Genomic DNA, 57671 nt, shown 5'->3' on the forward strand with positions numbered 1-57671 from the left:
TCTGGTTCTACAGCCACCCGGCGGTCTACATCATGATCCTGCCGGGCTTCGGCGTGATCAGCGAGATCGTGCCCTGCTTCGCCCGCAAGCCGCTGTTCGGCTACAAGTTCGTGGTGTGGTCCAGCATCGCCATCGCCGGCATCGGCTTCTTCGTCTGGGCGCACCACATGTTCGTGGCGGGCATCTCGCTCTACGCCGGGCTGGTCTTCTCGCTGCTCAGCTACATCATCGCGGTGCCGTCGGCGATCAAGGTGTTCAACTGGACGGCCACGCTGCACAAGGGCTGGATCAGCTTCGACGCGCCGATGCTCTACGCGCTGGGCTTCATCGGGCTGTTCACGATCGGGGGTCTGACCGGGCTGTTCGTCGCCAACCTCGCCTTCGACGTGCACGCCACCGACACCTACTTCGTGGTGGCGCATTTCCACTACATCATGGTCGGCGGCATGGTCAGCGCCTATTTCGGCGGGCTGCATTACTGGTGGCCGAAGATCACCGGGCGCCTGTACCCGGAATGGTGGGCGCGCATCGCCGCCATCCTGATCTTCTTCGGCTTCAACCTGACCTTCTTCCCGCAGTTCATCCTGGGCTATCTCGGCATGCAGCGGCGCTACGCCAGCTACCCGCCGGAGTTCCAGATCTGGAACGTGCTGTCGTCGGCCGGCGCGTCGATCCTGGCGGTCGGCTACGCGCTGCCGCTGTTCTATCTCGGCTGGTCGCTGTGGCGGGGGAAGAAGGCGGGGCCGAACCCCTGGGCGGCGACCGGGCTAGAGTGGCGCACGCCGTCCCCGCCGCCGCCGCACAACTTCGACGTCACGCCGACCGTCACCCGCCCGCCCTACCAGTACCGCCCCGACCCGGAGCCGCAGGATGTCTGAGGCGCCGCTCGATCAGGTCCATCTGGAACCGCAATACGCCACCGCCCGGCAGCAGGCGGAGACGGCGGCCCTGGGCATGTGGGTCTTCCTGGCGACGGAGGTGCTGTTCTTCGGCGGCATGCTGTTCGCCTACACCTACCTCCGCGCCACCTTCCCCGAGGGCTTCGCCGAGGCGGCGCGCGAGACTCACGTCGTCATCGGCACCATCAACACGGTGGTGCTCCTGACCAGCAGCTTCACCATGGCCTGGGCTGTTCATGCGGCGGAGCACGACAGGCGGCGCGCGACCGCCCTGCTGCTCGCCGCCACGGCGCTGCTCGGCCTGCTGTTCCTCGGGCTGAAGGGGCTGGAATATTACAAGGAGTGGCAGGAGGGCGTGGTCCCCGGCCTGAACTTCCACAAGGACGGCCCCAACGCCCACGTCGCGGCGATGTTCTACTATCTCTACTTCATGCTGACGGGCGTGCACGGTGTGCACGTGACCATCGGGATCGGCCTCGTCGCGCTGATGGCGGTGCGGGCTTGGCGCGGCGGATTCTCGGCCCGCTATTTCACCCCGGTGGAGGTCACCGGGCTGTACTGGCACTTCGTGGATCTGGTGTGGATTTTCCTCTACCCGCTGATTTACCTCGCGGGGAGGAGCGGGCCATGAGGGGGGCGGACGCCGGGTTAGGACGGCCGCCGCGGGCGCTGGTTCTGACGTGGCTCGCCTTGCTCGGGCTGGTCGCGCTCACGCTCGGCTTGGCTTACGTGCCGTTGGGGCGGATGGGCATCGTCGTGGCGCTGGCGATCGCCGCGGTCAAGGCCGGGCTGGTCGTCACGCTGTTCATGAAGCTGTTCCGCGGGCCGGTGCTGGCCCGCGTCGCCGCGGGTGCCGGCCTGTTCTGGCTGGCCATCCTGTTCTCGCTGGCTGCGACCGATTACCTGGCCCGCAACGACGCCGCGACCGGCAACTTTTCCCTGCCCACGGGGCGCGAGGGGAGTCGCTGACCGTGCAACCGTGTGTGCACGAAGGATCTTGAAAACTTCACAAATCCATCATCGTACCGTTCTGCATCGACTTTAGAAGCTTCAGCCATGCAATCCGTCGCGCTGCGGCGGAGCGTACCTCCACTGCATTGGCTGACGACATGGCGATGGACAACAGCGCTGCCGCGGACCCGTCCCGGCGCTTCGGCATCAAGGCGAAGATGCTGGTGGCCTTCGGCGCGGTCGGCGCCCTGCCGTGCGCGGCCGCCGTCATCGGCTGGCTGTCCTATGGTGCTGTGAAGGACCATGTGGCGGACATCACCGGGGTGCAGGTGCCGCTGCTGGGCGCCGCCCACGGGCTGGCGACCACCACCGCGCGGGTGATGGCGCTCGGCCCCCTGATCGACGCCGCCGCGTCGCCCGACGTCCTGGCCCGCCTGCGCGCGGAGGCGGACGAGCAGCGCGCCTCGCTGAAGCGCCAGACGGCGACGCTGACGGCCATCGATGGGAATGGCGAGGGCATCGCCGGCATGGGCATCACCGCCCAATCGCTGCTGGCGAACATCGACGCGCTGGCCGTCGCGACCGGCCGCCGGCTGGAACTGCGGGAACGCCGCGCCGCCCGGCTGGTGGAGCTGAGCGACGCGCACGCGCGCCTGCTCGCCGCGCTGGAGCCGCGGATGCAGCGCTCCCGGCAGAACCTGGAGCACTCCATCGAATCCATGGTGGACGTCGCCGCGCAGCAGACCACGATCATCGGGGAGGAACTGGGCCAGACGGTCCTGCCGCTGTTCCAGCTGCGCGGCGCCGCCGCGGCCTTGACCAAGTCGCTGCTGATCGGCGCCTACGAGACCGACCGGTCCAAGGTCATGTCGCTGTCCACCGACTTCGACTCCGCGGTCTCCGACCTGCAGGGTGCGCTGCGGCCGCTGGCGGCCAATGAAGACGCCGCCCCGGTGGTGCAGGCCATCCGCGCGCTGACCGCCTACGGCGACGGCGAGCGGAGCGTCTACACCCGGCGCGTCCGCCAGCTCGACCCCGGCGTCCCGGCGGCGGAGGCCCGCAGCCTCGCCGAGGGGCTGGCGCGGAGCGTGGACGACATCGTGCAGTTGGACGGCACCGCCAACACGCGGATGCTGCCGCTGATGCTGAACTCCCGCACCCGCATCGCCGACACCAGCGGGGCCATCGAGCAGCGCGTGCAGGAGCTGTCGACCACCGTCGTTCCCGCCGCGCAGCAGAGCTACATCACGCTGAGCGGCCTGCTCGCCAAGGCGAACCTGCTGGCCGGCAAGCTGGCGGAGGCCGGCGACGCCGACAGCCCGCGGCGACTGGCCGAGGCCCGCCGCGCCCTGGACGCTGTCGCCGCGGCGATCCGCGACGGGGTCGGCGCCCTGGCGGAGGAGGAGGCCGCGGCGGTCCGCCCGCTGGCCGACCGGCTGCTGGCGCTGGGATTCGGGCCGGACGGCATCCTGGCGCTCCGCCAGGGGGAGCTGGAGGCCTACGCCGAGAACGCGCGCCTGAACGAACGCAACCAGACCGCCGCCGGCGCCCTGGCCGCGACGGTGGACGGGCTGGTCCAGCGCGCGGAGCAGGCGTCGGCCCGCGGGGCCGCGGACACGCAGGCGGCGCTGGAGCGGACCAACGACCTCCAGATGCTGCTCGCCACCGTCGGCGTGCTGCTGTCGGCGCTGATCGTCTGGCTCTATGTCGGGCGCCGCATCGTCGGGCGGCTGGAAAGCCTGGCCGCGGCCATGCGCCGGGTCGCCCGCGGCGACCTTTCGGTCGACGTGCCGAAGTCGGGTAAGGACGAGATCACCGACATGGCGGAGGCGCTGGACGTCTTCATCGCCAACGCCCGCGCCATGAACGACGCCCGCCGTCGCGTGGAGGAGGAGCGCCGCAGCGCCGCGCAGCAACGCCGCGCCGGCATGCTGGAGATCGCCGACCAGTTCGAGAGCAACGTTCTGGCGAGCGTCGAGACTCTGGCCGGCGCCGCCCGGGCCATGGCCGAACGCGCCCGCTCGCTCACCGCCATCGCCACCAGCGCCAGCGACCGCGCCACCGCCGCCATGGAGGTGTCGGCGGAGATGTCCGCCGGCATCCAGCAGGTGGCGGTCGCGGCGGCCGAGATTTCCAACTCCATCGCCGAGATCAGCAAGCGCACCGGCGAGTCCGCCCGCATCATCGGCGACACCGCCGCGGGGGCGGAGCGGGTCAAGGGCACGGTCGGCGACCTGTCGCAGGCCGCCAGCGCCATCGGCGCCGTGGTCGACCTGATCGAGAGCATCGCCGGCCAGACGAACCTGCTGGCCTTGAACGCCACCATCGAGGCGGCCCGCGCCGGTGAGGCGGGGAAGGGCTTCGCCGTCGTCGCGGGGGAGGTGAAGCACCTCGCCTCCCAGACGGCCAGCGCCACCGCCGACATCGCCCGCCAGATCGCCGCCACGCAGGACGCCAGCCGCCAGACCGCCGACGAGGTGGAGGGGATGGCCGACAGCGTCCAGCGCATCGAAGGCAACGCATCGGCCATCGCCGCGGCGGTGGAGCAGCAGGCGGCCATCACGTCCGGCATCGTCGAGGTGTCGCACAAGGTGGCAGCAGGCACCCAGGCGGCGTCGGAGCATGTCGCCGGCCTGTCGGAATCGGCGGCCGTCGTGCGGGCGCAGGCCGGCGACGTGCTGGAGGTGGCCGAAAGCCTGTCGCGCGAGGCGACCACGCTCGGCTCGTCCGTGCACCTCTTCCTGCAGGAGATCCGCGCGGCGCGCTGACCCGGCGGAGGATTCACAAAACTGACACGCAACCGCAACAGACGAGTCACGGCCCTTCGTTATCGTCGCACGCGTTCGAAATGGACGGCGAAACGGACGGCCCGGCCGGTCTCGGCATCAGCCGATCTCACCACCAGCCGATCTCACCAAACGTCCAAATCAATCGGGAGCTTTGTCGTGAACATCAAGACCTCGGCGTATCTGCGCTCGGCCGCGTTCGGCGTGCTGGCTGTGATCACCGCGTCCACCGCCGCCGTCGCCACGGCGCAGGCCGCCGACATCTCCGGCGCCGGCGCCACCTTCCCGTACCCGATCTACGCGAAGTGGGCGGACGCCTACAAGAAGGAGACGGGCGTCGGTCTGAACTACCAGTCCATCGGCTCGGGTGGCGGCATCAAGCAGATCAAGGCCAAGACCGTCACCTTCGGCGCGTCCGACATGCCGCTGAAGCCGGAGGAGCTGGACGAGGCCGGCCTGGTGCAGTTCCCGATGATCATGGGCGGCGTCGTCCCGGTCGTGAACCTGAAGGGCGTCACCGCCGGCGCCATCAAGCTGAGCGGCACCGTGCTCGCCAACATCTACATGGGCGAGGTCAAGAAGTGGAACGATGAGCAGATCAAGGCGCTGAACCCCGGCGTCACCCTGCCGAACACCGCCATCGCCCCGGTCTACCGCTCCGACGGGTCGGGCACGAACTTCCTGTTCACCGACTACCTGTCGAAGACCAGCCCGAAGTTCCAGACCCAGATCGGCGCCAACACCTCCGTCCAGTGGCCGGCCGGCATCGGCGCCAAGGGCAACGAGGGCGTGGCCAACATGGTCAAGCAGACCGAGGGTGCGGTCGGCTACGTCGAGTACGCCTACGCCAAGCAGAACAACATCCCCTTCATCGCCCTGCAGAACAAGGACGGCAAGATCGTCGAGCCGAAGATCGAGGCCTTCCAGGCCGCGGCGGCCAACGCCGACTGGGCCAACGCCAAGGGCTACTACGTCATCCTGACGAACGAGCCGGGTGCCGGCAGCTGGCCGATCACCGGCGCCAGCTTCATCCTGCTGCACAAGCAGCCGCAGGACGCAGCATCCACCGAGGCCGCGCTGAAGTTCTTCAGCTGGGCCTACAAGAGCGGCGCCCAGGCGGCCACCGCGCTCGACTACGTCCCGATGCCGGACAACGTCGTGGCGATGGTCCAGAAGACCTGGGCCGAGCAGATCAAGGCCGACGGCAAGGCGGTCTGGACCGCCGCGGCCAAGTAAGCGCGCGGACGGTGTGAGGACATGGGGGAGGACGGCGCGCCGCCGTCCTCCCCGCTTGCCTGTTGTGGAGCCGCTATGACCGAGATTGCCTTGGACCTGTCCGAAGACGTGACCGTCCTGCGCCGCGCCCGACGCCAGCGCCTGCAGGACGTGGCGTTCCGCACGGCCACCCTTTTCTTCGCCGTGCTGGTGTTGCTCATTCTTGGCGGCGTCGCCGTTGCGCTGATCGACGGCGCCATGCCGGCCATCCGCGCCTTCGGCGTCGGCTTCGTCACGACCGAGGTCTGGAACCCGGTGACCGACCAGTTCGGCGCGCTGGCCCCGATCTACGGCACGCTGGTCACCGCGGCCATCGCCATGCTGGTGGGCATCCCCGTCAGCTTCGGCATCGCCCTGTTCATCACCGAGATGTGCCCGACCTGGCTGAAGCGCCCGCTCGGCATCGCCATCGAGCTTCTGGCCGGCATTCCCAGCATTATTTATGGCATTTGGGGCCTGTTCGTCTTCGCCCCCTTCATGCAATCGACGGTGCAGCCCTTCCTGATCGACACGGTGGGGCAGCTGCCGGTCCTTGAGAACATTTTCATGGGCCCGCCCTACGGCATCGGCGTCCTGACCGCCGGGCTGATCCTGGGCATCATGGTTCTGCCCTTCATCACCTCCATCACCCGCGACGTGTTCGAAACGGTGCCGCCGATGGTGCGCGAGAGCGCCTATGGCCTGGGTGCCACGACGTGGGAGGTGGTGTGGAACGTGGTGCTGCCCTACACCCGCACGGGCGTGGTCGGCGGCGTCATGCTGGGCCTCGGCCGCGCGCTGGGCGAGACCATGGCCGTCACCTTCGTGATCGGCAACGCGCACCGCATCAGCTCCTCCATCCTGGCGCCGGGCACGACCATCTCCGCCTCCATCGCCAACGAGTTCACCGAGGCGGTGGGCGACGTCTACACCTCGGCGCTGATCGCCATGGGGCTGATCCTCTTCCTGATCACCTTCGTCGTGCTGTCGGCGGCCAAGATCATGCTGATCCGCCTGCAGCGCAAGGCGGGAGCCTGAGCCCATGAACGCCATCTATCTGCGCCGCAAGGCGGTCAACCGCGTCGCCCTGTCGCTGGCCCTGGGTGCGGCCGGCTTCGGGCTGTTCTGGCTCGTCGCCATCCTGTGGACGCTGCTGTTCAACGGGCTGTCGTCCATCAACCTCGCCCTGTTCACCGAGAACACCCCGCCGCCGGGCGGCGAGGGCGGCCTGCTGAACGCGATCTTCGGCAGCGTGGTGATGACCACCGTGGCGACCCTGGTCGGCACGCCGGTCGGCATCATGGCCGGCACCTACCTGGCGGAATTCGGCCGCGGGGCGAAGCTGGCCGAGGTCGTGCGCTTCATCAACGACATCCTGCTGAGCGCGCCGTCGATCATGGTCGGCCTGTTCATCTACGAGGTGGTCGTCGTCCGCATGGGCCATTTCTCGGCCTGGGCGGGCGCGCTGGCGCTGGCGGTGATCGTCATCCCGGTCGTCGTCCGCACGACCGAGGACATGCTGAAGCTGGTGCCGAACAGCTTGCGCGAGGCCGCGGCGGCGCTGGGCGCCCCGCAATGGAAGGTGATCACGCTGGTCGCCTACCGCGCGGCGCGCAACGGCATCATCACCGGCGTCCTGCTGGCCATCGCCCGCATCAGCGGCGAGACGGCGCCGCTGCTGTTCACCGCGCTGAACAACCAGTTCTGGAGCGCAGACATGAACGCGCCGATGGCCAACCTGCCGGTGGTCATCTTCCAGTACGCGATGTCGCCGTACGAGGACTGGCGCCAGCTGGCCTGGGGCGGGGCGCTCCTGATCACGGTGACCATCCTCCTTCTCAACATCGGCGCGCGGGTGCTCGCCGGGCTCGGAACGACGAGAAAGTAACCATGACCACGACCAACTTCGATCCGACCTCGGGCCGCAACCCCGCTATGAATCCTGCCATCGCCATGTCGCCGACCGCCGGCCTTTCTGAGGGGCGCACGGGCAACCGCAGCCGCGCCGGCCTGGCGGAGAAGATCAGCGTCCGCAACCTGGACTTCTACTACGACGGCTACCGGGCGCTGAAGGACATCTCGCTGCCGCTGTACGACCGGCAGGTCACCGCCTTCATCGGCCCGTCGGGCTGCGGCAAGTCCACGCTGCTGCGCATCCTGAACCGCATGTACGACCTCTACCCCAAGCAGAAGGCGACGGGCGAGGTGCTGCTGGACGGCAACAACATCCTGTCGCCCAAGCAGGACCTGAACCTGCTGCGCGCCCGCGTCGGCATGGTGTTCCAGAAGCCGACTCCCTTCCCGATGTCGATCTACGACAACATCGCCTTCGGCGTGCGGCTCTACGAGAAGCTGTCGAAGTCGGAGATGAACGACCGCATCGAATACAGCCTGCGCCGCGCCGCCCTGTGGGACGAGGTGAAGGACAAGCTGCGGCAGAACGGCATGAGCCTGTCGGGCGGCCAGCAGCAGCGGCTGTGCATCGCCCGCGCCATCGCGGTGAAGCCGTCGGTCCTGCTGCTCGACGAGCCGACCTCGGCGCTCGACCCCATCTCCACCGCCAAGTGCGAGGAGCTGGTGGACGAGCTGCGCTCCGACTACTGCATCGCCATCGTCACGCACAACATGCAGCAGGCCGCGCGCGTCTCCAACTTCACCGCCTTCATGTACCTCGGCGAGCTGATCGAGTTCGGCGACACCGAGAGCATCTTCACCAACCCGGCCAAGGAAAAGACGTCGGAGTACATCACCGGCCGCTTCGGCTGAGGGGGGTTTTTAAGCGCCTGCGCTGGGCCCCCCTCCCAACCTCCCCCCACTTCGCGGGGGGAGGGGCCTAGGGGACGCGGGGCGGAGTTCCCTCCCCCGTCGAAGATGGGGGAGGGTTAGGGTGGGGGCCCGATGCAACGGCCTTGTGGGAATCCAGCGCAAAGTCCCCCCACTACGCCGCCTCGACCGTCTCCTCTGCGATGGCTTCCTTCAGTGCGGCGGCGAGCTGCCGGAAGGTTTCCTTGCGGCCGGAGGTCCGGCGCCAGACCAGGCCGATCCGGCGGAACGGGCGGTCGGCGTCGAGCGGCCGGACCGTCAGGTCGAGCCCCCGCAGGATGCCGGAGTCGAGCGCCATCTGCGGCAGCAGCGTGACCCCCAGACCGTTGGCGACCATCTGGACCAGCGTGTGCAGGCTCGTCCCCTGGAACGCGGCGCTTTGCCGCGTGCCCTCCAGCGCACAGGCGGCTAGCGCGTGGTCGCGCAGGCAGTGCCCGTCCTCCAGCAGCAGCAGATCCTCCGGCGCCACGTCGGACGGCCGCGCCGACGGCATGCGGGACAGCCGGTGGCCCGGCGGGCAGACGACCGAGAATCGATCCTCCGCGATGTCGATCGACTCGACGTCGCCGGACGGGTAGGGCAGGGCCAGCAGGGCGGCGTCCAGCTCCCCCGACTCGAGCCGGTCCAGCAGCCGCGCGGTCTGGTCCTCCCGCAGGTAGAGCTTCAGCTTCGGGAAGGCGTCGCGCAGCGCCGGCATGACGCGCGGGATCAGGAACGGCCCGATGGTCGGGATGACGCCCAGGTGCAGCGGCCCGGCCATGGCGTTGTCCACCGACCGCGCGATGTCCACCAGGTCTTCCGCCCCCTTCAGCAGGCTGCGGGCGCGCTCCGCGATCTCCCGCCCAAGCGGGGTGGGCAGGACGGAGCGCTTCGTGCGCTCCAGCAGCGGCGCGCCGAGCAGGCTTTCCAGTTCCTGGATGCCGGCGCTGAGGGTGGATTGGCTGACGAGGCAGGCCTCCGCCGCCTTGCCGAAATGGCAGCGGTCGACGACGGCGACGAGGTAGTGCAGCTGGCGCAGGGTGGGAAGCGGCTTCATGCACCGCACTATAATCGATTTTTTCGATCACTACGATCAGTATTTTTCGTTTCCCTCGTTGGCCGAGAGACCCTAATTTCCGCAGCGTCAAACGACCAACGAGGGGGGAGCCGACGCACGGCGGGCCGATCCGGGGACGCTGTGCTGATGGTTGCTCCAATCAATACGACTGATGGAGAACACATGTCTTTGATCAACACCGAAATTAAGCCGTTCAAGGCCACCGCCTTCAAGAACGGCAAGTTCATCGACGTTTCCGACGCCGACCTGAAGGGCAAGTGGTCGGTGGTGTTCTTCTACCCGGCCGATTTCACCTTCGTCTGCCCGACCGAGCTTGAGGACCTGGCCGACAACTACGGCGAGTTCCAGAAGCTGGGCGTCGAGATCTACAGCGTCTCGACCGACACGCATTTCTCGCACAAGGCCTGGCACGACAGCTCGCCGGCCATCAAGAAGATCCAGTACACGATGGTCGGTGACCCGACCGGCACCATCACCCGCAACTTCGAGGTCATGATCGAGGAAGCCGGCCTGGCCGACCGCGGCACCTTCGTCGTCGACCCGAACGGCAAGATCCAGATCGTCGAGATCACCGCCGGCGGCATCGGTCGCGACGCCCGCGAGCTGCTCCGCAAGGTCAAGGCCGCCCAGTACGTCGCCTCCCACCCGGGCGAGGTCTGCCCGGCCAAGTGGGAAGAGGGTGAGAAGACGCTCGCCCCGTCGCTGGACCTGGTCGGCAAGATCTAAAGTCCGCGATCGGTCCGCATCCACGCTGTTGGATACCCTCCGGGCCCGGCGACCGCCGGGTCCGGGGGTGGACCCCACCTGACCGCGCAACACCGTTTCGGGAGCCATCGCCGTGTTGGACAACAACGTCAAGGGCCAGCTCAAGGCCTATTTCGAACGCATCACGCAGCCCGTCGAACTGGTGGCATCCCTGGACGACGGCGCCAAGTCCCAGGAAATGCTCGAACTCCTCCAGGAGATCGAGGCCCTGTCGGACAAGATCACCCTGCGTCGTGGCGACGACGCCCGCAAGCCGTCCTTCGCGATCAACCGCGCCGGCACCGACATCGGCGTGCGCTTCGCGGGCCTGCCCATGGGGCACGAGTTCAATTCGCTCATCCTCGCGCTGCTGCAGGTCGGCGGCCATCCGTCCAAGGAATCGGCCGACGTCATCGAGCAGGTGAAGTCGCTTGAGGGTGAGTACGTCTTTGAAACCTATTTCTCGCTCACCTGCCAGAACTGCCCGGACGTGGTGCAGGCGCTGAACCTGATGAGCGTGCTCAACCCGCGGATCAAGCATGTCGCCATCGATGGCGCGCTGTTCCAGGGCGAGGTCGAGCAGCGCAAGATCATGGCCGTGCCCTCCATCTTCCTGAACGGCGAGCCGTTCGGCCAGGGCCGCATGGGGCTGGAGCAGATCCTCGCCAAGATCGACACCGGCGCCTCGGCGCGCGACGCGGAGAAGATCAAGGCCAAGGACGCCTTCGACGTTCTGGTGATCGGCGGCGGCCCGGCCGGCGCGTCTGCTGCGATCTACGCCGCTCGCAAGGGCATCCGCACCGGCATCGCGGCGGAGCGCTTCGGCGGCCAGGTGCTGGACACCATGGGCATCGAGAACTTCATCTCGGTCTCGCACACCGAGGGTCCGAAGCTCGCCGCCGCGCTGGAGCAGCACGTCAAGGACTATGACGTGGACATCATGAACCTGCAGCGCGCTGAAGCCCTGATCCCGGCCGCGCAGCCCGGCGGGCTGACCGAGGTGCGGCTGGCCAACGGCGCCTCGCTGAAGGCCCGGACGGTGATCCTGTCCACCGGCGCCCGCTGGCGCCAGATGAACGTGCCGGGCGAGGACGAGTACCGCAACAAGGGCGTGGCCTACTGCCCGCACTGCGACGGCCCGCTGTTCAAGGGCAAGCGCGTGGCGGTGATCGGCGGCGGCAACTCCGGCGTCGAGGCGGCCATCGACTTGGCGGGCATCGTCGCGCATGTGACGCTGATCGAGTTCGACAGCCAGCTGCGCGCCGACGAGGTGCTCCAGCGCAAGCTGCGCAGCCTGCCGAACGTCACCATCGTCACCTCCGGCCTGACGACCGAGGTGCTGGGCGACGGCAACAAGGTGACCGGCCTCGTCTACAAGGACCGCAACGGCGGCGCCCTGCACACGGTCGAGCTGGAAGGCATCTTCGTCCAGATCGGCCTCGTTCCCAACACCGAGTGGCTGAAGGGCACCATCGCCCTGACCCCGCGCGGCGAGATCGAGGTCGACGCCCGCGGCCAGACCTCCGTCCCCGGCGTCTTCGCGGCGGGCGATGCGACCACGGTGCCCTACAAGCAGATCGTCATCGCCATGGGCGAGGGATCGAAGGCGGCCCTGTCGGCCTTCGACTTCCTGATCCGGTCCGTGCCGGTCGAGGCTGCCGCGGCGGCGTGAGGTTTGGGGAGGGGAGTGGTCGTATTGGGCCCCCCTCCCGACCTCCCCCCACTTCGCGGGGGGAGGGGTTGAGCGCGGGAGCGGCGGAGTTCCCTCCCCCGTCGAAGATGGGGGAGGGTTAGGGTGGGGGCCCAGCGCAACCACTCCCCACCCACCCACTACCCCCGCGCCAGCACCCGCCGCAGCGCCTGCATGCACGCCGGGTCGAAGGCCCGGCCCTCCTCCTTCTCCATGATCTCCAGCGCCTTTTCCGACGGCATGGGGCCGCGGTAAGGGCGGGCGGCGGTCAGGGCGTCGACGATGTCGGCGAAGGCCTCCGCGATGTCGTCCAGGTAGACTTCGTCGGCCACCGTGTCGCGGCGCGCCGGCTCCAGCCTGAAGATCGCCCGCTCGACTTCGTCGGAGGCCAGGGTGGCCCAGAAGGCGGGGTCGGCGGCGACCCGCTCCAGCGCCGCCACGACCTGCGGGTCGAACCATGTGCCGGACCGCCCGCGCACCTCCTTCAGCGCGGCCTCCGGACCGCCGCTGGTGTGGAAGACGTCCACCACCTGCGACAGCAGCGCGATGCGGGCGAAGAGGGGGATCGCCTCGCCCTTCAGGCCCGCCGGTTGCCCGTTCCCGTCCCAATGCTCGTCCAGCGCCTGGATGGCATGCGCCACCTCCTCCGAGAAGCGCAGCCGGCGTGCGATGTCGGCCCCGCGCTGGCAACGCGTCTCGATCAGCTCCTGCGCGATCTCGCCGCCGTTGCGGACGATGTTCAGCACCGCGCGGAAGCGCTCCGCCAAGCTCGATTGCAGGCCGGTGTGCGACAGCACGAAGCCCAGCACCTGGGGCAGGCCGCTGCCGACGGTCTTGAAGTCGCGTTTGAAGCCGATGTCGTCGCTGAGGTAAAGCTGGCAGATGCGCGCCGCGTTGCTGCTGCAGCCGAGATCCTTCAGCAGGATCGCGTAGTAGAGGTCGCCCATCGCCGCGTCGTCGAGGCCGAGCGCGCGCCCGACATGCACCCCGATCCAGCAGCAGCGCACGCAGTGCCCCGGCGGCTGTCCCTCCGTCAGGTCGATCGCGTGGCTGAGCGCGCCCAGGACCTCCGACAGTGGAACGGCCCCGGGGCACGGCCGCGATGGTGTCCAGCGCTTGGGTCGACGCATTAACCACGATATTCCTGCGGGCTCATGTTGACTTCGACTGCTCACCACCAAGATAGCCTTTTGAGAAAGATTGGAATAAGTCCAAAATTCAAGGTGGGCGCAAACACTCGCGGGGGTATCACGGGATCGTGTTCACGACGTGATTCGCCGCAGATGCGCCGCCGGGGTAGCTTTCCCATCGTGGACATTTGCCCATGATGGTTTGGGGGGAGTTGGTCGCATGTTGTTGAAGGTCCGCGCCGCATCGGAAGCCCGCGAGGACGAGGTCACGCCCCGCGCGCTGTTCCTGTCCCGCCGTTCGGTCATCGCGGGGGGCGCCGCCGCGCTGGCGGTCGGCGGCATGGCCCCGCTGCTGTCCGGCCCGGCCTTTGCCGCCCTCGACGCAAAGACGACGGTGCAGCCGCCGGACGCCAAGATGGACCCGGTCACGCCGCAGAAGTCGGCGACCACCTACAACAATTTCTACGAGTTCGGCACCGGCAAGACCGACCCGTCCGAATACGCCGGCACGCTGAAGACCCGCCCGTGGGAGGTCGTGGTCGACGGCGAGGTCGGCAAGCCCATGACCTTCGGCATCGAGGATCTGCTGAAATTCCCGCTGGAGGAGCGCATCTACCGCCTGCGCTGCGTCGAGGCCTGGTCGATGGTGATCCCCTGGGTCGGCTTCCCGCTGGCGGAGGTCCTGAAGCGTGTGGAGCCGACAGGGGCCGCCAAATACGTCGCCTTCCGGACGCTGCACGACCCGGCGCAGATGCCCGGCCAGCGGTTGGGCGTGCTGAACTGGCCCTACACCGAGGGTCTGCGGCTGGACGAGGCCATGCACCCGCTCGCCATCCTGGCCGTGGGCATGTACGGCGACGTGCTGCCGAACCAGAACGGCGCGCCGATCCGGCTGGTGGTGCCGTGGAAGTACGGCTTCAAGTCGATCAAGTCCGTCGTGCGGATCACGCTGACGAAGGACCAGCCGCCGACCGCCTGGAACCGCTCCCAGCCCTTCGAATACGGCTTCTACGCCAACGTGAACCCGGACGTGGACCACCCGCGCTGGAGCCAGGCGAACGAGCGCCGCGTCGGCGACTTCTTCCGGCGCAAGACCTTGGCCTTCAACGGGTATGGCGAGGAGGTCGCCTCGCTCTACTCCGGCATGGACCTGCGGAAGTATTTCTGAGATGGCGACCGGGATCAGGCAGACCGTCTCCGCGGCGCTGATGTCGCGCTGGGCGAAGCCGGCGGTGTTCGTGGCGGCCCTGCTGCCGATGGCCTGGACCTTCTGGCTCGCCGGAACCGGCGGGCTGGGGGCGGAGCCGATCGCGGAGGGCGTGCGGCAGACCGGCCTGTGGGCGCTGAGATTCCTGCTCATCGCGCTGGCGGTGACGCCGTTGCGGCAGCTGACCCGCGTGCCGGCGCTGGCGCGCTTCCGGCGCATGATCGGGCTATTCGCCTTCGCCTACGCGCTGCTGCACGTGCTGACCTACGTCGGCATCGACCAGTTCTTCGACTGGGCCGCGGTGTGGAAGGACATCGTCAAGCGCCCCTACATCACCGTCGGCATGGGCGCCTTCGTGATCCTGACCGCGCTGGCGGCGACCTCCACCAACGGCATGGTCAAGCGGCTGGGCGGGCGGCGCTGGCGTGCGCTGCACAAGACGGTGTTCGCCGCCGGGCTGGCCGGCTGCTTCCATTATGTGATGCTGGTGAAGGGCTGGCAGATCCCGCCCTTCGTCTATCTCGCGGTCTTCGCCGGGCTGGTCGCGCTGCGGCTGGCCTGGGCCTCCCCCTGGAGGATAGCGGTTCGGGCCGGCCGGCAGCCTATCTTCAGTCGCTCCGGAGGCGACTGAAACGGGGAACGATGCGGGTACGCGTGATCGTCAACAAGGGCGGCGGAACGGTCAAGGGATCGGATGCCGACGACTTCGCCGGGACGCTGGCGGAGCTTTTCCGGAAGAAGGGCGTCGAGGCCTCCATCATCATGGCCGCGGGCGACGATCTGCGGCAAGCGATGGAGGAGGCCCGGCGGGAGGCGGAACAGGCGCGGCTGGACGCCGTCGTGGTGGGCGGCGGCGACGGCACGATCAGCGCCGCCGCGGGCGTGCTCGCCGGCGGCGCGGTGCCGCTCGGCGTGCTGCCGCTCGGGACGCTCAACCATTTCGCCAAGGATCTGGGGCTGCCGCTCGACCTGGAGGGGGCGGTCGGCGTCATCGCCGACGGGGCGGTGCGCGCCGTGGACGTGGCGGAGGTCAACGGCCGCGTCTTCGTGAACAACTCCTCCATCGGTCTTTACGCCGACATGGTGGCCGACCGGGAGCGGCAGCAGGACGACACCGGGCGCGGCAAGTGGCCGGCGCTGGCCGTCGCGGGCCTGCGCGTGCTGCGGCGTTTCCCCTTGCGGCGGCTGTCCATCTGTGGGGAGGGCTGGGCACGGCCCTGCAAGACGCCCTTCGTCTTCGTCGGCAACAACAGCTACGACCTGAGCCTGTTCAACCCCGGCGGACGCGCGGCGCTGGACCGGGGCGAGCTGTGCCTCTACGTGCTGGATCATCGCAGCCCGTGGGGGCTGCTCTGGCTCGGTATGCGGGCCGCCGTGGGGCGGCTGGACCAGGAACGGGATTTCGACCGGATGGCGGTGAAGGACGTCGAGATCCGCTCCGACGCCCACCGCTTGCGAGTCTCCTTGGACGGCGAGGTGGAGAAACTCAGCCCGCCCTTGCGCTACCGCACCCGGCCGAAGGCGCTCCGCGTCCTCGCGGCCGGGGATTGAGGAGGCATCAGACGGCGGCGATGGAGGAAGCGGCGACCGAGGTGGTGGCGGGCGCGGCGAACAGGCTGTAGCCCTCGCGCTGATCCCGCAGGTTGGCCAGCAGGTCGACCAGGCTGTCGCGGACGAAAGGATTGACCGTCTCGTCCATCTTCTTCTGCACGGTGGCGATGAATTCGTCCAGGATGTTCAGGTGGACGGAAGCAGCGGCGACGACGTCGTTCGAGAAGATCGGAGACTTCATAATGACTAACTCCCGATGTTTGTTTGGTTGAGTGTTCGTCCTTGCTGAAGCCATTGAGCCATTTTTCGGGTTAACGAGGTGTTAAGATCGCCATTTGGGCATAGGTAGAATGGTGATTACCTCGATAGTGTAGTCGTGACTGCGGCGGGGGTGCGCCGGCCGGCTGGTCGTTTGGACAAGCCCCTCTCCCGCCCCGGGAGAGGGAAGGGGCCCACGCAAAGCGTGGGAAGGGTGAGGGTCGTGCGCGGAGAGCGCGCTGATTCTTGGCGGTACCCTCACCCGGCCCTCCGGGCCACCCTCTCCCGGGACGGGAGAGGGATTTGGCGCCAACTGCGATCCCCATTGGACGTACACCAAAGGCCTATTGGCCGGCGCGCGGCGTCCAGCTATAACGGGCGCCCTGTTTTTCACGGCTAGGTTGGGAGGGATCCGCATGCGTTCGACGTGCCTGCCGATGCTGCCCCTTCCGCCCTCTTAAAAAATCCCGGCCGCTTTTCTTAAAGCCGCCGAGCTTTCCGGACACCGCTGTTTCGATTGGACGGCGCCCCCTGGCGCCGGATTAGGGATCATGCCGCTTTTCAAACGCAACGGCCGGGCGGACGCCATCCGCACCGTCCTCGCCTTCACGTTCCGTCATTGGCGCCGGCAGCGGCTGCGGGTGGCCGGCATCGCCGGGGCCATCGCGCTCTCCACGCTGGCCGACGTGTTCATGCCCTTCTTCGCCGGGCGGCTGGTGGACGCGCTGACGATGCTCACGGGCGAGCGGGAGGCGGCGCGCGACGCCGCGCTGACCGCTTTCGCCGCCATGGTGGCGCTGGGGGCCGCGATGGTCGTGATGCGCCATGTCGCGTGGAGCGGCGTGATTCCGCTGTCGCTGCGGATCATGGGCGACGTCGGGCGGGACGCCTTCCACCGCGTCCAGCGCTTTTCCACCGACTGGCACGCCAACAGCTTCGCGGGCTCCGTCGTACGCAAGATCACGCGCGGCATGTGGGCGCTCGACACGCTGGACGACACGCTTCTGCTTGCGCTCTGGCCGTCGCTCGTCGTGCTGGTCGGCACCATGGTGATGCTGGCGCTGCATTGGCCGGTGATGGGGCTGGTGATCGCGCTCGGCACGCTGGTCTACGTGTCGATGACCGTCTTCTTCTCCACCGCCTACATCGCGCCGGCCGCGCGCCTGTCCAACGCCTGGGACACGCGGCTGGGCGGCACGCTGGCCGACGCCGTCAGCTGCAACGCCGTGGTCAAGGCCTTCGGCGCGGAACCGCGCGAGGACGAGCGGCTGGCCGCCGTGGTGGAGAAGTGGAGCCGCCGCACGCGCCGCACCTGGACCCGCCATACCCGGCACAGCACGGCGCAGCTGACGGTCCTGCTGCTCATCCGCAGCGGCGTGGTCGCGACGGCGCTCTGGCTGTGGTGGGTGGGGCAGGCGACGCCGGGCGACGTGGCCTATGTGCTGACGACCTATTTCGTCGTGCACGGCTACCTGCGCGACATCGGCATGCACATCAACCACCTCCAGCGCGCGGTCAACGAGATGGAGGAGCTGGTCGACCTCCACGACGAGCCGCTGGGGGTGGAGGACCGTCCGGACGCGCGGCCGATCCGTATCGGGGCTGGCGAAGTGCGGTTCGACGACGTCACCTTCCTCTACGGCGGGCACACGACGCCGCTCTACCGCGACCTGTCGGTCACCATCCGGGCCGGCGAGCGGGTGGGGCTGGTCGGCCCTTCGGGGTCGGGCAAGACGACCTTCGTGAAGCTGATCCAGCGCCTCTACGACGTGACGGAGGGCCGGGTGCTGATCGACGGGCAGGACGTGGCGACGGCGACGCAATCCTCCCTGCGCGGCCAGATCGCCATCGTCTCGCAGGAGCCGATCCTGTTCCACCGCTCGCTGGCGGAGAACATCGCCTATGGCCGGCCCGGTGCCTCCATGGCGGAGATCGAGCGGGCGGCCCGGCTCGCCAACGCGCACGACTTCATCGCGCGGCTGCCCAAGGGCTACGCCACGCTGGTGGGGGAGCGCGGGGTGAAGCTGTCGGGCGGGGAGCGTCAGCGGGTGGCGCTGGCCCGCGCCTTCCTGGCCGACGCGCCGATCCTGATCCTGGACGAGGCGACCTCCAGCCTCGATTCGGAATCGGAGGCGCTGATCCAGGAGGCGATGGAGCGGCTGATGGAAGGGCGCACGGCGATCATCATCGCCCACCGCCTGTCCACCGTCCGCACGCTGGACCGCATTCTGGTCTTCAACCACGGCCGCGTCGTGGAGGAAGGCACGCACGCCGCCCTGCTGTACCGCCCCAACGGCCTCTACCGCCGCCTGTTCGAACAGCAGGCCGGGGCGGGCGGGGACCGGAAGGTGGGAAATCTCAACGGGTGAGCAGTTTGCCCTTTCACCGTCATTCCCGCGAAAGCGGGAATCCAGGCCGTTCCTTGCGCTCGGCCGGGAAAAGTTCTGGATGCCAGCCTTCGCTGGCATGACGGTGAATGAGGTGGTTGCGGTTTGTTAGGCGGGGCGTTACTGCCGTCCCCCCAGCGAGGTCATGGATCCCTCGGTGTGGAAGGGCGGGAGTGTGTGCGCTTCCGCCACGGTGATGTCCTTCAGCACCAAGCGGTTGTCGTCGGTGACGGTCCGGATGCGGGTGATGGGGATGGCCACCTTGCGGTCCGGCGAGCCCTCTTCCGTCACGACGATGTCCTGCGGGGCGCGGCAGCGGTCGAGCGTCACGTCCCACACGGTGCCGACGGGCCGGCCGTCGCTGCCCGTCACGACGCGGTCGATCAGGTCGTCCAGGTCGGACAATTCCTCACCGCCGACGACCGGCAGTTGGTCCGGGCTGGGGCAGGCCGCCGCGGCGGTCGCCCAGGGGGTTGAGAGGCTGACCAGGGTCGCCAGGATCCCGGCGGCGATTGCGCGCATGTCCGTCTCCTCTCGATGTCCTTACACACCTACAACGCGATTCGGCGCCGTGGGTTGCCTGGGAGCTGTCACAATTTGGAGACGGGTTCGAAGATTTTTCGCCGCACGGCCGATTACCGATGGACATTGCGCAAAATAAGTGCAAGCGGCACGGCCGCTGCGGAGATCAGCATCAGCACGAAGAAGACGTCGATGTAGGCCCAGAATCCGGCCTGCGTCTGCACCTGCTGGCCGATGTAGGCGATGGCCTGCCCCGGCGCGTCGGCCGCGTTGCCGGCCGTCGCGAAATAGTTCGTCACGGTCTGCAGGGTGGTCTGATAGGCCGGGTTGGACGGCACAACATGCTCGACCAGCCGGCTCTGGTGGAACTGTTCGCGGTAGGCCAGGACGTTGGCGGCGACCGACACGCCGATGGAGCCGCCGACGTTGCGCGCGACGTTGATCATGGCGGAGGCCTGATCGGTCTTGTCCGGCGGGATGCCGTTGTAGGAGGCCGTGGTGATCGGAATGAAGATCAGCGGCAGGCCGAGCCCGATGAAGATGCGCGACCAGGCGAAGAACCAGAAGGTCGCGTCGGCGTAGAGGTTGGTGAGGTCCCACATCGCCAGCGCGACGATCCCCGCACCCACGGCGATCAGGTATTTCGGCTCCACGATGCCGGTCAGGCGGCCGACCACGAACATCATCATCATGGTGACCAGCCCGCCCGGCGACAGGGCCATGCCCGCCCAGGTCGCCGTGTAGCCGTAATATTGCTGGAGCAGCTCCGGCAGGAACTGCGTCGTCGCGATCAGGATGGCGCCGGTCGCCATCATCACCAGGAAGCAGGAGCCGAACTGCCGCGTGGCGATCATGCGGAGGTCCATCACCGGGTTCTTCCGCGTCAGCTCCCACGGGATCATCAGGCAGAAACAGGCCACGCAGATGATCGTGAAGACGATGATGAAGCTGGAGCCGAACCAGTCCTCCGTTTGGCCGCGGTCGAGCACCATCTCCAGCGAGCCCAGGAAACCGGCGACCAGCAGGAAGCCGACGAGGTCCAGCCGGATGCCCTGGCGCTTCAGCGTCTCCCGCTCCTCGATGGCCGATTTCGGCTCCTGCACCAGCATCGCCACCAGCGCGAAGGCGAGGACGCCGACCGGGCCGTTGATCAGGAAGCACCAATGCCAGGAGTAATTGTCCGACAGCCAGCCGCCCAGCGTCGGCCCGACCACGGGTGCCACCACGACGGCCACGCCGAAGATGGCGAAGGCCTGCCCGCGCTTGGCCGGCGGGAAGGAATCGGCGAGGATCGACTGCGAGATCGGCACCATGCCGCCCCCGGCGAAGCCCTGGAACACGCGGAAGACCAGCAGCGATTCCAGGTTCCAGGCGAAGCCGCAGAGGATGGAGCTGACGGTGAACAGCCCCAGGCAGCCGAGATAGAAGCGCTTGCGCCCGTAACGCTTCGCGATGAAGCTGCTGGCCGTCAGCACGATGGCGTTGGCGACGAGGTAGGTCGTCACCACCCAGGACGCCTGGTCGGTGCTGATCGCCAGCGTGCCGGAGATGTAGCGCAGCGCCACGTTGGCGATGGTGGTGTCCAGCACCTCCATGAAGGTGGCGATGGAGACGACGACGGCGATCAGCCACGGGTTGTGCGCCCCGGCCGCGCCCGCAGGACTGTCGCTCATCGCACGGTGACCGTGGGCACGACGGACATGCCGGGACCGATGGCGACGTCGGTGGGCCAGCCGTCCACCGTGATCTTCACGGGCACGCGCTGCACGACCTTGATGTAGTTGCCGGTCGCGTTCTCCGCCGGCAGAAGCGAGAAGGCGGTGCCGGAGCCGGGCTGCACGCTGTCCACGTGCCCGGTGATCGTGTGGTCGGGGTAGGCGTCGATGCGGACCTCCACCGGCTGGCCGGGGCGCATGTCGGTGATCTGCGTTTCCTTGAAGTTCGCGGTCACCCAGGTCTCGTCGGGGACGAACATCGACAGGCTCTGGCCCGCCTGGGCGTACTGTCCCTTGGCCGCACCCAGCCGGACGATGCGGCCGGCCTGCGCGGCCGTGACGGTGGTGTAGGACAGGTTCAGCTCCGCCTGGTCCACCTGGGCCTTGGCCTGGGCCAGTTCGGCCACCGCGCTCACCCGCTGCGCCTCCAGGCTGCCGACCTGCCGCTGCGCCGCCGTCTGGCCGGCCTTGGCGCGGGCGAGGTTGGCCTGCTGCTGCCTCAGGTTGGACGCGGACTGCTGGTACTGCTGCACCGTGCCGCTGCCGCGGGACTTCAGATCCTCGTAGCGGGCGGCGTCCTCCTCGGCGAAGCGCAGGGCGGCCTGGGTTTGCTCGACCTCCGCGGCGGCCTCCTCGATCTGCGCGCGCTGGGCGGCGATCTGGGCGTCCACGTTGTCGATGGCCGCCTGGGCCGCGCTCACCTTCGCCTTCGCCTGCTCCAGCGCGGTCTGGTAGTCGCGCGGGTCGATGGTGAAGAGCGTGGCGCCGGCCTCCACATGCTGGTTGTCGGTGACTGCCACGGCGGTGACGTAGCCGGAGACCTTGGGCGCCACGGCGAACTGCCGCGCGTCCACGAAGGCGTCGTCCGTGGTCTCATAGGGCCGGATGTTGGTGCGCCAGTAGAGATAGCCGCCGACGATGGCGAGCGCCATGACCACCAGCCCGATGCCGATGGCCAGCGGGTGGCGCTTCAGGAATCCGGGCTTCTTCTGGTCGTCGGAGGAATGTTTTTCGGCTGGCTTGGTGTCGGACGCGTGGGCGTGTTCGGGGCCGGGGGCGGTGCGCGCGTCCCCGCGCTGCAAGTCATCGGGCATGTTGGGGTCTTCCGCCGGATCGGGGCTTGTCGACCAAAACAACGAACGTCGTAGGACATTGTTTCCATACCCCGTTGCAATCGCTTTGATGGCAGAAGCCCCTATGCCGATGCGCGGCGCCGGAGGTAGTGTGCGCCACCCTTCGGAGCCCGCGATGACCCCGCCGCCAGACACGCTGAAGCCCTCCAGCTCGGACACCCCCACGGACGAGCAGCACCGCGCCATCCAGGCCATCGACGCCTGGTACGCGGACCCGAACGCGCAGCAAGTCTTCTGGCTGGCGGGGGAGGCCGGGACCGGCAAGACCAAGACCACCGTCTTCGCGCTGGAGCATCTGCAGGACCGCCGGCGCCTGCGCGACTTCGTGGTCGGCGCGCCGACGGGCAAGGCGGCCCAGGTGCTGCGCCGCAAGGGGCTCGACCAGGCCTCGACGCTGCATTCCCTGATCTACGCGCCGCGGGTGGACGAGGACACGGGGGATCTGCTGTTCGCCCGCCGTTCGGAAGGGTCCTTCGTGGACGCCGACCTGATCGTCTGCGACGAGGGCTCCATGGTCGGCGACGACGTGGCCGGCGACCTGATCCGCTCGGGCAAGAAAATCCTGATGATCGCGGACGACTACCAGCTGCCGCCGGTGTCGGGCCAGGGCACGCTGACCAGCGGCCAGCCCGACTTCCGGCTGGTGGAGCCACACCGCACCGCGCGGGAAAGCCCGGTGATCCGGCTGGCCCACCTGCTGCGCCGGCAGGAGCTGCCGCGCCGCTTCGGCTCGGTGGGGAAGGTCCATGTCCTGCCGATGACCCGCCAGACGGAGGTGCTGGCGACCCGCGTGGACACCCAGACCATCTGCGGCACCCACCGCGTCCGCACCGCCTTTACCAAGCGCATCCGCTCCGGCCACGGCTTCGAGATGGTCATGCCGCAGGCGGGGGAGCGGGTGATCTGCCGGCGCAACCACAAGGACGAGGGGCTGTTCAACGGCATGATCGGCACGCTGACCCGCCCGGCGACGGAGGCGCGCGGCAAGAACGACGGGTTGTGGTCGCTGGGCGTCCATATGGAGGACGAGGTGCGCTCGCGCAGCAAGGTCATCGTCCATCCCGGCCTGTTCGAAGCGCATTACACGGGGGAGCCGGCGCCGACGCGGGTGGACAAGAACGTCCAGCTGTTCGATTGGGCGTGGCTGATCACCTGCCACTCCGCCCAGGGATCCGAGTTCCCGTCGGTCACCGTGCTGGACGATTCCAACGCCTTCCGGGAGCACAAGTGGCGCTGGCTCTACACCGCCGTGACCCGGTCGCGGGAGGAGCTGGTGCTGCTGCTGCGCAACGCCGACCTCGGCGGCCCCTGGTCCATGCCGCAGTTCGACGCGGCGTAGGGAGCCTGGGGCGCGCTCCCGCGTTTCCCTTGGGTGTTGCGGGAGGATCCCATGCCCAAGGCGAAAGCCGCCCCCAAGGACGACGCCGTCACGGTCGCCGGCATCGCCGTCACGCACCCCGACCGGCTGCTGTGGCCGGCGGCGGGGGTGACCAAGCGCGATTTGGCCGACTATTGCGTCGCGGTCGCCGACCGGCTTCTGCCGCAGGTCGCCAACCGTCCGCTGACCCTGCTGCGCTGCCCGGGCGGCAGCGAGGGGGAGTGCTTCGTGCAGAAGCATCCCTGGCCCGGCCTGTCCAAGGCGGTGCGGCGCCTGCGCGATGGAGACGACGAGTGGCTGGTCGTGGACGACGCGGCCGGCCTTGTGGCGCTGGTGCAGATGGGCGTGCTGGAGTTCCACCCCTGGGGCGCCACGGCGGACGACCTGGAGCACCCGGACCGCGTCGTCTTCGACTTCGACCCGGATGAGGGCGTGCCCTGGGCGCGGGTGGTGGAGGGGGCGAAGGCCGTCCGCGCCCGGCTGGACGGGATGGGGCTGCAAAGCTTCCTGAAATCCACGGGCGGGAAGGGGCTGCACGTTGTCATCCCCATCGAGCCACACGCGGGGTGGGAGGCGGTGAAGGCCTTCGCGCACGGGATCGCGGAGCGGCTGGTGGACGACGCGCCCGACCGCTACACGACCAACCCGCTGAAGGAGGCGCGGCACGGGCGCGTGTTCCTGGACCACCTGCGCAACAGCCGCGGGGCCACGGCGGTGGCGGCCTTTTCACCGCGGGCGCGGGCCGGCGCGCCCATCGCCGTTCCGCTGGCGTGGGAGGCGCTGGGCGATGATCCGGCGACCGTCCGGCGCGTTCTGACGGACCCGCCGGCCGACACCCCCTGGCCGGACTTTTCCAAGCTGCATCAACGGCTTCCGGGCTGAGGAAACGGCGCACCGCCACTTATGCGCACTGGTGCGCCGGGGCTAGTCGGGTAGAATAATGTTCCTGTTTTGTTCATAACTGCAGGACGCCGATCCGGCGTTTCCGACTGTTTTCCTCGCGACCAACCCGACCGGAATGACCCGACATCTGCGAACCCATCAGCGGGCGCTCGACAGCGTCGTCCGCGCCATCGCCGCCGGTGACTCCCCGGTGCGCGACATCCTGGCCGCCGTGACGCCCGGCGGCGGCAAGAGCCTGCTTCCCGTCATCGCGGCGGCCCGCCTGATCGCCGCGGGCATCGTGGACCGCGTGTGCTGGATCGTGCCGCGCGACAGCCTGCGCCTCCAGGCTGAGGAGGCCTTCGCCGACCCGACATGGCGCACGGCCATCGGCCACGCCGTCACGCTCCGCGCCGCCGACAACGGCCCGGACCTGTGCCGCGGCCTGGACGGCTACGTCACCACCTACCAGGCCGTCGCGGCGGCCCCCGACCTGCACCTGTCCGAGATCCGCCGCCACCGCTACCTCGTCGTCGTGGACGAGTTGCACCATCTGCCGGCCCTGTCCGACCTCGACCCCCTGACCGCGGAGGAGGCGGAGACGGCCTGGAGCCGCGCGGTGGCCCCGATGCTGGAAAGCGCCACGGCCCGCCTGCTGATGTCCGGAACGCTCCAGCGGGCCGACGGGCGGGCGATCCTGCGGCTCCCCTACCGCCGGCCGCGCGGATTCAGGCGTGTGCGGGAGATCGACTTCGAGGCGCCGGGCTGGGCGGTGGTCGGCTACAGCCGCCGGCAGGCGCTGGCCGAACGCGCGCTGATCCCCGTGACCTTCGGCGCGGTGGATGGGGAGGCGGAGTGGATCGGCGGCGCGCGCACCCGGCGCGTCGCCTCGCTCGCCAACGCCCGGCGGATGGCGCGGGACGCGCTGTTCACCGCGCTGCGCACCGAATACGCCGACGCGATGCTGCGCATGGCGTTTGATGCCTGCCGCAAGCGGCGCGCGGAGCGGCGGATCGACCTCGGCCTCGGGCCTACGGACTCCGCCCCGGGGCTCGGCAAGCTGCTGGTCGTGGCGCCGGACCAGACGGCGGCGTGGCGCTACGCGGCCACGCTCCAGGCCTGGGCCGGCGGTCAAGACATCGTGCGCGTCGCGGTCAGCAGCGCGCCCGACCCGCACGGCACCATCGCGGAGTTCCGGCTGCGCCCCGACCCGTCGGTGCTGGTCACCGTCGGCATGGCCTATGAGGGCATGGACTGCCCGGAGATCAGCCACGTCGCCTGCCTGACCCACATCCGCTCCCGCGGCTGGCTGGAGCAGATGGTGGCGCGGGCCACCCGCTTCGACCCGCTGGGCGGCGCCTACGAACGGCAGCAGGCGGTCGTCTACCACCCCGACGACCCGATGTTCCGCTCCTTCCGCACGGCCATCGAGACGGAGCAAGGCGTGCGCGCCGACCTGCCGGCCGGGATGCCGGGGGAAGGTGGGGAGGCCGTGCCGGAGGGTGACCTTGCGGCGGTGGCGGCCGAAACCGGCGAGGAAGCGCCGGGCGAGGCCGCGCTCGCCTCCTGCGACGCCCCGCCGGAGGAGGTGGCGGAACGGCCCGGCCGCGTGATCGTGCCGCTGCGCTCCAGCGCGACGGAGGTGCGCTTCGACACGCTGGCGCCCGGCCCGGACCTTGGGCCGGTGGTTGGGCGCGGGGGCGGACCGACGCCCTCCATGCTGGAACGCAGCTTGCGCGACCGCATCGGCCAGATGGTCGCCGCCCAGGTGGTGGAGGACGAGGACGCGGGGATCGGAGCCGCGCGCCGGGGCCTCGGCTACCACGCCTACAACGCGGCGCTGCGCCGGGTGCTGGGCAAGAGCCGGGCGACCATGACTCTGGACGAGCTGGAGGCGGCGGTCGGCTGGCTGGAGCGCAACCGGATCAGTGACCACCTGCACCGCATCGCCGGCGACCCGCAGTTCCGCTGGTCGAGCCGGCGCCGCCGGGCGTGATTGATCACCCTCTGAGAGGGCGGTTGCGTCCGGCCTCCGGCGGCTTGCGGGGCGGCAGCGGGGGCGGGCCGGCGACCTCTTTTCCCTCCCCGAAATAGCCCTGCGCCGCAGCGACGACCGAGCGCCAGGGGCGCTCGAAGGGCAGGGGCGGCCAGCCGCCCTGGAACAGGCCGGAGATCATCCAGCCGGCCAGCAGGGTCACGGCAAGCTGCTCCGAAAAGCCGCCCGTCTTCAGGATCGGCAGGGCGAAGTTGCGCCGCCGCTTGATCGGCCACAGCAGCGGCAGCCCGGCCGGCGTCAGCAGGTCCCCCGCGAGATGCGTCAGGTAGCCGACCAGGAAGGGGATGATGATGTGAGAATAGGCCGCGTGCTCATGCAGGAACCACAGGCAGGCGGCGATGGCGAGCGTGGAATGCGTGATGCCGCGGTGCCCGAAGATGGCGGAGACCAGCAGCGACAGCGGCTTCACCCACTGGCCCAGCGTCGATTTCGGGTGGTCGATGTCCGGGGCCAGGGAACCTAGGATCGCCACCCCGAAGGCCGCCGCGTCGAACGGCATGCCGAGCCGCGTCGACACGTAGAACCACGTCGCTCCACCGACGATGATGTGGGACGAGGCCATCACGGGCGGTCACCCCGCGGCACGCGGTGGGGCACACGCCGAAACGGCGCGCAATGCCTGTGCCCATGTGATCACGTCGATGCCGTCCGCCCATGAAAGTCCCGGATCCTGACATTAGGACAAAAGTCTGCGCCACACAATTGTTGCGCGAGAAGGAGGGATTCCCGGGAAGCATAGCGTCCATGCGCCGGCAGAAATTGGATGTTTCATAAAAAGCCGTCATTCCCGCGAAGGCGGGAATCCAGGGCACATCAGCCGCTTCACCGCAACGCTTCCTGGATCCCAGCCTTCGCTGGGATGACGGGGAGAGTGAGTGGGCGCACGTTGCTTGAGGTCACTCGTGGTAAGGGCCGATGTTCCTACGGCAGCGTCCCCTGCGGAAGGTTTTCCCGGAAGACGATGTCGATGCGCGGGGCCTCGATGCCGTGGGTCGCTTCGCGGCCGGCGCGCAGGTTGGCGAAGACGGTGGCGCAGCTCAGCATGGCGCCGCGCGGGTCCTGGGTCAGCACCGCGTCCATGGTGCCGTCGATCAGCATCCCCCGCGTCTCCGGCGTCAGGCCGTGGCCGACGAACACCACGTCGCGCTCCCGCCGCGCCTCGCGCAGGGCGCGGGCGACGCCGCCGGGGGCGCCGCCGATGTTGTAGATGGCCGCGAGGTCGGGGTGGTGGCTCAGCAGCGTGCGGGCTTGGCGGTAGCTTTCCCCCTCGTCGTCGTGCGCCTCGCGCAGGCCCAGCACCTCCATGTCGGGGGCGGCCTCGCCGAGGTAGGCGAGGAAGCCGAACTCACGCTCCTCGTGCGCGCGGTAGCTCAGGCTGCCGGCGATCATCGCGACCTTGGCCGGGGCGACCTTGGCCGGACGGCGGCCGACGAAGCGCGCGATCAGGTGCCCGGCGGTGCGGCCGGCCGCACGGTTGTCCAGCCCGATGTAGGCGACCCGGCGGCAGTTCAGCACGTCGGAGATCAGCGTCACGGTCGGCACGTTGCGCTCCGCCAGTTCGTTCACCGCCTCGCGCACCGCGGGGTGCTCCAGCGCCATGAAGGCGATGCCGTCCACCTTGCGCCAGTGCTGGAGCAGGCTGCGCGCCAGCAGTTCCGGGTTGAAGCTGTTGATGAACTCCACCTGCGCCTTCAGCCCATAGGGGGCCAGCGCCGCCTCCGACGCGCGGATCAGCTGGCCGAGCCCGGTCAGGAAGCGGTTGGTGCCGGCGGGCAGCAGGAACACGGTCCGCATCGGCTTCGGCGCCATGGCCGCGCGCAGGTCCGATTCCGGGATGTAGTCCAACTCCGCCGCGGCCTTCATCACGCGCTGCACGGTGGCGGCGCGCACGCCGGGCCGGTTGTTCAGGACGCGGTCCACCGTCGCCGTGGACACGCCCGACAGCCGCGCGATGTCGGCGATCCTCGGCAGGCCGCGCTGGCCCTCAATCGGATTTTCTCCGGTCGCATCCACATCATCACGCATCATTGATGCACCATCAAAAAACATCAAAAAACGCATTTGACCCAGAATGTTCGAAGACTTACCGTCCAGCGAACAATCACGCTAGGGCATCAAAGTACATCAGTGATGCCGGGGAGGAAAGCATGAACCACCTGTCGCGCCGCTCCATGCTCAAGGCACTGGCATCCGCCCCGGCGGCGGGCGCGCTGGCCGCCGGCACCGGTGCTCTCATCGGCATGCCGGGCATCGCCCGCGCTGCGGAGTATGAGCTGAAGTACGGCAACAACCTGCCGCTGACCCACCCGCTGAACGTCCGCGCGCAGGAAGCGGCCGACCGCATCGCCAAGGAGACGAACGGGCGGGTCAGCATCCAGATTTTCCCGAACAACCAGCTTGGCGGCGACACCGACATGCTGTCCCAGGTGCGCAACGGCGGCATCACCTTCTTCACGCCGTCGGCGCTGGTGATCGCGACGCTGGTGCCGGTGGCGGCGATCAACGCGGTGGGCTTCGCCTTCTCCGACTACAGCCAGGTCTGGGCGGCGATGGACGGCAAGCTGGGCGGCCACGTCCGCAACGCCATCTCCAAGGTCGGGCTCTACGCCTTCGAGAAGATGTGGGACAACGGCTTCCGCCAGATGACCAGCGGCGCCAAGCCCATCGAGACCGCGGCCGACATGAACGGCCTGAAGATCCGCGTGCCGGTCAGCCCGCTCAGCATCGCGATGTTCAAGGCCCTGTCGGCGGCCCCGGCCAGCCTGCAGTTCAGCGAGGTCTATTCGTCGCTCCAGACCCGCATCGTCGACGCGCAGGAAAACCCGCTGCCGATCATCCAGGTCGCCAAGCTGTACGAGGTGCAGAAATACTGCGCCCTGTCCAACCACATCTGGGACGGCTTCTGGTTCATCGCCAACGGCCGCGCCTGGAACGGCCTGCCGCCGGACCTCCAGAAGATCGTGGCGGGCGCCATCAACGACGCCGGCATGAAGCAGCGTGAGGACATCAAGGCGCTGAACCAGTCTGTGCAGGCCGACCTTCAGTCGAAGGGCCTGACCTTCAACCAGCCGTCGCCCGACAGCTTCCGCGCCAAGCTGCGCGACAGCGGCTTCTATTCGGAATGGAAGGGCCGGTTCGGCGACGAGGCCTGGGGCCTGCTGGAAAGCGCCGTTGGCAAGCTCGCCTGACGCCCCCCCTGATGCTGCCAAGGTGAAGCACACTCCAGCGGAGGAGCGCGCGACCATGCGTGAAGCGACCCTGAATGACGTGACCAGCGCCCCCGCCGGGTCGGTGGCGTACTTTGCCGAGCGGTTCGACCGCGGGCTGGCGGCATTGATCGAGGCGGTGGCGGCGCTGCTGGTGCTCGTCGAGATCGGCGTGCTGCTGACCGGCGTGGTGGCGCGCTACGTCTTCCATGCGCCGATCGTCTGGTCGGACGAGCTGGCCTCCATCCTGTTCCTCTGGCTGTCCATGCTGGGGGCGGTGGTGGCGCTGCGGCGCGGCGAGCACATGCGGATGACCGGCATGCTCGGCTTTGCCGGCCCGCGCACCCGCGCGCTGCTGGAGACGCTGGCGATCACCGTGCCCGTCGCCTTCCTGGGCATGATCCTGCACCCCGCCACCGACTATGCGATGGAGGAGCAGTTCATCGTCACGCCGGCGCTGGAGATCTCCAACGCCTGGCGGGCGGCGGCGCTGCCCACCGGCATCGCGCTGATGCTGGTGGCGGCGCTGACGCGGCTGATGCGGCTGCGCTCGCCGAAGCTGGTCGGGGCGGCGGTGGCGCTGACCGCGGCGGTGGCCGGGCTGTTCTGGCTGGCCGGCCCCGTGTTCAAGCCGTTGGGCCAGCTGAACCTGATCATCTTCTTCGTCGGCGTGGTGGCGGCCAACGTCTTCGCCGGCGTGCCCATCGCCTTCTCCTTCGCGCTGGCCACCTTCGGCTATCTGGGGCTGACCACCACGACGCCGATGCTGGTGATGGTCGGCCGGCTGGACGAGGGCATGTCGCACCTGATCCTGCTGGCGGTGCCGCTGTTCATCTTCCTGGGCCTGCTGATCGAGATGACCGGCATGGCGCGGGCGATGATCCAGTTCCTTGCCAGCCTTCTCGGCCATGTGCGCGGCGGTCTGTCCTACGTGCTGATCGGGGCGATGTACCTCGTCTCCGGCATCTCCGGCTCGAAGATCGCCGACATGGCGGCCATTGCGCCGGTGCTGTTCCCGGAGATGAAGAAGCGCGGCGCCGCCCCCGGCGACCTCGTGGCCCTGCTGTCGGCGACGGGCGCGCAGACGGAAACCATCCCGCCCTCCATCGTGCTGATCACCATCGGCTCGGTGACGGGCGTGTCCATTGCGGCGCTGTTCGCGGGCGGCCTGCTGCCGGCCGTGGTGCTGGGCGCCGCACTCTGCGCCGTCGTCTGGTGGCGCTACCGGCACGAGGATCTGAGCCATGTCGAGCGGACCCCGAAGAAGGAGATCGCCCGGCTGGCCGTGGTGGCCCTGCCCGCCATCCTGCTGCCCTTCGTCATCCGCGCCGCGGTGGTCGAGGGTGTCGCGACGGCGACGGAGGTGTCCACCATCGGCATCGCCTACGCGACGCTGATGGGGCTGCTGGTCTACCGCCAGTTCGACTGGCGGCGCATCACGCCGATGCTGGTCGAGACCGCGTCCCTGACCGGTGCGATCATCTTCATCGTCGGCTGCGCCACCGCCATGGCCTGGGGCCTGACGCAGTCCGGCTTCTCGCGCGATCTGGCGCGCTGGATGGCTGGCATCCCCGGCGGCGGCTACGGTTTCCTCGCCATCTCCATCGTCGCCTTCATCATCCTGGGCAGCGTGTTGGAGGGCATCCCCGCCATCGTGCTGTTCGGCCCGCTGCTGTTCCCCATCGCCCGCGAGGCCGGCGTGCACGAGGTGCACTACGCCATGGTGGTGATCTTCGCCATGGGCATCGGCCTGTTCGCCCCGCCCTTCGGCGTCGGCTACTACGGCGCCTGCGCCATCAGCAAGGTGCACCCGGACGAGGGCCTGAAGCACATCTGGGGCTATGTCGCCGCCTTGTTGATCGGGCTGGTCGTCGTGGCCGCCGTTCCCTGGATTTCCACCGGCTTCCTGCCCTTCTGACGGACCCGAAGCCGGTCCCCTTTTTCCTTCGAGGAGCATCGCATGAGCCGATTTTTCGGCGAGATCCGGCAGGCCGGCTATGTCGTGGACGACATCGAGGCCGCCATGGATTACTGGAGCAGCACGCTCGGCATCGGCCCGTGGTTCTACAACGAGCGCGTTCCGATCAAGAACTACACCTACCGCGGCGAGTCCTACGAGCCGCACAACTCCGTCGCGCTGGCCAACTCCGGCCCCTTGCAGATGGAGCTGATCCAAACCCGCAACGACGCGCCCTCCATGTACCGCGACTTCCGCCGGGCCGGGCGCACCGGACTCCAGCACGTCGCCTACTGGACGCAGGACTACGACGCCGACCTGGCGCGCCTGACCGCGCAGGGCTTCAAGGCGGTGATGAGCGGCGAGGTGGGCGAGCGCGGCCGCTTCGTCTATTTCGACACCGAATACCACCCCGGCACGGTCATCGAGCTGTCGGAGGTCGCCGGCCCCAAGGGCAAGATGTTCGACCTGATCCGCGAGGCCTCCATCGGTTGGGACGGCAAGGACCCGGTCCGTCCCTTCCCCGACCTCAGCCGGCTGTGAGCGGCGCCATGACTCCGGATCGGTTGGAGGCCGACTACCTGATCGAGACCCCGCTCGATCCCGCCAAGGTGGCCGAGGTGATGGCCGGGGAGCAGTCCTGCGGCACCTTCACCCGCGTGCATGGGGAGACGGACGACCTGCGCGCCCGCGCCCGCGCGGTGGTGGAACGGATCGAGGAACTGCCCGCGGCCGATACGCCCAGCCTGCCCAATTCCTGGCTGGAGCGGAAGAAGCAGCCCGGCCCCTGGCGGCGGGCCAAGGTCACCATCTCCTTCCCCACGGCCAACATCGGCGCCAACCTGCCGACCCTGGCGGCGACGGTGGCCGGCAACCTGTACGACCTGGGCGAGGTCACCGGCCTGCGGCTGGAATCCGTCCGCGTTCCCGCCGCCTACCGCGCCGGATTCGACATGCCGCGGCACGGCGTGGCCGGGACACGGCGGCTGACCGGCGTGGCGGAGGGGGCGCTCGTCGGCTCCATCATCAAGCCGAACGTCGGGTTGTCGGCGGAGGAGACGGGGGAGCTGGTCGGGCAGCTCTGTGCCGCCGGCCTGGACTTCATCAAGGACGACGAGATCTCCGCCGATCCCGTCCACGCGCCGCTGGCCGAGCGGATCCCCGCGGTGATGGCGCGGGTGCGCCGCCACCAGGACCGCACGGGCAAGCACGTGATGGTCGCCTTCAACATCACCGACGAGACCGACGCCATGCGCCGCCACGCCGATCTGGTGGAGCGGGAGGGCGGCAGCTGCGTGATGGTCAGCCTGAACTGGTGCGGCTTCTCCGCCGTGCAGACCCTGCGGCGGAGCACGGGGCTGGCGCTGCACGGCCACCGCAACGGCTTCGGGGCGTTTTCGCGCCACCCCATGCTCGGCATCGGCTTCGACGCCTATCAGGTGCTGTGGCGGCTGGCCGGCGTGGACCACATGCACGTCCACGGCCTCCAGGGCAAGTTCGCCCAGCCGGACGCGGAGGTGATCGACGGCGCGCGGGCCTGCCTGACGCCGTTGACCGACGGTGGCGACGACCGCGTGATGCCGGCCTTCTCCTCCGGCCAGTGGGCTGGCACGGTGCCGGTGACCTGGGACGCCGCGGGCACCGACGACCTGCTGTTCATGGCCGGCGGCGGCATCATGGCCCACCCGGACGGCCCGGCTGCGGGCGTCGCCTCCATCCGGCAGGCCTGGGCAGCCGTCCGGGCGGGCACCAGCCTGCCGGACGCCGCGCAAAGCCAGCCGGAGCTGAAGCGCGCGTTGGACTTCTTCGGGGCGAAGCCGTGACCTTGCGCTATGGCCCCCGGTTCGCTTGGTACGGGGATGATTTCACCGGCGCCACCGACACGCTGGCGACGCTGGCGAAGGCGGGGCAGCGCGCGCTGCTCCTCCTCGGCATCCCCGACGCGGCGCGGCTGGCGTCGCTCGGCGATCTCGACGCGCTGGGCATCGCCGGGGCCGCGCGCACCATGAACCCCGAGGCCATGCGGGCCGAACTGGAGCCGGTCGGGCGCTTCTTCGCCGGGCTCGGCGTGCCGGTGATGCATTACAAGTGCTGCTCCACTTTCGACAGCGCGCCGCATGTGGGCAGCATCGGCGCGGCTGTGGCGGCGCTGCGGCCCTTTTTCCCCAACCGCTTCCTGCCCATCGTCGGCGGGCAGCCGAACATCGGCCGCTACTGCCTGTTCAGCAATTTGTTTGCTGCGGCGGGTACCGGCGGAACCGTGCACCGCATCGACCGCCATCCGACGATGAGCCGGCACCCGGTCACCCCGATGGCGGAGGCTGACCTGCGCCGGCACCTCGCCGCGCAGGGGCTGGACGGGCTGGGGGCGCTCCATTATCCGGATTACGACTTGGCCCCGCCGGCGCTCGACGCGCGGCTGGACGGGCTGGTGGAGAGCGGGGAGGGCGGCGTGCTTCTGGATGTCGGCAGCCCGGCGCATTTGGAGCCGGTCGGCCGCCTGATTCACGAGCGCGCGCAACGCGCCACGCTCCTCGCCGTCGGGCCGAGCAGTGTCGCGCAGGCGCTGGCGACGCAGTGGCGGGCGGGCGCCGTTTCGGATGGCGGGCTGGCGCCGGCCTCCGGGCCGGTCTTCGTAATGGCGGGCAGCCTGTCGCCGGTCACGCGGCGGCAGGTGGAGGCCGCCGCTTCCTTCGAGCGTATCCCGGCCGACGCCGGCCGGCTGTGCGGAGACCCCACCTATGCGGCGGCCTTGCTGGAGCAGGTCGCCGGCCTCCTGCGGGCCGGGCGCCATGCGCTGGTCTGGACGGCGCCGCCGGACGGAAACGCGGACACGACGCAGGCCGCGGCCGTGGCCGACGCGACGGCGGCCTTCATCGCGGCGGTGGTGCGTGCCGTGCCGCTGCGCCGCATCGGCATCCTGGGCGGCGACACGTCGAGCAAGGCGGTGGCGGCGCTCGGCTGCTGGGGATTGTCCTACGTGACGACGCTCTCGCCCGGCGTGACGGTCAGCCGCAGCCACAGCGCGGACGCAGCCGCGGACGGGCTGGAGCTGATGCTGAAGGGCGGGCAGATGGGCAGCGAGGATTTGTTGGAGCGGTTGGTTCGGGGGTGAGTTGAGTGGTCGCGTCGGGCCCCCACCCTAACCCTCCCCCACCTTCGGCGAGGGAGGGGACTGCCGCCGCGCGTCCCTGAAAGCCCTCCCCCGCGAAGTGGGGGAGGGTTGGGTGGGGGCCCGACGCGACCACTCCCCCCTCCACCCACTACCCCCATCACACCCGGTAATACTGCACCAGTCCCACCAACCCCTCACCAAGGTCGTTCAGGTTGGCGGCGGCGCCTTCCAGCTGGCGGGTGCCGGCGGCGGTCTGGGTGCCGGCGTCGCGGATGTTCTGCATGGCGCGGGTGACCTGCTCCAGGCCGATCTGCTGCTGGTTGGTGCCGGCGACGATCTGCTGGAAGGCGAGCAGGCTTTCCTGGACGCTCTCGGCGAGATCGCGGATGGTCGCCTGGGTGGCGTCGGTCTGCCGCTTGCCCGCACCCACGCGCTTGACCGCCTCCTCGGTCAGCATCACGGACGCGTTGATGCCGTGCTGGATCTCGCTGAGGTTGGAGCGGACCTGCGCGGTGGCTTCCTTGGCCTGGTCGGCCAGGCTCTTGATCTCGCTGGCCACCACGGCGAAGGTGCGGCCGTGCTCGCCGGCCGCCGCGGCCTCGATGGCGGCGTTGAGCGCCAGCAGGTGGGAACGCTCGGCGATGTCGTTGACGGTCAGGATGATCTCGCCGATCGCCTGCGTGCGCTCCGACAGCAGGACGATGTTTTCCGCCACCGCCTCGGCCTGCTCGCGGATCGCGTCCATGGCCTGGTTGGTGTCCTCCACCGCCTTCAGCCCGGTCTCGCTGGTCGCCGCCGCGGCCTGCGCGTTCTCCGCCACGCCCTGGGCGCGGCGGTTGATCTGAGCGCCGGACTCGGTGATCTCGCTCAGCGTCGCCGTGGTCTCCTCCACCGCGGCCAGCTGCTGCGCCACGCTCGCCGCCTGCTGCTGCGTGGAGGCGCGGATCTGCGCCGTTGCCGCGTGCATGCTCTCCGCCGTCGCGCGGGTGGAAGACGCGACGGTGCGCAGCTTCGCCGCCATGTCGTTGAGATAGCGGCCGAGCGTCGCCAACTCGTCGGAACCCTCCGCGGCGACCTGCTGCGTCAGGTCACCGTCCCGCACCTGCCCGGTCAGCCGGACGGCCCGGCGCAGGCGCGCGGTGATCGAGCGGCTGGTCAGGAAGGCGATGGCGATGGCGACCACGATCGCCACGATGCCGGCGATCACGGCGGATTCGATCAGTTCCCGCCGGAGCTGCCGGATGCGGTCCTGGCCGGCTTGCGCCAGCCCCTCGCTGATCTGGCTGCCGTCGGTGATGTTGGTGTCGATGACCGCGCGCATCGCGGTCAATTGCGGCTGCACGGCGCGCGCGTCGTCCACACGCCCCTGGAGGAGCTTGTCGAACATCGGGATGGCGTCCTTCTGGACCCGCTGGAAGGCGTCGCGCAGGCGGCTGGAGCGGTCGATCATCTCCTTCCACAGCCGCTCCCGCGCGCTGGAGATCGGAGCGCCCGCGCTGGTGACGGCCAGCGTGTGGAGACGGTCCACCAGCCCGTTCACCTTCTCGCTTTCGGCGATGTAGCCCTGCTGGAGCAAGATCACGTCCGGGAGCCGGTTTTCAGCCCTGGCGATCACCGCTTCGGCGACGGCGCTCTCCCGCTGGCTGCGCAGGTCCGACTGGAGCACGGCGATTTCCTTCAGCAAAGCCGCCGCTTCGATGTCGTGGTTGGAAACATCCTCGACGACGCCCAGAACCCGGTCCACCCGGTTCGCTTCGTAGAGCAGGGGCAGGACAACGAGGCAACACATGACACCAAAGCCGATGCTCAGCTTTTGCGCGATCTTCACAGCGGGTCCTCATTCAGCAGCTTCGGCAGTCTTAGCACCGATTGGGACTGCCCACTATGGCCGGGGAACGGCTTTTACTTTTGGATGGGCATAGATCGTCTGTCCGAGTCTGCCGGCGCCTGCCCAGAAAAAAAGCCACGCGCAGCGATGCGCGTGGCCGGAGTCTAGGGAGGAAACGCCCTATGAGAGCGTGCTGCGCAGGGCAGCGGGGTCACCATAACCGGGTGTGTCCCGACCGTCCACGGTTTCGTGTAATCGTTTTCAGGACCCTGTTATGCGGCGGCCTTGACGGCGACCACGGCCGGGCGCTTCAGCAGGCGCAGCGCGACGGCGGTGGTCACCGTGCCGACGAGGATGGCCACGACGTAGCCGGCAAGGTGGGTGACCGCGTTGGGGATGGGCAGCACGAAGACGCCGCCGTGCGGCACCTTCAGCTCCGCCCCGATGCCCATGGAGATGGCGCCGGTCAGGGCGGCGCCCAGCACCAGCGCGGGGATGACGCGCAGCGGGTCGCGGGCGGCGAAGGGGATGGCGCCCTCCGTGATGAAGGCGACGCCCAGCACGGCGGCGGCGTTGCCGGCCTCCCGCTCCTCGGCGGTGAAGCGGTCGGCGAACAGCTTGGTGGCGAGCGCGAGGCCCAGCGGCGGCACCATCCCCGCGGCCATGGCGGCGGCCATGGGGGTGTAGACCTGGCTGGCGATCAGGCCGGTGGAGAAGGCGTAGGCCGCCTTGTTGACCGGGCCGCCCATGTCGAAGGCCATCATCGCGCCGATCAGCAGGCCGAGCAGGATGGCGCTGCTGCCCTGCATGCCCTTCAGCCAGGCGCTGAGCACGGCCAGCGCCTCGGCCACCGGGGTGCCGACCACGTAGATCATGGCGAGGCCGGTGATCAGCGACCCCAGCAGCGGCAGGATCAGCACCGGCTTCAGCCCTTCCAGATTGCGGTGCAACCGGATGTGCCGGTTCAGCCAGGACGTTACATAGCCGGCAATGAAACCCGCGGCGATGCCGCCCAGGAAGCCGGCGCCGAGGTTGGCGGCCAGCAGGCCCCCGACCATGCCCGGCGTGATGCCCGGCCGGTCGGCGATGGAAAAGGCGATGTAGCCGGCCAGCGCCGGCACCATCAGCGCGAAGGCGCCCTTGGCCCCGATCTGGAACAGGGCGTGGCCCAGCGTGCCCTGCTGGCTGTCCTCGAACACGTAGATGCCGCCGAGCGCGAAGGCGATGGCGATCAGCAGGCCGCCGGTCACCACGAAGGGCAGCATGAAGGACACGCCGGTCATCAGGTGCTTGTAGGGACCGCTGCGCTGGGCCGCGCGCTCCGCCTTGCCGGCGGCGACCGCCTCCGTCAGGTGGGGCGAGGTCCCGGCCGTCGCGGTGCCGTAGGGGCTGGCCTCCGCCAGGGCGCGCTCGATCAGGGCGCGGCCATCGTTGATGGCGGGCTTGGTCCCGCTGCGGAACAGGCGCTTGCCGGCGAAGCGGCTGAGGTCGACCTGCGTGTCGGCAGCGATCAGCACGAGGTCGGCGTCGCGGATCTCGTCGTCGGTCAGCGTGTCGCGGGCGCCGACCGACCCCTGCGTCTCCACCCGCACCTGATGGCCCAGCGCCGCCGCCGCCTGCTGGATTCCCTCCGCCGCCATGAAGGTGTGGGCGATGCCCGTCGGGCAGGAGGTGATGGCGACGATGCGGCGTGCGCCGGTCGCGGCCGGCGCCGCTGCGGGGGCTGTTGCCGACGTGGAAGCTGCGGAGAGCGCCTGCTCCAGCACCGCGCGCGCGTTGCCCAGCACGGCGTCGAGCGCCGCCGCCGTGCGCTTCAGCCCGGCGAAGCGTTCCTCGCCCAGGTCGCCGGAGCCGACCAGGATGACTCCCTGCGCGCGCTCCGCCGCGTTGGCGGGCAGGCCGTTGCGGATGCCGAGGCTGGTGCGCACCTCCACCTCGATGCTGTGGCCGAGCGCGGCGGCGGCCTTGCGCAGGGCCTCGGCGGCCAGGACGGCCTGGGTGCTGAGGTCGCCCGCGGCGACCACGGCCAGCATATTCGCCATCTTTTCCTCCCGGGCGGAGACCCGCCCCGTCTTTGTTAGAGCGTGGTGACCTGGACTTGCGCGGCCAGCGACCGCACCGCGTCGGCACCGGGCAGGTTCGGACCGAAGCAGCCGAGCTTGGCCGTGGCGAAGGCCACCGACCGGCGGGCGACGCCCTCCGGCGGAAGGCCGTCGCGGAAGGCGGCGATCAGGCCCGCCACCATGGCGTCCCCGGCGCCGACGGTGCTGAGCGCGTTCACCGCCGGCAGGCGGGCGTGCAGCGCCGGCCCGTCCGACACGAACAGGGCGCCGTCGGCCCCCAGCGAGACCACCACCATGCCGACCCCGCGGCCATGCAGGTCGCGCGCCGCGGCCAGGAGGTCGGCGGTCGTCGGCAGGGGCGTGCCGGCCCAGGCCTCCAGCTCGTGCCGGTTCGGCTTGATGCAGAAGGGCAGGGGACCGGCCCCCGCCGCCAGCGCCGCCGCCAGAGGGGCGCCGCTGCTGTCCAGCACGACGCGGGCCCCCAGTGCGTGCAGGTCGGCGGTCAGCGCCGCGTAGCGGTCGTCGGCCAGCCCGTCCGGCAGGCTTCCGGCCAGCAGCACCAGCGAGTCCGGCACGACCAGACGCCGGAGCGTGTCGCGGACCTGAGCCAGCGCATCGGTGGTGGCGGTCAGGCCCGGCAGGTTGATGTCGGTCGTGTCGCCGCTGCCGAGGTCGGCGATCTTGATGTTGACGCGGGTCTCTCCGGGCAGCCGGACGAACAGGTCGGTGATGCCCTTGGCGGCGAACAGCGCCTCGAACGGTGCGGCGTTGTCGGTGCCGAGCAGACCGGTGGCGGTCACCGGCGCGCCCCAGTCAGCAAGGCAGGAGGCGACGTTGACGCCCTTGCCCCCGGCGTTCCGGCGAACCGCCGTGGCCCGGTGGACCGTGCCGGGGCGCAGCGCCTGGACCGTGATGGTCTGGTCGATGGCCGGGTTCAGCGTGACGGTGATGATAGGCGCGGTCATGCCTCGCCTCCTTCCAGCGTTCCTTCCAGGGCGCGCACCGCGTCGGCGGTCTCGCAGTCCAGCGCGCGAAGTGCTGCCTCGCGCAGGGCGGAAAGGTCGCTGGCGCGCAGCCGGTCCTTCACCGCCGGGATGTCGCGCGGGGTCATGGACAACTCCCGCACGCCCAGGCCGGCCAGCAGCGCCGCACCGAACGGGTCGCCGGCGATGCCGCCGCAGACGCCGACCCAGCGCCCGTGCCGCTCCGCCCCCTCCACCGTCAGGCGGATCAGGCGCAACACGGCCGGGTGCAGGCTGTCGGCCTCCGCCGCCAGTTCCGGGTGCTGGCGGTCGATGGCCAGGGCGTATTGCGTCAGGTCGTTGGTGCCGATGGAGAAGAAGTCCACGTGGCGGGCCAGCACGTCGGCCTGGATGGCGGCGGCCGGCACCTCCACCATGATGCCGAGCGGCACGGGCGGTGCGTCCAGCTCGGCGCGCACGCGGTCGCAGGCGGCGCGCAGGGCCTGCACCTCCGGCAGGGCGGTGATCATCGGGAACATGATGGACAGCGCGTGCCCGGAGGTCGCCCGCGCCTTGGCGGCGCGGTAGAGCGCGCGCAGCTGGATGTCCAGCAGGTCCGGCCGGCGCAGCAGCAGCCGGGCGCCGCGCACGCCGAGGAACGGGTTTTCCTCATGCGGCAAGTGCAGGTGCGGCACCTGCTTGTCGCCGCCGATATCCAGCGCGCGGACGATCAGGGGGCGGCCGTCCAGAGCCTCCAGCATGGCGCGGTAGGTCTCGAACTGCTCGTCCTCGCCGGGGGCGTCGGCGCGTTCCAGGAACAGGAACTCCGTGCGCATCAGGCCGACGCTCTCGGCACCCTGCGACAGGGCCATGGCGACTTGGTCGGGGCGGTTGACGTTGGCGCCGATCTCCACCTCGTGCCCGTCGCGGGTGCGGGCGGGAAGGCCGCGCCGGGCCTCCTCCTCCGCCTTGCGCGCCTGTTCGCGGTCGATCCAGGCTCGTGCCGAGGCGACGTCGGCGTCCGACGGCGTCAGGTGCAGGCGCCCGGCCTGGCCGTCCAGAACGGCGGGGGTGCCGTTCGCCAGCTCCAGCAGGGCGCCGCCGCCCGCCACCATGGCCGGCAGCCCGAGCGTGCGCGCCAGGATGGCGGTGTGGGAAGTCGGGCCGCCCTGCGCGGTGGCGAGGCCGATCACCCGGCCCATGTCCAGCGCCGCGGTGTCCGACGGCGACAGGTCGTCGGCGACGAGGATGCAGGGCGTGTCGGGAAGGTCGCGCATGGAGCCGATCCGCAACGCCGGGTCGATGCGCGCCAGCACGCGCTGGCCCACGTCGCGCAGGTCGGCGGCGCGACCGGCGAGCACGGGGTTGTCCAGCGCCGACAGGCTGGCCGCGGTCCGCTCCACCGCCTGATGCCACGACCAGGCCACCCCGTGCCCCTCCACCATCAGCTGGCAGGCCAGGGTGACGAGATCGGTGTCGTTCAGCAGCTCCGCCTGGGCGGTGAAGATCCCCGCCTCCGAGGGGCCGAGCCGGCGGGCGGTGTCGTCGGCCAGCGCCTTCAAATGCTGGCGGGTCAGGGTCAGCGCCTCGTGCAGCCGGTTGCCGCCCTCGATCAGGGAGACGGGCTGGTCCGGCACGGTCAGTTCGGCGGACTGAAGAACGTGGATCGGGCCGATGGCCAGGCCCGGGCTGGCGGGGATGCCGGCGACGGCGGGCAGGGCGCCCGGTGGCGTCCAGCCGCGCGCGGGCGCGCGGGCCTTCTGCGCCGCGGCGGCGGCGTCCGCCTTCTCCCGCGCGGTCAGGCGGGTGATGGCCGTCTTCATGCGGGCCAGCGCCGCCACGGCGTCCTCCCCCTCGGCCGAGACAACCACGGAATCGCCCGCGCGCAATCCCAGTTGCAGGATCGCCACGAGCGCCTTGGCGTCGGCCACTTGGTCACCGTGGCGGATCTGCAAGCGGGCGGCGGACTGGCGGGCGGCCTCCACCCAGGCGGTGGCGGGGCGGGCGTGCAGGCCGGCGGGGTAGTCGACCACCCACTCGAACCGCTCCGCCAAGTCGCTGCCGGGGGCGGACGGGGCCGCGCTCGGCTGGTCCTCGTTCAGCGCGGCGAGCAGGGCGGAGGGGTCGTCCACCGTGAACAGGCCGGTCAGGCGCGCCTCGTCCTGCATCAGGCGGGTCAGGCGCCGCAGCACCGCCAGGTGCGAATCCGATTGCGCGGCGATGGCGACCACGAGGTGGGCGGTCTGGCCCGGATTCCACTCCACGCCCTGCGGCACCTGCAGGATGGCGATGCCGTTGCGGCGGACGAGGTTGCGGTCCTCGACCATGCCGTGGGGGATGGCGACGCCGTGGCCGAGGAACGTGTTCGCCACCGCCTCGCGCCGCAGCATGCTGTCGGCGTAGGCCGGATCGATGCAACCCGCGGCGATGAGCAGCTGGGCAGCCTCCCCGATGGCGTCCGCCTTGCCGGCGGGGCGGGCGTTCAGCCGGACGAGGTCCGGGGGCAGCGTCGCGGTCAGCGTTTCGGGTGCCATGGCGGGTCCGTCTCCTCCAACTGACTTTTGTGGCTTGTTGCAGCGCTGTTATTGAAAACGATTACAGTGGCCTTGTCAACGTGTCGAACATCACATGCAGCTTGCGCATTCGGGTGAAATGGGCAAATCTGGAGCGTCTGCTGTGGAAACGATTACAAAGACGACCGCACAATGACCGTCAGCATCAAGGACGTGGCGCTCAAGGCCGGGGTTTCCGTCGCCACCGTGTCGCGGGTGCTGGGCAGCGGCCCGGTCAGCGACGCGCTCCGCGCGCGGGTGGAGGAGGCGGTTGCCGCCACCGGCTACCGCCCGAACCTGTCCGCCCGGCGGCTGCGGTCACAGCACAGCCAGACCATCGGCCTGATCGTGTCGGACATCCGCAACCCCTTCTTCACGGCGGTCAGCCGCGCGGTGGAGGACGCCGCCTTCCAGGCCGGCATGCGGGTGATCCTGTGCAACACCGACGAGAACCCGGACCGTGAGGCCATGTACCTGCGCCTGATGCAGGAGGAGCGGGTCACCGGCCTGATCTTCGCGCCGACGCGCACGACGCTTGGCCGGCTGGACCGCGCCGGGCTGGATTTCCCGGTGGTGCTGATCGACCGCAGCGGGCCGTCCGGCCTGTATGATTCGGTGGTGCTGGACAACCAGCAGGCCGCCGCCGCGCTGGTCGGCCATCTGCACGCCCAGGGCTACCGGCGGATCGCCGGCCTGTTCGGCAACACCAGCACCACCGCCGTGGAGCGGCACGGCGGCTATCACGCCGCGATGATCGAGCATGGGCTGACGCCCGACGCCCGCTTCGTCCCGCCCTACGCCGAGGCCGCGGAGGCGGAGGTGGCGGGCTGGCTTGCCGACGGATCGAGTGTTGTGCGGCCTGACGCGGTGATGGTCAGCAACAGCCTGCTGCTGATGGGCGTGGTGAAGGCTGCGCGGAAACACGGCCTGTCGATTCCCGGTGATCTGGCCCTGGCCGGCTTCGACAACGAAGCGTGGACGGAACTGGTGGGGCCGGGGCTGACGGTCATCGAGCAGCCCGTCCACGAGATCGGCTGCGCCGCCATGAACCTTCTGTTCGAACGGTTGGACGTTCCGGACCGCCCCACCCGCAAGGTGGTGCTGAGCGGGACCTGCGTCGTCCGGGGCTCGACGGCGCCGTGGGAGGCATCCCGGGTTTGAGGAACAAGGGCCCGGCCGCCAGCGGGAGGCCCGCGACCGGGCCGCGTCAGTGGCCGGAGTTTAAGCGGAGCCCTTCAGCAGCCGGGGCCGGCTCCACACCGCAAGATGGCCGGGCCGCAGGGCGCGGAACAGCGCGATGGCCGGCTTCTCCGCCACGCGGTGGAAGGCGAGCCCGACCGCGACCGGAACGACCACCAGCGCGGCGAACAGGGCCCAGTCCGGAACCATGCCGCCGACCGCGGTGCGGAAGGTGGCGTTCAGGATGAGCGACTGCACCACCGCGTGCACCAGATAGATGCCGTAGGAGGCCGCTCCCCCCAGCACCAGCCAGGACGGCACCCGAAGGCGGCCGGACCGTTCCAACTCCGCCATGCCCAGAATGATCAGCACCGAGCTGGCGCCGAACAGGAACCGCTGGGCGTCCCACCGAACCTGCATCGACAGCTCCAGCACCCAACTGGTGACCACGACCGCCAAGCCGAGCGCGAGCACCAAGCCAGCCCGCGGAACCGTCACGCGCCGCAGCAGCCACGCGCAGCCGATGCCGAGGATGAACAGGACGTTGTAGAGGCTGAGCAGGAAGCTACCCGGAAACGGCAGGTTCCAGACATACTGGTTGACCAGGATCAGGGAAATCCAGACCCCCATCATGATGGGAAGCAGCCGGCGGCTGAGGATGCAGAGCGCGAAGATGGCGTAGAACAGAACCTCGTGCGTCAGCGTCCAGGCCACGCCCAGCACCGGCTGGGACGTCTGCGGCACGAGGAAGGCCGACATGGCGATGTAGCTCCAGTCGCGCTTGTCCGCCGTGCCCATGCCGGTCAGCAGGTACATCGGGACAAGGACCGCCAGCACGATCCAGTAGGGAACGAAAATGCGCGAAATGCGCCGCCACAAATAGCCGCCCAGGCGCTCGGGACGACCGAGATCGTCCGCGTGGGCGTGCATGATGATGAAGCCGCTCAACACGAAGAAGAACTCGACCCCCATATGCCCGGGGAAGAAAAAGCTGTGCAGCGGCTGGTACCCGAGAAATCGCGCTTCCTGCGGAATGAGCGTCGCGTGATGCAAAACGACCAGGATCGCGGCCACGAAACGACCAAACTCCAATGACCTGATTTTCTGAGGCGTTTTGTTGATGTCCACAATCAAAGCCCTCGCGGTGTGTCGCGTCGAGCCTGGAACATACGCATACTTAGAAATTTTAATACGGGCGCATTATTGTAGGTTACGCGCATCGATGGGGGTAAGGCCGAAGGCCTGGCTCTCTTCCTTCTGAACGGAGGAATGAACAAGAATGCGTTTGTCCGTCAATCGCGCCCACGCATGGCAAGCGAACGCAATGCAGGGGCGGCTTCAATGACACGTCGAGCTGAAAAAACACGCTAGAAAGGCTTGGTCGATGGCTTGATGCCGATTGTTTTAGCTGCTTCTAAGAAGACAGCCGGGCAATTGCCTGTTTAAACTGTTCATACGACCAGTCTGGGAGGAAGCCGCCGCTTAGGCGCATCTGCTGATATTTGCCAAAAGCATCAATTGCTTCGATCAAGTCGAGATGGACACCCTGGATCAGAAGGCCGAGGGTGCCGATCACCCTCTTAGAGCCGATTTCCTTGGCAATCATCGTGCGTGCGGCCCGATCATCGCAACACACTGCCTGGTCCCCAATTTTTGCAAATGCCAGACATTCGGTCTCGCCCGCACCCAGCCCGTAGGTTTCGCGTAGCCGGAAGAAGAGGGACGCAGGCAGATCCTCATCATCAAGCATTACAATGCTACCAGCCCCAATCATCGTCTCCAACAAAGGGGCGATGCTCGCGCATTCTTCCTTAACCTGGGGGCCGATCTGCGCCTGCAAGCCCGGGATGGACAGAATCATCTCCAGCAGCGATCCATTCGCCAAATTAATCAACGAGCTGCTGTCGAAAATGCGGTTCAATGTGAAGTCGGAGCGTTAGCAGTGATCAGATCAGCAATCGAAAGGCCAATAATCTCAGCGGCGCGGCCAATAGATAGCTCCCCGGCACGGACCTTCTCAACGGCAGACTTCAAGAGCGGTCGCGGTACCGAAGGAAAGTCTATCTCCGGCCGAGGCGGAAGGCCAGCCTCTTCAGCCCGCTTTTCTGCGCTTCCATATTTCTTTTTTACGTAATCGTTAAGTGAAACAGCGCCTCCACGGGGAATTATCCCCAGATCTTCACAGCGTTTCGCTGCTGCCCAAAAGCTTACGCCATAAATTCTGGCCAAATAGTTAAGCTCAAGGTCACCAACTTCGTCAGAAGAAACTTTCGCAATGTCGCGAATTTTCTTCAGCGCGATTCCAATGCTTGGGCTTGGCATTAGGAGAGCTGAGGCAAAAGCGTCTGCATAGCGTTCTGCATCTGGTTGGCTTGGGTTTGCCCCCTCAACATCAATAAGCTCGTCAATGATCGCAAAGCTTTGAGCAGGATCATGATGCGCAACGAGATGGCCTATCTCGTGTGCCAAGGTGAACAGCATACGTCCACGGAAACGCGCTGAAACAAATATAAATGGAAGGCCATCAAAGTAAGCTGATGCGCCATCTAGATCCGAGTTCCGAATAACAAAAACCATAGCCCCCATGTGTTCCGCCGCAATTCTCGGCAAAGACAATAATGGGCTGAGTTGATCGCCGCCACAGAATATACTTCTGAATATAAAAGCATTTTCTTCCGCAGATGCGACGGAGTTATCGTGATGCTTAAACTCAGAAAACCATTGAGGTGCTCGAGAACTTTCTTTTTTCAATAGATCGAGAGAAGAAGCCATTTTCTTTGACATTCCGAGAATCGCGGTGCTCGGAACTTCGTCTCCGGTCACTGGTGCGCGTCGGAAGAGAAGGTTCACGTCTCGTTCAGTCTTGTTTGGTGGCGCGAAATCGTTAATAGAAAGACGAAGCGCAGCCGAGAGTTTGCGCAGTTCGCCCAAGCTGGGTTCAGCTCCAGAAGCAAGCGCGCTAAGGCGCTCGACCGAGATGCCGGTCGAGGCGCTAAGTTTTGGCACGTCAACGTTTGGTGCCTGTAGCAGTTCCTGTAGCTGATCCATTAATCATTCACTGTTTTAGAGACTCGAGCCAACCATGGAGTTCATTGACTTGGTGGGTGTCCATTTTCCGACCGCGCCCTATGATGTCAAAAACCCGGTTCCCTTGACGACCGAAAATTTGGCTGAGCACCGTAAGCGTCTGCGCTCGTCCTCTATCGATCTCGTCAGGCGTCTCTAGCACGATCGGCTGCCCGCCGACGATGTAGTTTTCGAGCCGCCGCTCAAAATTGGAGTGCGTATCCTCTGGATGCTGCGTGCCATCCGCATTCACAATCACATTACCCATCATCTGCCCGGTCGGCCCCCGATGGAGCCGGTTCTCAGGAAACCGATGGAACGCGGCGAGTTGATCAATCTTTTCGTTCACCCTGAAACCGCCGACAACGAACTGTCGTTCGCCGGGGATCCTACCACTGATGGCAAAAATCCAATCACCGATGCTTACAGCACGTCGAATGTTCGGTACGCATGCGCCGAGAGTTGGAGTTTTTACAAAAATGGGGTCGTTCATTGCCCAGCCTCGTCCCGGGTCGGCTCCAGCATATAAGGTATATATGTAACCGTTCACGATTGTGCTCCATCCCAGTAAATGGCTTTTCCAACAGCTGCTTGCAGCATGCCGTCATAGTGGAGGCTCGTTGCTACAAACGCGTCTCGCACACTGGACTCAACGGTTCTCCATCCATGTAGTGAAATAGCCTCATCCAGTATTGAGAATGCTCGCTCTGCATGTTCGCGATCCATTGGGCCATGAATGCGATAGGTTTCAGCCTGTTCATCTGTCATTCCATATCCATTGGTATATGCTTCGTAAATTTTTGGGGATAGCTGGCTGTAGTAAAATTCGACTGCTCCTGCTCCCAGCATGTGGCAGCCTGCTCCTCGAGCGCTGATGTCTTTGTATAGTGCAATTGCAGCTGAATTTCCGGGAGTTGCCTCGGCTTTTTCCAGGTATTCTGGCGTCGCGCCCCCCATTTTGACTAGTCGCTCAATAAGCTCCAAGTGGCTTGGTCCAGAATCGTCGTGCGTGCATTCTTCTAAGTAGGTTTGGAGAAGCATCTCAAAGATGCGGGGGCTAATCTTTTCAGCAATGTCCAACGCGCCCCGTCGCAGTGTCCTACTAGAGCTGGTTCGAATCCAATGTTGGACCTCAGCTTGTATCACCTGCTGATAAGACAGCTCTTTGCGTTGAATCGCAATCCAGAGCGGGTGCGCATGGAAAGGGAATAGGTCATACAAGCTAAGGAGCTTTTGGCGATAATTGATCATGACAGCCAATACCGATCCGACTCGTTAAAGCCTACCTTCTTCGTTGAAAGCCATCAACAACTATCGAGGGAACAGCCCTTGGTGCGTGAAGCGAGCAAGGCTGTATCCTAGCCATGGCAGAGTTCGGTATTGGATATGAGTGTGAGCAATGGCGCCGTCAAGCGGTTGTCGCAGCGGCTATGCCGTTCACTGTGGGATGTGCCCAGTGGCATTGGGCGTTGATCTCTCTTCGCTACATAGTGAGAGGTGCTACATGCACTCTTCGACGAGCGCGGCTGTTATCAGGGGAGAAGTGGAGATTCCGGGAAACCATGCTGAACAACTCGTCCGATCGTGCGGCCAGCGCCCGCGCCTTCACGCGGGCAGCTTGCGGGCCAAGGTCGCCGAGCGAGATTGCCAGTTCCGACCGGCCGAAATGAGGGATAAGGCTCTGAGGGATACGGCGCCGGAACAACAGCCGGTCGCCCTTGCGCTTGAGATAGGAAGACATAGCGCCTCGGTGGCGAATGTGGCCCTTCGTGTGGCCCCATTTGTGGGCCACACGGGTTTCGCCGACAGCAAAGCCCGGAAAACGCTAAGCGATTGAAATACTTAGGAGGAGGTTGGCTGGGGCGCCAGGATTCGAACCTGGGAATGGCGGTACCAAAAACCGCTGCCTTACCGCTTGGCGACGCCCCAACCGATCGGCGCCTGAGCGCCGGAAGGGGCCGCACCATAATCGGAAAGACGGCCCCTTTGCAACAGTCTCGTTGACCCTTTTTGCGGGATCTATCGACCTTCCCGCCGCCACGCCAGGAGGAGGGCGCCGAGCGCCAGGGCGAGCACCGCGCCGATCGGCAGCAGGGGCACGTCTGACACGCCGGTCACGACGAAGTCGCCGTTGGCGCGCAGGCCGATCCAGCCGTCTCCTGTCTGGGGGCGGTCCGGGCGGGTGCGGCGGATGTCGATGCCGGGGCGGGCGCCGCCCTCGGTGTCGGAAATCCAGTGGATGCCGCCGCCCGTGTCCTTGGCGACCGGAGCCAGCTTGTCGCCGGTGGAGCGGACGTCGGCCAGTTCCGGCGGGTTCACGGCGCCCACCACCGCCAGCGCCGTGCGGTCGCCATCGCTCACGCGGTAGATGCCGGGCTCGGCCGCGATCACCGTGGCGACGGCGCGGCCGGTCTTGTCGTCGGTCATCTCCAGCGTGCGGGTCTCGTCCGACGGGGTGGTCAGGGTAACGCTGCGCGGGTCGGGCTCCAGCGAGCGGCGCTCCACGGTGATCTTGTTGCCGTCCACGCGGGCGCGGAGGTCGTTCTCCTCCAGCTCCGGCTCCTTCATCAGCCAGTGGGCGAGGCGGCGCAGCAGTTCGGCCTGGGGGCCGCCGCCCTCGAAGCCGCGGCTCCACAGCCACATCTGGTCCGACGCAAGCTGCGCCACACGGCCCTTGCCGACGCGGTCCAGGATCAGCAGGGGCCGGTTGTCGGCGCCGTTCATGACGACGGAACCGTTGGTCGGCGTGACGTCGACCTGGTGGAACCAGCGGCCCCAAGTCGGGTCGCCGTTGGGGTTGTCGCCGGGAAGGCCGGATGTGACCGGATGACGGCGGCCGACCTCGGTCACCGTGGGCTTGAAGGGGCGGTCGATGGTCTGCCCGGTGGGCTCCGCCGGCATTACCTGGCCCAGCGGAGTGCGGAACAGCGACAGCGGCGTCGAATAGCCCTGGCCCGACGCCTCCAGCAGGGCGCCGCCCTTCTGCACGTACTCGGCGATGTTCTCCAGATACATCTGCGGCAGCACGCCGCGCCGACGGTAGCGGTCGAAGATGATCAGGTCGAACTCGTCGAGCTTGATCTCGAACAGCTCGCGGATCGGGAAGGCGATCAGCGACAGCTCGCGGATCGGCGTGCCGTCCTGCTTTTCCGGCGGGCGCAGGATGGTGAAGTGGACGAGGTCCACCGACGGGTCGGCCTTCAGCAGGTTGCGCCAGGTCCGCTCGCCGGCGTGCGGCTCCCCGGAGACGAGCAGGACGCGCAGCCGGTCGCGCACGCCGTTCACCACCACCGCCGTGCGGTTGTTGGCGAGCGTCAACTCCTGTTTCGCGGCTTCGACCTCCATCTCCAGCACGTTCTGGCCGCCGTGGGTGACGGGGAAGTCCATGTGGAAGTCGCGGCCCACCGGCACGCGGATGGTGCGCGGGGCGCCGCCGTCCTGGCGCAGCGTCACCGCCGCGTCCTGCGACTGCCGGCCCGGCATGTCGTCGATGCGGATGGTCAGCTCAACCGGCTTGCCGACGAGGCCGTAGGTCGGCGCCTGCACGATGGCGAGCCGCCGGTCGCCCTCGTCCCGGTTGCCGGTCAGCAGCGTGTGAATCGGGCCGATCTCGGCCAGCTTGGCAACGTTCTCCGGGATGTCGTGGACCTGCCCGTCGGTGATCAGCACGGCCCCGGCCATGCGCCGGCGCGGCACGTCCGCCATGGCGCGGTTCAGCGCGTCGAACAGGTGCGTCTCGTTGATCGCCGCGGCGCCGGACGCGCCGTCGCCGGCGCGCACCACGCGGACCTCCAGGTCGTCGAAGGCCTTCAGCCGCTCGGTCAGGTTCTGCAGCTCGCGCTCGGCGCGCGCCTTGCGGTCGCCGATGTTCTGGCTGGGCGAGGTGTCGAGCACCACCACCGCCACGTCCTTGATCGGCTCCCGGTTCTCGTGGACCAGCGACGGGTTGATGAGCGCCAGGGCCAGCACGAGCACCGCCAGCGCGCGCAGCCACGCGCCGCGGGCGCGCCGGAACACGGCCAGAAGCACCACGGCGACCGCCACCACGAACAGCGGCGCCAGCACCGCCCAGGGCAGCAGCGGGGCCAGCGCGATGGTGGTTCCGTCGAGAAGGTTCACTGGCCGAGCCTTTCAAGGATGGCGGGCACATGCACCTGGTCGGCCTTGTAGTTGCCGGTCAGGGCGTACATGACGAGATTGACGCCGAAGCGGAAGGCCATCTCCCGCTGCCGCTCGCCGCCGGGCACCACGGCGTACATGGGCTGGCCGTTGCGGTTCACCGCCCAGGCGGCGGCCCAGTCGTTGCCGCCGATCAGGATGGGCGACACGCCGTCGTTGGTGCGGCCCTCGCGCGCCTCGATCCACAGCTCCCCGCCGTTGTAGCGGCCGGGGAAATCGTTCAGCAGGTAGAAGGACTTGGTCAGCACATGGTCGGGCGGCACCGGCGTCAGCGGCGGGACGTCCAGCCCGGCCACGATCGTCTGGAGCGACGCGTTGCCGCCGAGCGCGCCGGCCGACTGGTCGCGCGTGTCGAACAGGATGGTGCCGCCGCTGCGCAGATACTCGTTGATCCGGGTGCGGGCCTGGTCGGACAGGCCGCGCTGGGCGGGTGACACCGGCCAGTAGAGCAGGGGGAAGAAGGCCAGCTCGTCCGTCTCCGGATCGACGCCCACGGCGCCTGCGGTCTCCACCGCAGTGCGCCGGTTCAGCACGTCCACCAGCCCTTCCAGCCCGGCGCGGGAGGTGTCGTCCACCGTGCCGTCGCCGGTGCGGACATAGGCGAGGTAGGTCTCCGCCGTCACCTTGGTCGCCTGCATGTCGTCGGCGGCATGCGCCGGCCCCAAGGGAACGAGAGTCGCGGGGACCGAGGCAAGGGCCAGCAGAAGGGCGGCCGCGGCGGCCCCGGCGCGGCGACGCGTCGTCCAGCGGCCGAGCAGGCCGCGCAGCGCCAGCGCGATCAGCAGGTCGACCATGGCCAGAGCCAGGGCGATTCCGAGCAGGCCCGGCTTCAACGGCACCTCGCCCCGCTCGCCATACCCGGCGCGGGCGATGCCGTTGGGGAGCGCACCCAGCGGTTCGATCTTCGTCAGGCCGGCGGTCAGGTTCAGCGCCCGGCGGGCATCGTCGGTGCCGTAGAAGCCCGGCGGGTGGCGCGGGCCGATCACGTCGGCCCCGGCGTCGCCGGCGATCGGGAAGGAGGTGGCGGGCGGCGGCACCAGCCGGCCGTAGCCGTCCAGCACCTCCAGCGGTTCCAGCGTGCCGCCGTGCGCCCCGCCGGCGACGCCGCCGCTGAGCGTGACGAGGCGGCGCAGCATGTTCACGAACAGGCCGGACATGGGCAGGTTGGACCAGTCGGGGCTGGCGGTGGTGTGGACGAGCACGATGTAGCCGTCTCCGCGCTTTTCCGACGTGACCAGCGGCGTGCCGTCCTGCAGCCGCGCCCAGGTGCGGTCGGCGAGGTCCAGCGCCGGCTCCGCCAGCACCTGGCGGGAGACGGTGACGTCCTCGGGGATGGTCAGGCCGACGAAGGGGCTCTTGCCGTCGAAGGGCTGGAGCTTCGCCGGTTCCGACCAGGACAGCGCGCCGCCCAGCGCGCGGTCGCCGGCGCGCAGGCGGGCGGGGACGAGGCCGTCCGGATTCTGCGCCAGCCGCGGGCCGGCGAAGCGCAGCAGGACGCCACCCTTCTTGACCCAGTCCTCGATGGCCTGCGCCTCGTGCCCGGTCAGCGCGCCAATGTCGGACAGCACGAGCACGGCGAGGTCGCGCTTCATCAGCTCGGTCGGCTCGCCCTTGCGCACCTCGTTGTAGGGGGCGAGCGCCCGTTCCAGATAGTGCAGGTCGGACAGCAGCGGCTGGTTCTCGCCCTCCGGCCGTCCGGAGGCCAACCCGACCGGGCGGCGGCGCCAGCGTTCATCCAGCAGGACGGTGGCGCCGGCGGTCGTGTCGTTCTCCACGCGCAGGCTCGCGGCGTCGTTGCGCAGCTCGGTCGGCACGTCCAACCGCACGTCGCGGGTCAACTGGCCGGGCTCGAAGGCGATGGACTGGCGGGTCAGCAGGCGCCCGTCGGCGCCGGACAGGCGCACGGTCACCGGCTCCGGCCGGCTGGCGTCGGCGCGGACCACGCGGGCCGTCAGGCCCGTGCCCTCCGGCGAGGGGGGCAGCAGCAGGTGCGGCGGCTTGCCGGCGCTGTCGTCCAGCACCTCGACCGAGCCCATGCGTTGCAAGGTTTCGGCCAGGGCGCGGGCGGACCTGTCGCCAATGCCGTCGCTCAGCCAGACCGTGTGCGCGGCCCCCTTGGCGGCCAGCCCGCGCACGACCTCCAGCGCCGCGGCGCGGTCGGTCGGCCAGGGCAGCGGCTCCAGCGCCTGGATGAGGCGGCGCGCCTCCGCTGCGGGCAGGGGCGGGGAGGCCTGGATCTTCTCGCCGCTGGCGGGCGCGGCGGTGGCCAGCACGATGACCTGGCGGTTCTGCCGGCTCGCCTGGCCGACCAGCTCCTCCATGGCGCGGCGGCGGTTCGGCCAGTCGCGGCCAGACGCCCAGCCGTTGTCCACCAGCAGAAGCAGCGGCCCGCCGCCGGGCAGGGCGGCGCGCGGGTTCAGCAGCGGCCCGGCCAGCGCCAGGATGACCAGCGCCGCCACGACGAGCCGCAGGATCAGCAGCCACAGCGGCGTGCGCGCGGGCGTCTCCTCCCGCGCCGTCAGGTCGCGCAGCAACCGGATGGCCGGGAAGCGCACCACCCGCGGGGCGGGCGGCGTCACCCGCAGGAGCCACCACAGGACCGGCAGTACGGCCAGTGCGGCAAGCACCCACGGGGCGGCGAAGGCGATCGGTCCCAAACCCAGCATCGGCGTCTACGGTGTTTGTGGAAGGTGATGGGGGAGAGGACTTGCGGCCCCCTCCCTAACCCTCCCCCGCTTCGCGGGAGAGGGGATTTCGGGCGGAGCGGCGGCAGTCCCCTCCACCTCGAAGAGGGGGAGGGTTAGGGAGGGGGCGCCATGCTCCCGCACCTACACCGCCTCCCGCGCCAAAGCACCCCACAGCCCAAGCAGGGCGGACTGCGGCGGGCGGTCGGTGCGGTGCACGGCGAAGGTCCAGCCGGCGGCGCGGGCGAGTGCGGCGAGGCCGTCCTGCTGGGTGCGCAGGCGCTCCAGATAGGTCTGGCGGATCGCCTCGACGCGCGGGACGAGCAACTCCTCCTCGCCCTCGAAGCCTTCGAACTCGACCCGGCCGTCGTAGGGCAGGGTTTCCTCGGCCGGGTCCAGGACCTGGAGCATGTGGCCACGCACGCCGCGCCCGGTCAGGGCGGACACGGTGGCGTGGATATCCGGCAGCGGCGACAGTAGGTCGCCGATCAGGACGACCTGGGCGTGGCGGGGCAGCGGCTCCGGCTTCGGCAGGCCGTCCGGGTCGTGAGCGGCGCGCGGGTCGGTCATCAGGCCGGCCATGCGGTTCAGCGCGAACTTGCCGTGGTCCGGCCGGACGCCGGAGTTCAGCAGGCCGATCCGCTCGCCGCCGCGCACCAGCAGGACGGCGGCGGCGAGGGTCAGCAGGTCCGCGCGCTCGCGCTTGGTCGGCAGTTCCTTGTCGGAGCGGTAGTCCATGGAGGGGGAGCGGTCGCGCCACAGCCAGACGGTCTGGGCGGCCTCCCACTCGTTCTCGCGGACGAAGACCGGCTGCGTCTTGCCGGACTGCCGCCAGTCGATCATCTGCGGGGAATCGCCGGGCTGGTAGCGGCGGAACTGCCAGAAGGTCTCGCCCAACCCGACGCGCCGCCGACCGTGCACGCCCTGGGCGACGGTGGCGGCCACGCGCTCCGCCGCGACCAGAAGCGGCGGCAGGGTCGCGGCCAGCCCCTCCGCCCGCTGCTGCGCGCGGAGCGTGTTGGCGCCGAGGGTGGGGGCGGCCATCAGCGAATCCTCATGAGAGCGGTGCGCACAGGCGGTTGATGACGTCGTCCAGCGTGATGCCGTCCGCCCGCGCGGCGAAGTTCAGCGCCATGCGGTGGCGCAGCACCGGCTTGGCCAGCGCGATGACGTCGTCCAGCGACGGCGACAGACGGCCGTCCAGCACCGCGCGGGCGCGGGCGGCCAGCATCAGCGCTTGGCTGGCGCGCGGGCCGGGGCCCCAGGCGACGTGGCGCTGCACCTCCGGCACATCGGTGGTTTCCGGACGGCCGCGGCGGACAAGGTCGAGGATGCCCTCCACCACGCCCTCGCCGACCGGAACGCGGCGGACCAGACGCTGGGCGGCCTGGAGGTCGGCGGGGCTGAGCACCGTCACGGCCTTCTCGTCGAGCGAACCGGTGGTGGCGATCATCATCCGCCGCTCCGCGTCGCGGTCCGGGTAGACCACGTCGATCTGCATCAGGAAGCGGTCGAGCTGGGCTTCCGGCAGCGGGTAGGTGCCCTCCTGCTCCAGCGGGTTCTGGGTGGCGAGCACGTGGAACGGCTCAGGCAGGGGGTGGTACTGGCCGGCGACCGACACGCGGTGCTCCTGCATCGCCTGGAGCAGGGCGGACTGCGTGCGCGGGCTGGCGCGGTTGATCTCGTCCGCCATCAGCAGCTGGCTGAACACCGGACCGGGAAGGAAGCGGAAGGAGCGGCGGCCGTGCTCGTTCTCCTCCAGCACCTCGGACCCCAGGATGTCGGCCGGCATCAGGTCGGGCGTGCACTGGATGCGCTTCTCGGCAAGACCGAGCACGGTGCCCAGCGTTTCCACAAGGCGGGTCTTGGCAAGGCCCGGCACGCCGATCAGCAGCACGTGGCCGCCGGCGAGCAAGGTGATCAGCGTCAGGTCGATGACGTCCTGCTGGCCGAAGATGATGCGGCCGATGCGGTCGCGCACATGCGCCAGCCGGCCGCCGAGCGCTTCGATCTCCGCCATCAACTGGTGCGGGTTCTCGGATACGGGAATCGGCGCATGGTTGGCGGCGTCGGTGGCGCTCACGTCTCTGCTCCCATTTTATTCCGGAGAACCGGACCTATGTGACGAGTATGGCGAAATTAGGTTGCGTGGCGAAATCCAGAGGCCGATCCCTTCGGCCTCCACCATGGACAGGCATTCGATGAAGGTCGGTAACGACAGCGCGATTGACAAGCGCGCGGATGAAGAGAAGAGCGGAAAGCTTCCCATCACCCCGAAGGATCAGCGCTTCGACATCCGCATCGCGCGGGACGGGACGTGGTTCCACGAGGGCGACCCGATCCGCCGGATCGAACTGGCGAAGCTGTTCGCCACGGTTCTGCGGCGGGATGACGCGGGAGACTTTTGGCTTGTCACACCTGTTGAGCGCGGGCGCATAGTTGTGGACGACGCGCCCTTCGTCGCGGTGGAAATGTCCACAAGCGGAGAAGGAGAACAGCAGGTCCTGTCGTTCCGTACAAATTTAGACGAATGGGTGGATGCGGGGCCGGATCATCCGATCAGGGTTGTCCATCATCCTGAAAGCGGGGAGCCCGCGCCCTACATTGCGATAAGAAACGGACTGGAAGCGCGGATTTCGCGTTCGGTCTACTACGAAATGGTGGACCATGCCGTCGTCAGCAGCCAGGATGATGGCGAGGCCGAGGTGGGAGTATGGAGCAATCAAGTCTTCTTCGCGCTGGGCAAGCTGCCTGGCGATTGACGCTGGACGATCTGCGCGGGCGTTTTCCGGGCAGTTCGGGGCCGGGCGGCCCGGCGCCAGGTAGCCCGGTGGAGGGACCGCGCCCGGCGAAGGTGCGCGGCGACCATGACCTGAATCCGGGCTACGGCCCCTTGCCCGACAGCAAGCTGCGGGAGGCGGCGGTGCTCGTGCCGTTGGTCGACCGCGCCGACGGCGTGACGCTCATCTTCACCCAGCGCACGGCGCACCTGACGGCCCACGCCGGCCAGATCAGCTTCCCCGGCGGCCGCATGGAGCCTTTCGACGCGACGCTGGAGGAAACCGCGCTGCGCGAGACGGAGGAGGAGATCGGGCTCGGCCGCGACCGGATCGAGATCATCGGACGGCTCGACACCTACGTGACGCGCACCGGCTTCCGCGTGACGCCGGTGGTCGGGCTGGTGCAGCCGCCCTTCCAGTTGACCCCCGACCCGACCGAGGTCGCGGAGGTGTTCGAGGTGCCGCTGGACTTCATCCTCGACCCGTCCAACCCGCAGCGCCACAGCCGGGAGTTCCAGGGAGCGCAACGGCACTTCTACGTGTTTCCCTATCAGCAGCGCTTCATCTGGGGGGCGACCGCGGGCATGCTGGTGAACCTGTGCGACGTCCTGCGCGACGACACGCTGGGGGAGGAGCCGCCGGCCGACGGGGTGAGCGGTGCATTGGCCGGCGATGACGCCGTGACCGGAGAGACCTGACAGGCGGTGATCGGTGCTGCGCATGTTCCTGACGGTCGTGGTGCCGCTGCTGCTGCCGACGGCTGGATACATCCTCTACATCATCGTGATCGAGCGCCGCCGCGCCCGAGCAGAGGAGACGCACACCCGCGCGCCCTGGTGGGTGACGGCCCCCTGGCCCTGGCTTCTCCTGGCCGGGGCCGGGCTGATGGGGCTGACGCTGGGTGTCATCGCCGTCACCAGCGGCGCGCCGCCGCACAGCGTCTACACGCCCGCCCATCTGGAGAACGGCCGGGTGGTGGAGGGCACGCAAGGCGAGCCGGCCGGGGGCGAGCCGGCCGGGGGCGAGCCGGTCGGGGGCGAGCCGGCCGGGAGCGCGCCCGCTGGAAAATAGCCGTGCGGCGGGCTAGCTTCCGGCCATGACCGTCGTCGCCCGCCTCGCCCCCCAGCCCTGGATGACCGCCCATGAGACGCGCGCCGTGTTCGCCGCGCTGGACGCCGGTGGTGCCGACGCGCGCTTCGTCGGCGGCTGCGTGCGCGACGCGTGGCTCGGCCGCAAGGTCAAGGACATCGACATCGCCACCCACGCCCCGCCGCAGCGGGTGATGGAGCTGCTGAAGGCCGCCGGCATCCTGGCCATTCCCACGGGCATCGAGCACGGCACCATCACCGCGGTGGTCGGCAAGGCGCATTACGAGATCACCACGCTGCGCCGCGACGTGGAGACCGACGGCCGGCACGCCCGCGTCGAGTTCACCGACGACTGGCGGGAGGACGCGGCCCGGCGCGACCTGACCATGAACGCGCTGAGCTGCACCTTGGAAGGCTGCATCCACGACCCGTTCGGCGGGCTGGCCGACATGGCCGCGGGGAGGGTGCGCTTCGTCGGCGACCCGCGCCAGCGCATCGAGGAGGACGTGCTGCGCCTGCTGCGCTTCTTCCGCTTCCACGCCCATTACGGCCGCGGCGCGCCCGACGCGGACGCGCTGGCCGCCTGCAC

At 68.7% G+C, this 57671-nt stretch carries 49 protein-coding genes and 1 tRNA gene (2 of these 50 cut by a window edge); 27 read left to right on the plus strand and 23 right to left on the minus strand.

Going from position 1 to position 57671, the window contains the following annotated elements; all coding sequences use genetic code 11:
• The 8 genes from J2851_RS11935 to pstB all read left to right on the plus strand — a co-directional run.
• Positions 1-878, plus strand: partial view of a cytochrome c oxidase subunit I gene (locus tag J2851_RS11935; protein ID WP_209766495.1) — the 3' portion only. Its footprint begins 769 nt before the window's first position; only the last 878 of its 1647 coding nucleotides appear in the window; its start codon lies beyond the left edge, outside the window; it ends in the stop codon at positions 876-878.
• Positions 871-1530: a cytochrome c oxidase subunit 3 gene (locus J2851_RS11940; RefSeq protein WP_209766496.1), complete on the plus strand. Its 660-nt coding sequence runs from the start codon at positions 871-873 to the stop codon at positions 1528-1530. The genes J2851_RS11935 and J2851_RS11940 overlap by 8 nt, the downstream gene beginning before the upstream one ends.
• Entirely contained in the window at positions 1527-1868 is a 342-nt protein-coding gene (locus tag J2851_RS11945) for a cytochrome C oxidase subunit IV family protein (RefSeq protein WP_209766497.1), read from the plus strand. Before J2851_RS11940 ends, J2851_RS11945 begins: the two co-directional genes overlap by 4 nt.
• Before the next feature lie 146 nt (positions 1869-2014).
• A complete protein-coding gene (locus tag J2851_RS11950) occupies positions 2015-4618 on the plus strand; it encodes a methyl-accepting chemotaxis protein (protein ID WP_246500594.1) in 2604 nt (867 codons plus the stop codon).
• Between the two features lie 177 nt (positions 4619-4795).
• The gene (gene pstS / locus J2851_RS11955; protein ID WP_307419475.1) at positions 4796-5872 is read left to right on the plus strand and encodes a phosphate ABC transporter substrate-binding protein PstS; all 1077 of its coding nucleotides are present in this window, start codon (positions 4796-4798) and stop codon (positions 5870-5872) included.
• Positions 5873-5947: 75 nt separating this feature from the next.
• Positions 5948-6928, plus strand: coding sequence for a phosphate ABC transporter permease subunit PstC (gene pstC, locus J2851_RS11960; RefSeq protein ID WP_209766499.1), 981 nt, complete (start codon positions 5948-5950; stop codon positions 6926-6928).
• 4 nt (positions 6929-6932) lie between these two features.
• A complete protein-coding gene (gene pstA / locus J2851_RS11965) occupies positions 6933-7778 on the plus strand; it encodes a phosphate ABC transporter permease PstA (protein WP_209766500.1) in 846 nt (281 codons plus the stop codon).
• A gap of 65 nt (positions 7779-7843) precedes the next feature.
• The gene (gene pstB / locus J2851_RS11970) at positions 7844-8656 is read left to right on the plus strand and encodes a phosphate ABC transporter ATP-binding protein PstB (RefSeq protein WP_209766595.1); all 813 of its coding nucleotides are present in this window, start codon (positions 7844-7846) and stop codon (positions 8654-8656) included.
• Between the two features lie 172 nt (positions 8657-8828).
• Here pstB and J2851_RS11975 read toward each other — a convergent pair whose 3' ends face one another.
• Positions 8829-9749: a hydrogen peroxide-inducible genes activator gene (locus J2851_RS11975; protein WP_209766501.1), complete on the minus strand. Its 921-nt coding sequence runs from the start codon at positions 9747-9749 to the stop codon at positions 8829-8831.
• Between the two features lie 183 nt (positions 9750-9932).
• On the opposite strand from J2851_RS11975, the gene ahpC reads away from it, so the two are divergent.
• Positions 9933-10496: an alkyl hydroperoxide reductase subunit C gene (gene ahpC / locus J2851_RS11980; RefSeq protein ID WP_209766502.1), complete on the plus strand. Its 564-nt coding sequence runs from the start codon at positions 9933-9935 to the stop codon at positions 10494-10496.
• 112 nt (positions 10497-10608) lie between these two features.
• Positions 10609-12186: an alkyl hydroperoxide reductase subunit F gene (gene ahpF / locus J2851_RS11985; protein WP_209766503.1), complete on the plus strand. Its 1578-nt coding sequence runs from the start codon at positions 10609-10611 to the stop codon at positions 12184-12186.
• Between the two features lie 158 nt (positions 12187-12344).
• Here ahpF and J2851_RS11990 read toward each other — a convergent pair whose 3' ends face one another.
• On the minus strand, positions 12345-13334 hold the full coding sequence (locus tag J2851_RS11990) for an HD-GYP domain-containing protein (RefSeq protein WP_209766504.1): 990 nt from the start codon (positions 13332-13334) through the stop codon (positions 12345-12347).
• A gap of 220 nt (positions 13335-13554) precedes the next feature.
• Here J2851_RS11990 and msrP point away from each other — a divergent pair, with 220 nt between their 5' ends.
• The 3 genes from msrP to J2851_RS12005 are packed head-to-tail and all read left to right on the plus strand — an operon-like array spanning position 13555 to position 16092.
• The gene (msrP, locus tag J2851_RS11995; RefSeq protein ID WP_209766505.1) at positions 13555-14502 is read left to right on the plus strand and encodes a protein-methionine-sulfoxide reductase catalytic subunit MsrP; all 948 of its coding nucleotides are present in this window, start codon (positions 13555-13557) and stop codon (positions 14500-14502) included.
• A gap of 1 nt (position 14503) precedes the next feature.
• Positions 14504-15172 (plus strand): protein-methionine-sulfoxide reductase heme-binding subunit MsrQ, encoded by a 669-nt coding sequence (locus J2851_RS12000; protein WP_209766506.1) that lies wholly within the window; start codon positions 14504-14506, stop codon positions 15170-15172.
• An 11-nt stretch (positions 15173-15183) separates the two neighbouring features.
• A complete protein-coding gene (locus J2851_RS12005; protein ID WP_209766507.1) occupies positions 15184-16092 on the plus strand; it encodes a diacylglycerol/lipid kinase family protein in 909 nt (302 codons plus the stop codon).
• Positions 16093-16099: 7 nt separating this feature from the next.
• Here J2851_RS12005 and J2851_RS12010 read toward each other — a convergent pair whose 3' ends face one another.
• Positions 16100-16333, minus strand: a complete 234-nt coding sequence (locus J2851_RS12010) for a hypothetical protein (RefSeq protein ID WP_209766508.1) — start codon at positions 16331-16333, stop codon at positions 16100-16102.
• 568 nt (positions 16334-16901) lie between these two features.
• Between J2851_RS12010 and J2851_RS12015 the strand changes: the two genes are divergently transcribed.
• Entirely contained in the window at positions 16902-18719 is a 1818-nt protein-coding gene (locus J2851_RS12015; RefSeq protein WP_209766509.1) for an ABC transporter ATP-binding protein, read from the plus strand.
• 138 nt (positions 18720-18857) lie between these two features.
• Here the strand turns inward: J2851_RS12015 and J2851_RS12020 are convergent, their stop codons facing one another.
• From J2851_RS12020 to J2851_RS12030, 3 genes are all read right to left on the minus strand, one after another.
• Positions 18858-19259, minus strand: coding sequence for a PRC-barrel domain-containing protein (locus tag J2851_RS12020; RefSeq protein WP_209766510.1), 402 nt, complete (start codon positions 19257-19259; stop codon positions 18858-18860).
• A 113-nt stretch (positions 19260-19372) separates the two neighbouring features.
• Entirely contained in the window at positions 19373-20932 is a 1560-nt protein-coding gene (locus J2851_RS12025; protein ID WP_209766511.1) for a DHA2 family efflux MFS transporter permease subunit, read from the minus strand.
• Positions 20929-22068, minus strand: a complete 1140-nt coding sequence (locus tag J2851_RS12030) for an HlyD family secretion protein (RefSeq protein WP_209766512.1) — start codon at positions 22066-22068, stop codon at positions 20929-20931. Before J2851_RS12030 ends, J2851_RS12025 begins: the two co-directional genes overlap by 4 nt.
• Positions 22069-22222: 154 nt before the next feature.
• Between J2851_RS12030 and J2851_RS12035 the strand changes: the two genes are divergently transcribed.
• The 3 genes from J2851_RS12035 to J2851_RS12045 all read left to right on the plus strand — a co-directional run bounded on the left by J2851_RS12035 (position 22223) and on the right by J2851_RS12045 (position 26363).
• Positions 22223-23446, plus strand: coding sequence for an ATP-dependent DNA helicase (locus J2851_RS12035; RefSeq protein ID WP_209766513.1), 1224 nt, complete (start codon positions 22223-22225; stop codon positions 23444-23446).
• 51 nt (positions 23447-23497) lie between these two features.
• A complete protein-coding gene (gene ligD, locus J2851_RS12040) occupies positions 23498-24367 on the plus strand; it encodes a non-homologous end-joining DNA ligase (protein WP_209766514.1) in 870 nt (289 codons plus the stop codon).
• 136 nt (positions 24368-24503) lie between these two features.
• Complete coding sequence (locus J2851_RS12045) at positions 24504-26363, plus strand: DEAD/DEAH box helicase (protein WP_209766515.1); 1860 nt, start codon at positions 24504-24506, stop codon at positions 26361-26363.
• Between the two features lie 4 nt (positions 26364-26367).
• Here J2851_RS12045 and J2851_RS12050 read toward each other — a convergent pair whose 3' ends face one another.
• Positions 26368-26985, minus strand: coding sequence for a metal-dependent hydrolase (locus J2851_RS12050; RefSeq protein WP_209766596.1), 618 nt, complete (start codon positions 26983-26985; stop codon positions 26368-26370).
• Positions 26986-27344: 359 nt separating this feature from the next.
• Entirely contained in the window at positions 27345-28451 is a 1107-nt protein-coding gene (locus J2851_RS12055; protein ID WP_246500595.1) for a LacI family DNA-binding transcriptional regulator, read from the minus strand.
• Between the two features lie 119 nt (positions 28452-28570).
• On the opposite strand from J2851_RS12055, the gene J2851_RS12060 reads away from it, so the two are divergent.
• From J2851_RS12060 to J2851_RS12080, 5 genes are read left to right on the plus strand one after another with little or no spacing between them, the layout of a single operon-like run.
• Positions 28571-29611 (plus strand): TRAP transporter substrate-binding protein, encoded by a 1041-nt coding sequence (locus tag J2851_RS12060; protein WP_209766516.1) that lies wholly within the window; start codon positions 28571-28573, stop codon positions 29609-29611.
• A 55-nt stretch (positions 29612-29666) separates the two neighbouring features.
• Positions 29667-31547: a TRAP transporter large permease gene (locus J2851_RS12065; protein ID WP_209766517.1), complete on the plus strand. Its 1881-nt coding sequence runs from the start codon at positions 29667-29669 to the stop codon at positions 31545-31547.
• 42 nt (positions 31548-31589) lie between these two features.
• The gene (locus J2851_RS12070; protein WP_209766518.1) at positions 31590-32129 is read left to right on the plus strand and encodes a VOC family protein; all 540 of its coding nucleotides are present in this window, start codon (positions 31590-31592) and stop codon (positions 32127-32129) included.
• A gap of 8 nt (positions 32130-32137) precedes the next feature.
• Positions 32138-33409 carry a ribulose-bisphosphate carboxylase large subunit family protein gene (locus J2851_RS12075; RefSeq protein WP_211114300.1) on the plus strand — a complete coding sequence of 424 codons (1272 nt, stop codon included), beginning with the start codon at positions 32138-32140 and terminating at the stop codon, positions 33407-33409.
• Positions 33406-34701: a four-carbon acid sugar kinase family protein gene (locus tag J2851_RS12080; RefSeq protein WP_209766520.1), complete on the plus strand. Its 1296-nt coding sequence runs from the start codon at positions 33406-33408 to the stop codon at positions 34699-34701. The genes J2851_RS12075 and J2851_RS12080 overlap by 4 nt, the downstream gene beginning before the upstream one ends.
• Before the next feature lie 157 nt (positions 34702-34858).
• Here the strand turns inward: J2851_RS12080 and J2851_RS12085 are convergent, their stop codons facing one another.
• The 4 genes from J2851_RS12085 to ptsP all read right to left on the minus strand — a co-directional run bounded on the left by J2851_RS12085 (position 34859) and on the right by ptsP (position 42088).
• Positions 34859-36490 carry a methyl-accepting chemotaxis protein gene (locus J2851_RS12085; protein ID WP_209766521.1) on the minus strand — a complete coding sequence of 544 codons (1632 nt, stop codon included), beginning with the start codon at positions 36488-36490 and terminating at the stop codon, positions 34859-34861.
• Positions 36491-36801: 311 nt separating this feature from the next.
• The gene (locus J2851_RS12090; RefSeq protein ID WP_209766522.1) at positions 36802-38571 is read right to left on the minus strand and encodes a PTS fructose transporter subunit IIC; all 1770 of its coding nucleotides are present in this window, start codon (positions 38569-38571) and stop codon (positions 36802-36804) included.
• A gap of 35 nt (positions 38572-38606) precedes the next feature.
• On the minus strand, positions 38607-39557 hold the full coding sequence (gene pfkB / locus J2851_RS12095) for a 1-phosphofructokinase (RefSeq protein WP_209766523.1): 951 nt from the start codon (positions 39555-39557) through the stop codon (positions 38607-38609).
• Positions 39554-42088, minus strand: coding sequence for a phosphoenolpyruvate--protein phosphotransferase (ptsP, locus tag J2851_RS12100; protein WP_209766524.1), 2535 nt, complete (start codon positions 42086-42088; stop codon positions 39554-39556). Before ptsP ends, pfkB begins: the two co-directional genes overlap by 4 nt.
• Positions 42089-42259: 171 nt before the next feature.
• Between ptsP and J2851_RS12105 the strand changes: the two genes are divergently transcribed.
• Positions 42260-43267, plus strand: coding sequence for a LacI family DNA-binding transcriptional regulator (locus J2851_RS12105; RefSeq protein WP_209766525.1), 1008 nt, complete (start codon positions 42260-42262; stop codon positions 43265-43267).
• A 60-nt stretch (positions 43268-43327) separates the two neighbouring features.
• Here the strand turns inward: J2851_RS12105 and J2851_RS12110 are convergent, their stop codons facing one another.
• The 11 genes from J2851_RS12110 to J2851_RS12155 all read right to left on the minus strand — a co-directional run bounded on the left by J2851_RS12110 (position 43328) and on the right by J2851_RS12155 (position 55297).
• Entirely contained in the window at positions 43328-44413 is a 1086-nt protein-coding gene (locus J2851_RS12110; protein ID WP_307419463.1) for an acyltransferase family protein, read from the minus strand.
• Positions 44414-44699: 286 nt separating this feature from the next.
• Entirely contained in the window at positions 44700-45206 is a 507-nt protein-coding gene (locus J2851_RS12115; RefSeq protein ID WP_209766527.1) for a PIN domain-containing protein, read from the minus strand.
• Positions 45203-46333, minus strand: a complete 1131-nt coding sequence (locus J2851_RS12120; protein WP_209766528.1) for an ImmA/IrrE family metallo-endopeptidase — start codon at positions 46331-46333, stop codon at positions 45203-45205. Before J2851_RS12120 ends, J2851_RS12115 begins: the two co-directional genes overlap by 4 nt.
• Positions 46334-46340: 7 nt before the next feature.
• Positions 46341-46844: an Nmad2 family putative nucleotide modification protein gene (locus J2851_RS12125; RefSeq protein ID WP_209766529.1), complete on the minus strand. Its 504-nt coding sequence runs from the start codon at positions 46842-46844 to the stop codon at positions 46341-46343.
• Between the two features lie 53 nt (positions 46845-46897).
• Positions 46898-47602, minus strand: a complete 705-nt coding sequence (locus J2851_RS12130; protein WP_209766530.1) for an iron-containing redox enzyme family protein — start codon at positions 47600-47602, stop codon at positions 46898-46900.
• A 232-nt stretch (positions 47603-47834) separates the two neighbouring features.
• Positions 47835-48092, minus strand: a complete 258-nt coding sequence (locus tag J2851_RS36695; protein ID WP_370881312.1) for a DUF6538 domain-containing protein — start codon at positions 48090-48092, stop codon at positions 47835-47837.
• Positions 48093-48205: 113 nt separating this feature from the next.
• Positions 48206-48280, minus strand: a tRNA-Gln gene (locus tag J2851_RS12135).
• 90 nt (positions 48281-48370) lie between these two features.
• Positions 48371-50470 (minus strand): glutamine amidotransferase, encoded by a 2100-nt coding sequence (locus J2851_RS12140; RefSeq protein WP_209766531.1) that lies wholly within the window; start codon positions 50468-50470, stop codon positions 48371-48373.
• Positions 50467-53196, minus strand: a complete 2730-nt coding sequence (locus tag J2851_RS12145; RefSeq protein ID WP_209766532.1) for a DUF4159 domain-containing protein — start codon at positions 53194-53196, stop codon at positions 50467-50469. Before J2851_RS12145 ends, J2851_RS12140 begins: the two co-directional genes overlap by 4 nt.
• 162 nt (positions 53197-53358) lie before the next feature.
• A complete protein-coding gene (locus J2851_RS12150) occupies positions 53359-54258 on the minus strand; it encodes a DUF58 domain-containing protein (RefSeq protein WP_209766533.1) in 900 nt (299 codons plus the stop codon).
• 10 nt (positions 54259-54268) lie between these two features.
• Positions 54269-55297, minus strand: coding sequence for an AAA family ATPase (locus J2851_RS12155; RefSeq protein ID WP_209766534.1), 1029 nt, complete (start codon positions 55295-55297; stop codon positions 54269-54271).
• Positions 55298-55415: 118 nt separating this feature from the next.
• Here J2851_RS12155 and J2851_RS12160 point away from each other — a divergent pair, with 118 nt between their 5' ends.
• The 4 genes in view from J2851_RS12160 to J2851_RS12175 are tightly spaced (at most 25 nt apart) and all read left to right on the plus strand, a layout consistent with a single transcriptional unit that may run on beyond the window.
• Positions 55416-55976 carry a DUF1285 domain-containing protein gene (locus J2851_RS12160; RefSeq protein WP_209766535.1) on the plus strand — a complete coding sequence of 187 codons (561 nt, stop codon included), beginning with the start codon at positions 55416-55418 and terminating at the stop codon, positions 55974-55976.
• On the plus strand, positions 55928-56692 hold the full coding sequence (locus J2851_RS12165) for a CoA pyrophosphatase (protein WP_209766536.1): 765 nt from the start codon (positions 55928-55930) through the stop codon (positions 56690-56692). Before J2851_RS12160 ends, J2851_RS12165 begins: the two co-directional genes overlap by 49 nt.
• 22 nt (positions 56693-56714) lie before the next feature.
• Complete coding sequence (locus tag J2851_RS12170; protein WP_246500607.1) at positions 56715-57065, plus strand: DUF6111 family protein; 351 nt, start codon at positions 56715-56717, stop codon at positions 57063-57065.
• A gap of 25 nt (positions 57066-57090) precedes the next feature.
• On the plus strand, positions 57091-57671 hold the beginning of the coding sequence (locus J2851_RS12175) for a CCA tRNA nucleotidyltransferase (RefSeq protein WP_209766538.1). The gene runs 664 nt beyond the window's last position; 581 of the gene's 1245 nt are visible here — the first part of the coding sequence; the start codon lies at positions 57091-57093; its stop codon lies beyond the right edge, outside the window.

Source organism: Azospirillum rugosum (genome assembly GCF_017876155.1).
Classification (GTDB): domain Bacteria; phylum Pseudomonadota; class Alphaproteobacteria; order Azospirillales; family Azospirillaceae; genus Azospirillum; species Azospirillum rugosum.

Coding starts and splice junctions, on each gene's coding strand:
- J2851_RS11940 (WP_209766496.1), top strand. CDS start 871: ATGTCTGAGGCGCCGCTCGATCAGGTCCATCTGGAACCGCAATACGCC.
- J2851_RS11945 (WP_209766497.1), top strand. CDS start 1,527: ATGAGGGGGGCGGACGCCGGGTTAGGACGGCCGCCGCGGGCGCTGGTT.
- J2851_RS11950 (WP_246500594.1), top strand. CDS start 2,015: ATGGACAACAGCGCTGCCGCGGACCCGTCCCGGCGCTTCGGCATCAAG.
- pstC (WP_209766499.1), top strand. CDS start 5,948: ATGACCGAGATTGCCTTGGACCTGTCCGAAGACGTGACCGTCCTGCGC.
- pstA (WP_209766500.1), top strand. CDS start 6,933: ATGAACGCCATCTATCTGCGCCGCAAGGCGGTCAACCGCGTCGCCCTG.
- pstB (WP_209766595.1), top strand. CDS start 7,844: ATGTCGCCGACCGCCGGCCTTTCTGAGGGGCGCACGGGCAACCGCAGC.
- J2851_RS11975 (WP_209766501.1), bottom strand. CDS start 9,749: ATGAAGCCGCTTCCCACCCTGCGCCAGCTGCACTACCTCGTCGCCGTC.
- ahpC (WP_209766502.1), top strand. CDS start 9,933: ATGTCTTTGATCAACACCGAAATTAAGCCGTTCAAGGCCACCGCCTTC.
- J2851_RS11990 (WP_209766504.1), bottom strand. CDS start 13,334: ATGCGTCGACCCAAGCGCTGGACACCATCGCGGCCGTGCCCCGGGGCC.
- msrP (WP_209766505.1), top strand. CDS start 13,555: ATGTTGTTGAAGGTCCGCGCCGCATCGGAAGCCCGCGAGGACGAGGTC.
- J2851_RS12000 (WP_209766506.1), top strand. CDS start 14,504: ATGGCGACCGGGATCAGGCAGACCGTCTCCGCGGCGCTGATGTCGCGC.
- J2851_RS12005 (WP_209766507.1), top strand. CDS start 15,184: ATGCGGGTACGCGTGATCGTCAACAAGGGCGGCGGAACGGTCAAGGGA.
- J2851_RS12010 (WP_209766508.1), bottom strand. CDS start 16,333: ATGAAGTCTCCGATCTTCTCGAACGACGTCGTCGCCGCTGCTTCCGTC.
- J2851_RS12015 (WP_209766509.1), top strand. CDS start 16,902: ATGCCGCTTTTCAAACGCAACGGCCGGGCGGACGCCATCCGCACCGTC.
- J2851_RS12020 (WP_209766510.1), bottom strand. CDS start 19,259: ATGCGCGCAATCGCCGCCGGGATCCTGGCGACCCTGGTCAGCCTCTCA.
- J2851_RS12025 (WP_209766511.1), bottom strand. CDS start 20,932: ATGAGCGACAGTCCTGCGGGCGCGGCCGGGGCGCACAACCCGTGGCTG.
- J2851_RS12030 (WP_209766512.1), bottom strand. CDS start 22,068: ATGCCCGATGACTTGCAGCGCGGGGACGCGCGCACCGCCCCCGGCCCC.
- J2851_RS12035 (WP_209766513.1), top strand. CDS start 22,223: ATGACCCCGCCGCCAGACACGCTGAAGCCCTCCAGCTCGGACACCCCC.
- ligD (WP_209766514.1), top strand. CDS start 23,498: ATGCCCAAGGCGAAAGCCGCCCCCAAGGACGACGCCGTCACGGTCGCC.
- J2851_RS12045 (WP_209766515.1), top strand. CDS start 24,504: ATGACCCGACATCTGCGAACCCATCAGCGGGCGCTCGACAGCGTCGTC.
- J2851_RS12050 (WP_209766596.1), bottom strand. CDS start 26,985: ATGGCCTCGTCCCACATCATCGTCGGTGGAGCGACGTGGTTCTACGTG.
- J2851_RS12055 (WP_246500595.1), bottom strand. CDS start 28,451: ATGATGCGTGATGATGTGGATGCGACCGGAGAAAATCCGATTGAGGGC.
- J2851_RS12060 (WP_209766516.1), top strand. CDS start 28,571: ATGAACCACCTGTCGCGCCGCTCCATGCTCAAGGCACTGGCATCCGCC.
- J2851_RS12065 (WP_209766517.1), top strand. CDS start 29,667: ATGCGTGAAGCGACCCTGAATGACGTGACCAGCGCCCCCGCCGGGTCG.
- J2851_RS12070 (WP_209766518.1), top strand. CDS start 31,590: ATGAGCCGATTTTTCGGCGAGATCCGGCAGGCCGGCTATGTCGTGGAC.
- J2851_RS12075 (WP_211114300.1), top strand. CDS start 32,138: ATGACTCCGGATCGGTTGGAGGCCGACTACCTGATCGAGACCCCGCTC.
- J2851_RS12085 (WP_209766521.1), bottom strand. CDS start 36,490: ATGTGTTGCCTCGTTGTCCTGCCCCTGCTCTACGAAGCGAACCGGGTG.
- J2851_RS12090 (WP_209766522.1), bottom strand. CDS start 38,571: ATGGCGAATATGCTGGCCGTGGTCGCCGCGGGCGACCTCAGCACCCAG.
- pfkB (WP_209766523.1), bottom strand. CDS start 39,557: ATGACCGCGCCTATCATCACCGTCACGCTGAACCCGGCCATCGACCAG.
- ptsP (WP_209766524.1), bottom strand. CDS start 42,088: ATGGCACCCGAAACGCTGACCGCGACGCTGCCCCCGGACCTCGTCCGG.
- J2851_RS12105 (WP_209766525.1), top strand. CDS start 42,260: ATGACCGTCAGCATCAAGGACGTGGCGCTCAAGGCCGGGGTTTCCGTC.
- J2851_RS12120 (WP_209766528.1), bottom strand. CDS start 46,333: ATGGATCAGCTACAGGAACTGCTACAGGCACCAAACGTTGACGTGCCA.
- J2851_RS12125 (WP_209766529.1), bottom strand. CDS start 46,844: ATGAACGACCCCATTTTTGTAAAAACTCCAACTCTCGGCGCATGCGTA.
- J2851_RS12130 (WP_209766530.1), bottom strand. CDS start 47,602: ATGATCAATTATCGCCAAAAGCTCCTTAGCTTGTATGACCTATTCCCT.
- J2851_RS36695 (WP_370881312.1), bottom strand. CDS start 48,092: ATGTCTTCCTATCTCAAGCGCAAGGGCGACCGGCTGTTGTTCCGGCGC.
- J2851_RS12145 (WP_209766532.1), bottom strand. CDS start 53,196: ATGCTGGGTTTGGGACCGATCGCCTTCGCCGCCCCGTGGGTGCTTGCC.
- J2851_RS12150 (WP_209766533.1), bottom strand. CDS start 54,258: ATGGCCGCCCCCACCCTCGGCGCCAACACGCTCCGCGCGCAGCAGCGG.
- J2851_RS12160 (WP_209766535.1), top strand. CDS start 55,416: ATGAAGGTCGGTAACGACAGCGCGATTGACAAGCGCGCGGATGAAGAG.
- J2851_RS12165 (WP_209766536.1), top strand. CDS start 55,928: ATGGAGCAATCAAGTCTTCTTCGCGCTGGGCAAGCTGCCTGGCGATTG.
- J2851_RS12170 (WP_246500607.1), top strand. CDS start 56,715: ATGTTCCTGACGGTCGTGGTGCCGCTGCTGCTGCCGACGGCTGGATAC.